Origin of the sequence: Streptomyces morookaense (genome assembly GCF_013030945.1) — a bacterium.
GTDB classification, from domain to species: Bacteria; Actinomycetota; Actinomycetes; order Streptomycetales; family Streptomycetaceae; genus Streptomyces; species Streptomyces morookaensis.
Genome location: NZ_JABBXF010000073.1, coordinates 1 through 55,923 on the forward strand (window position 1 = coordinate 1; position 55,923 = coordinate 55,923).

A 55,923-nucleotide genomic window follows, 5' to 3' on the forward strand; every position below is an offset into this window, starting at 1 on the left:
GCGGCGGGCGGTACGGGCCAGCAGCCCGGCGCCGGCCGCGGCGCCGCCCGCGCAGAGCAGGGCGTGCAGGGTGCCGCGGCCGCGGTGGTCGCGCCACAGGCGCTGTTCGACGGCGTGCGCGGCACGGCCGAACGCGGCCACGGGGTGCCCGCGTCGTGGGTCGCCGATCAGAAGGTCACCGAGGTAGCCGAGCGCGAGTCCGATGCTTTCGACGGGCACCGGTCAGACCGCCGTGATGCGGTACCTGGATCCGGGACGACGGGGTGGGCGACAGCCGGGCATGGCGATGTGTCCTCACTCAGGGTCCGCGCCCTGGCTCGACGTGACCGGCGACCAGAGTTCCTGGCTCCCGGCGCGCGCCGGTGACAGTGGCGGGACCGCGCCGGATTCACACCGGCTTCCTCTGTGCTGTCGCCGTTTGGCGTTGGGCAGTCCACCACGCGCGGGGAAGGGGCGTCAATTCAAACAAATGCCCGCGCCCCGTAAGGGGCGCTGGGGGCACCTCCCAGCGGGTAGCTGGGAGGTGCCCCCAGCGCCCCTTACGGGGCGCCGTGGTCAACCCACGATCAAGTAGATGCCGTACCCCACGGCCGCCGCACACAGTGCGTAGCACGCATAGGCACCGCTCCGCGCAGCCACCGTCGCGCGGGACGTCGTGCCGACGATGCCGAGCGTGAAGACGCCCACCAGAGCCACCGTCACCACGAGGCTGACGCCGAAGACCTGGCCGAAAGCTGCCCAGTCGATGTGCATGGTCTGTACGTCCTTCAGCTCGCGGCGGCGGCCGGGGCGGCGGGGGACCGCCCGGCCTCGCTGGTCGGGGAGACGGCCGGGGCGATCGGCCCGGCCGGCGGCGGGGCGACGGCCTGGAGGGCGGCGGTGACGACACCGGCCGGCTCGGAGGCGGTGGGCGCCGCGGGGCCGACGTGCGGCGCGGCGGCGGTCCCGGCCACCGTGTCGTGGGTGACCGGCTTGCGGCGCGAGGCCAGCCAGATGGCGCCGCAGGCGGCGAGCGCCAGCACCGCGACGGCGGCGATGCCCCAGTCGCCCTGGTCCGCGAGGAACGCGGCACCGCCGGCGACGAGGCCCGCGGCGGGCAGCGTCAGGCACCAGGCGGCGACCATGCGCCCGGCGGTCGACCAGCGCACCACGCCGCCCTTGCGGCCGACGCCCGCGCCCATGATCGCGCCGGAGCAGACCTGGGTGGTGGAGAGCGCGAAGCCGATGTGCGAGGAGGCGAGGATCACCGTGGCGGCGCCCGTCTGGGCGGCGAAGCCCTGGGCGGGCTTGATGTCGGTGAGGCCCTTGCCGAGCGTCTGGATGATGCGCCAGCCGCCCAGGTACGTACCGAGTGCGATGGCCACGCCCGCGGAGACGATGACCCACAGCGGCGGGTCGGAGTGCGGGGCGACGACGCCGCCGGTGACCAGCGCGAGGGTGATCACGCCCATGGTCTTCTGGGCGTCGTTGGTGCCGTGGGCGAGGGAGACCAGCGCGGCCGAGGCGATCTGCCCGGCGCGGTAGCCCTTGGCGGTCTCCTGCTCGTCGCGGCCGCGCGTCAGGCGGTAGGTGAGCCGGGTCGCGGCCGTCGCGGCGACGCCCGCCACGACCGGTGCGGCGACCGCGGGGATGACGACCTTCATGACGACGGCGTCCGCGTGGACGCCGTGCGAGCCGACCGAGACCAGCGTGGCGCCGATCAGGCCGCCGAAGAGGGCGTGCGAGGAGCTGGAGGGCAGACCCGCCAGCCAGGTCAGGAGGTTCCAGACGATCGCGCCGACGAGACCGGCGAATATGATCTCGGGCCTGACTCCGGCCTTCTCGTCGATGATGCCGCCGGAGATGGTCTTGGCGACCTCCACGGACAGGAACGCGCCGACGAGGTTCAGAACCGCCGACATCGCCACCGCGACCTTGGGCTTGAGCGCCCCGGTGGAGATGGTGGTGGCCATGGCGTTGGCCGTGTCGTGGAAACCGTTCGTAAAGTCGAACACCAAGGCCGTGACGATCACGATCCCGATGAGAAGCGTGATGTGTTCCATTCACCCAGGCAATCAGCTCGATGGTCAGTACGCGGCGACCGTAGGGATGCTGGGTGAACGGAAGGTGAACTGAACAGAGACGCATGTCGGCCACAACCGGAGGGCGATATCGATGACGGACCGCGAAGAGCGCATCCGCTCGGCACGGTTTCCCGCAGGAATCCCCGAGACCTGGGCCGCCGTGGTGGCCGCGGCCCGGCGCACCGTTGCTGACGGACTCGTTGTGGGCACGTCCGGAAACGTCTCTGCACGGGTGGGAAATGTGGTGCTCGTCACCCCCACCGGTGTCCCTTACGACCGGCTTCGCCCCGAAGATGCCGTCGGCGTGGACCTCGACGGCCGCCAGGTCCTCGGCGAGCTGAGACCTACCAGCGAACTGCCCATGCACCTCGCCGTCTACCGCGCCACCGACACGGCCGCGATCGTGCACACCCACGCCGTCCACGCCACGGCCGTCTCCACGCTCGTCGACGAACTGCCCCCGGTCCACTACATGGCCGGGGCCCTCGGCGGACCGCCCCGCGTCGCCCCCTACGCCCTCTACGGCAGCGAGGAACTCGCCCGCGGCGTCGTACGGGCGCTCGATGGCCGCACCGGCTGCCTGCTGCGCAACCACGGCACGCTCACCTGCGGCGCCACCCTCGACCAGGCCTACGACCGCACCGCCCAGCTGGAGTGGATGTGCAGGGTCTGGCTCGCCGCCGCCTCCGTCCCCGGCCGCACGCCCACGCTGCTGGACGCGGGCCAGCTCGCCGCCGCCAGTGGGCGGCTCGCCGGGTACGGGCAGCCGACCGGCTGAGCCGGGCACTCCGCAGGACCTCGGCCGAGACCGCTCGGGCGGTCACCCGGTCCACTGGCCGTGACGGCCGCCCCCGCCCACACTGGAAGCGATGCTCCTGCGCAGAGCGGCGGCCGCGGCCGTCACGACCGTGATCGGTGCCGGAGCGGCCGCGGTGGCGGCCGGGCGGTACGCGGGCGACGCTGCCCTCAAGGTCCCCGCGGGCCCGCTGCCCGGCGAGCAGCGCGTGACCGTGCACGCCGCCGACGCGGTCACGGTCACCCTCACCCGCACCCCCGCGACGCTCCGCCCCGGCACCTACGGGCTCGCCGGGCCCGGGCTGCACGCCGTGACCGGCCCCGTCGTCGCCGACATCTCCCACCCGCACGACTGCGTCGTACGGCACCTGGAGAGCGTCGCGCACGGCGCCCTGGAGCCCGGCGACCGCGTCTGGCTCACCCCGGAGCTCTACACCGGCGGCCCGCAGGAGGCGCTCGGCATCCACCACGCCGATGTGGACGTGGCGGGCGAGCTCGGGCCACTGCCCGCCTGGTTCGTCCCCGGCGTCCGCGACACCTGGGTGATCGCCGCACACGGTCTCGGCACCACCCGCGCGCACCCCCTGAACGTGCTGCCGTTCCTGCAGCGCCTGCGGTTCCCCGTGCTCTCCGTCTCCTGCCGCGGCGACCCCGGGGCCCCGCGGCCACCGCACGGAATCGGCCACTTCGGCGCCGTCGAGTGGCGGGATCTCGACGCCGCCGTCCGGCACGCCCTGCACAGCGGCGCCCGGCGCACGGTGCTCTACGGCTGGTCGACCGGTGCCACGACGGCCCTGCTCACCGCCCTCGACTCCGCCGTGGGCGACCGCGTCAGCGGCCTCGTCCTGGACTCCCCGGTCCTGGACTGGCAGGCCGCCCTGCGCTCCCTGGCCCGGCACCGCGCCCGCGGCGCCCTCCTCGGCCTCGCCGTGCGCGCCGCCGAGGGCAGGACGGGCCTGACCGCCGACGGGCTCTTCGCGGCCGCCGACACCACCCGGCTCGCCGTGCCGGCGCTCGTCCTGCACGGCACCGACGACACCGTCGCACCCCCGGAGCACTCCCGCGAACTCGTCGCGCGCCGACCCGATCTGATGCACTTGCACACGGTCCGCGGAGCCGGGCACGCCGGGGCGTGGAACGCCGACCCACAGGGCTGCGAAGAGGCCCTGCGGCGCTTCCTGACGCCCCTGATGTAGCTCCCGGCGCAGCTCCTGCGCGTGCGCCCGGAGCCTCCCGTCAGCAGGCGTGCGCGGCCGGATAGTTGATTCCGATTGGGTTTTCGGAGCGTGAACGGCAAGACTGCTCCTGTGACGTCCCGTACTCCGCGCGACTCCCGGCTCAGACTCGTTCCCCGACAGCCGATCGCCTCCGCCCGCCGGGCAGTGGCGAACCGAGGCTCCCGACCGGCGCCCCGCCCGCCCGCGGGCACCCCGGCCCGGGCGGAACTCGCCCAGCAGGCCAGAGCCGGGCTCACCGGCGCGGTCAGGCTGGCCCGCTGGGCTGCCGAGGAATGCCTGCGCGGCGCCTCGCTGCAGGGCCCCGGAGACCTCGCCGGCGCCGCCGGACGGGCCGCGGCCGCCCTGGGACTGACGGACGCACAGGTGCGCACCGACTGGGACCGGGCCCGACTCGCCGGACTCCTGGAACTGCACGGCGGCACCGCCCGCCCCGGCTGGCGGCTGACCGCCTGGGACCGCGACGACAGCGCCGTGCTGCGCGGCTGGGTCGCACTCTTCGACGCCTGGTCCCTGGCCCACCCCGAGCCCGTCGGCACCGACCTCGCCGTGGCCGCCGAGGTCGTCGAGGCGGTGCCCCAACTGCTGTCCGTCATGCACCTGTCGGCCGGGCCGGTCGCCGAGGCGATGCTGCTCGACCTGCTCCAGCAGCGCGTCGCGGAGATCCGCGCCGAGCGGTGCGAGATCCCCTACGACGGCCGGCAGCCCGGCCCCGTCACCCCCGCCCCCGGCGGTCCCGACCCGCTGCCCGGGCTGCTCGGCTGGGCGCTGGAGGCCCTCGCCTCGGTCGGCGCGCTCGTCGTGCGGGACGGCGCCGCCGTGCTCACCCCGCTCGGCAACTGGGCGGTGTGGGTCAAGCTCGAACAGATCTGCGTGGCCGCCCAGAGCCCCGCGGGCAACATCGAGCTGGGCGCCGAGGCCATGCTGCGCGGCTGCGCCGACCTCACCCCCGGCCCCGCCCGCGCCGAGTACCGTGCCTGGCTCGCCGCCCGGCCGGTGCGCAGCGCGGTCGCCGAACTCCTCGACGCCGCCCGCGGTGACGACGCCATGGTCCGGGGCCTCGCCTTCGAGGCCCTGCGCGCCGTCGGCGCCCCCGCGGAGAGTGCGGTGCGGGCCGCGGCGGACGAGCCGTGCCTGCGTCCGTACGCGCTGCTGTGGATCGCCGAGCACGAGGGCGGCGACCCCGAGGAGGCGGCCGGGGTCCTCACCCGCGAAGAGGCCACCTGGCTGTGGGTGGACACGGCGGCGGCCGTCGCCGACCACGGCGAGAGCCGCCTGCTGGTGCGGCACCTGGAATCGGCGGTACAGGGCACCGTGCCGGGCCTCCTGGAGGAGGTGCGGGCCGTCGGGCATCCCCGCACCGTCCAGGTGCTGGTGGCCTTGGCTGCTGCGCACCCGGACCCGGCCCTTGCGAAGGCGGTGCGCCGGGCGGCGTTCCAGGTCCACCGGGGCGGGGCGTAGGCCTCGCCCCGTAAGGGACGCTGGGAGGTGCCCCCAGCGCCCCTTACGGGCGCAGGCCTTACGGGCGTCCCGTCACCGGAACGTGTCGCACCGCCCCATGTCCCCGGTCGAGTACCCGGTCGTGAACCACTGCTGCCGCTGCGCAGCAGACCCGTGCGTCCAGCTCTCCGGCGTCACCCGCCCCTGGAACCGCTCCTGGATGCGGTCGTCCCCGACCGCAGCCGCCGCCGACAGCCCGTCCTTGATGTCACCCTGCGTCAGCTGGGTGACCAGCGGCTTGCCGGTGGACTTCTCCGGCGTCGTCGTCGCGTGCTTCGCCCACACACCGGCGTAGCAGTCGGCCTGCAGCTCGACCTTCACGGACGCGCTGCCGGCGCCCTTCTGCCCGTCCTGGCTGCGGGCCAGCGTGCCCTGCAGGTTCTGGATGTGGTGCCCGTACTCGTGCGCCACGACATACGCCTGGGCGAAGGGGCCGCCGCTCGCGCCGAACTTGGTCTTGAGCTCGTCGAAGAAGCCCAGGTCCAGGTAGACCTTCCGGTCGCCGGGGCAGTAGAACGGGCCGACCGCCGACGTCGCGGCCCCGCACGCGGTCTGGACCCGGCCCGTGAAGAACACCGTCGACGCCGGGGTGTACGTCTTCCCCCGCCGCGCCAGCTCCTGGCTCCAGAAGGACTGGGCGCTGTTGACGACGGCGACGATCCGGCAGTCCTGGCGGGTGTTGGCGTCCTTGCCCGTGCGGCAGTGCTGCGCGACCTGCGCGTCCGTACTGGCCGAAGCAGCGGCCGTCGGGGACTGACCGCCCGACGACAGTCCCAGCTCCTCCGGGCCGATGCCGAAGAACAGCCCCGCCAGGAGGGCCAGCAGCCCCACGATCCCGCCGCCGATGGTGAGCCCGCCGCCGGGGACCCCGCCCCGCCGGTCCTGCACCTGGGAGGTGTCCAGATCCGCATCGTCGTCGAACTGCATGCCCCACCGCCTTCCGTACCTGCTCCGTCACCCCGAGTATCCGCGAAGCGCCGGTCGCCGGCCCGGCAATCCACTTGCCCGCCCCCGCTAGACTTTTCCCCATGGCATTCCTCCCTGTGCATTAGACGGCGTCGCACGACCGCAGTCCGTCTCGTCCGCCGCCCGTCCTGCCCAGGAGCAGTCCTTCCCGTGATCACCGCCTCCGGAATCGAGCTGCGCGCCGGCGCGCGCATCCTCATCGAGTCCGCCAATTTCCGCATCGCCAAGGGCGACCGCATCGGCCTCGTCGGCCGCAACGGCGCCGGCAAGACCACCCTCACCAAGTGCCTCGCGGGCGAGGGCATCCCGGCGGCCGGCACCATCACCCGCTCCGGAGAGGTCGGCTACCTCCCGCAGGACCCCCGCACCGGTGACCTCGACGTGCTGGCGCGCGACCGCATCCTCTCGGCCCGCGGCCTCGACGTCCTGCTGCGCAAGATGCGGGAGAACGAGGACCGGATGGCGAACGGCAAGGGCGCCACCCGTGAGAAGGCGATGAAGAAGTACGAGCGCCTGGAGACGGAGTTCCTCACCAAGGGCGGGTACGCCGCCGAGTCCGAGGCCGCCACCATCGCCGCCGCGCTCAGCCTGCCCGACCGGGTGCTCGGCCAGCCGCTGCACACCCTCTCCGGCGGTCAGCGCCGCCGCGTCGAGCTCGCCCGGATCCTCTTCTCCGACGCCGACACCCTGCTGCTCGACGAGCCCACGAACCACCTCGACGCCGACTCGATCGTCTGGCTGCGCGACTACCTCAAGACCTACCGCGGCGGCTTCATCGTCATCTCCCACGACGTCGACCTCGTCGAGACCGTCGTCAACAAGGTCTTCTACCTCGATGCCAACCGCTCGGTCATCGACGTCTACAACATGGGCTGGAAGCTCTACCAGCAGCAGCGCGAGGCCGACGAGAAGCGCCGCAAGCGCGAGCGGCAGAACGCGGAGAAGAAGGCCGCCGCCCTGAACGCGCAGGCCGACAAGATGCGCGCCAAGGCCACCAAGACCGTCGCCGCGCAGAACATGGCCCGCCGCGCCGAGAAGCTGCTCGCCGGGCTGGAGGACGAGCGGGTCTCCGACAAGGTCGCCAAGCTGCGCTTCCCCGAGCCCGCGCCCTGCGGCAAGACGCCGCTGACGGCGGAGGGCCTGTCGAAGTCGTACGGCTCCCTGGAGATCTTCACCGACGTCGACCTGGCCATCGACAAGGGCTCCCGCGTCGTCATCCTCGGCCTCAACGGCGCCGGCAAGACGACCCTGCTGCGCCTGCTCGGCGGCGTCGAGAAGGCCGACACCGGCCAGGTCGTCGAGGGCCACGGCCTCAAGCTGGGCTACTACGCCCAGGAGCACGAGACGCTCGACCCGGACCGCACGGTCCTGGAGAACATGCGCTCCTCCGCGCCCGACCTCGACCTGGTCGAGGTGCGCAAGGTGCTGGGCTCGTTCCTGTTCTCCGGCGACGACGTGGACAAGCCCGCGGGCGTCCTGTCCGGCGGCGAGAAGACCCGTCTCGCCCTCGCCACGCTGGTGGTCTCCTCGGCGAACGTGCTGCTGCTGGACGAGCCCACCAACAACCTCGACCCCGCCAGCCGCGAGGAGATCCTCGGCGCCCTGCGCACCTACAAGGGCGCGGTCGTCCTGGTCACGCACGACGAGGGCGCCGTCGAGGCCCTCCAGCCGGAACGCATCATTCTCCTGCCGGATGGCATCGAGGACCTCTGGGGCCCCGACTACGCCGACCTGGTCGCCCTGGCCTGATCCCCGGCCCCGCCGGCCGTGATCGGGGCCGTCCCGATCATTCGGCCGATGCGTGATCCATCATCTGAGTGAGGACGGCTCGTACCGGGGTGTGGCGGTGCGCTCCGGCGCACGCGCCGCCCCGGCTGCCGGACCCCCGCCCCGGGAGTGCTTCCAGTGCCCCCTCTGACCTGCCTCTTCCCTGCGCCACCCGGACGGCCGTACGACCGGATCCGGACGGAATCGCCTGCTCCAGGCCCCGGCGCAGCCGGAAATCACGGGATCCGTTTCCTGCGGACTTCCCATGGACCTTGCCGAATGGGTGGCCAGGACGCCGCCTAGGGGTGATCATGAGAGACAAGAGGAGCATCTCCCCCTGAGGAGGCACGGGTGGCCGAGACTCTGAAGAAGGGCAGCCGGGTGACCGGCGCCGCGCGCGAAAAGCTCGCGGCAGACCTGAAGAAGAAGTACGACGCTGGTGCGAGTATCAGGGCGCTGGCCGAAGAGACCGGTCGCTCCTACGGCTTCGTGCACCGGATGCTCAGCGAATCCGGCGTGGTCCTGCGCGGCCGCGGCGGAGCGACGCGCGGCAAGAAGGCCGCCTCGGTCTGACGCCGCGCAACAGTCAGTTGTGGGCAGCCCACCCGGTCGGCCGACCTGTCGGCCGGGTGGTTACTGTGCAGTACGTTTCCATGCGACTGCGGCCACTCGGAGGCCCCCATGACTGTCAGCAAGACCCTGCTCGACCAGAACGGCGTCCGGCTCACCGTCGACGGCACGGGTGCCGTTGCCACGGTCACGCTCGACCGTCCCGCCAAGCGCAATGCCCAGTCGCCCGCCCTGTGGCGGGCGCTGACCGCGGCGGGCCGGCAGCTGCCCGGCAGCGTGCGCGTCGTGCTGCTCCGCGGTGAGGGCAAGTCCTTCTCCGCGGGGCTCGACCGGCAGGCCTTCACGCCCGAGGGCTTCGACGGCGAGCCGTCGTTCCTGGACCTCGCGCGCGGCAGCGACGAGGCGCTCGACGCCGAAATCGCCTCCTACCAGGAGGCGTTCACCTGGTGGCGGCGCACCGACCTCGTCTCCATAGCCGCTGTGCAGGGCCACGCGATCGGCGCGGGCTTCCAGCTCGCCCTCGCCTGCGACCTGCGAGTCTGCGCGGACGACGTGCAGTTCGCCATGCGCGAGACCAGCCTGGGGCTGGTCCCCGACCTGGGCGGCACCCAGCCGCTCGTCGAACTGGTCGGCTACGCAAGGGCGCTGGAGATCTGCGCCACGGGCCGTTTCGTCCACGCGGAGGAGGCGGAGCGGACCGGCCTGGCCAATCTGGTCGTCCCGCGCGACGAACTCGACGCCGCCGCAGCCGACTTGGCGGCCGCGCTGCTGGCCGCGCCGCGTGACGCGGTCGTGGAGACCAAGGCGTTGCTGCGGGGCGCTGCTGGTCGTACCTATGACCAGCAGCGCGTGGCCGAGCGCGCGGCTCAGGCGCGGCGCCTGAGGGACCTGGCGGGGATGGGGGAGTAGCCCCCCGCTCCGTAGGGGGTGCGCCCCGTACGGGGCGCAGAGACGTCGGACACGCCCTAGGGTGGCAAGTGGACCCCGTCCCCGGACGAGAGGCGGTCGAGATGGCCGACACACCACCGCAAGCCAAGGCCAAGGCACCGACCGAGCCAGCCGAGCGCGGCCGGACCACCATCGCGGACGGCGTCGTCGAGAAGATCGCCGGGCTCGCCGCCCGGGACGTGCTCGGCGTGCACGCCATGGGCAGCGGACTGTCCCGCACCTTCGGCGCGGTGCGGGACAGGGTGCCCGGGGGCGGCAAGGCCGTCACCCGGGGCGTGAAGGCGGAGGTCGGCGAGGTGCAGACCGCGCTGGATCTGGAGATCGTGGTCGATTACGGAGTCGCCATCGCGGGTGTGGCCCGCGCCGTGCGGGAAAACGTCATTGCAGCGGTGGAGCGGATGACGGGCCTGGAGGTCGTCGAGGTCAACATCGCCGTGACCGACGTCAAGCTGCCGGACGAGGGCGAGGACGAGGAAGAGGCCGAGCCCAGGATCCAGTAGGGAGCGCACGATGAGCATGGCCGTGGCCGGCCTGATCGCCGGCATGGCGCTCGGATTCGCCGGGTACTTCGGCGGATTCGGGGCCTTTCTGCTGGTGGCGGCCCTGGGCGCCATCGGCTTCGTGGCGGGCCGGTTCCTGGACGGCGACCTGGAGCCGGGCGACCTGTTCCGCCCCCGGGAACGCGACGGGCGGCGGCGGTAGACATGGGGGACGGGCAGCCGGTACCGCCCGGCGAGCGCGGTGCGACGCGTATCGCCGATGTCGTCGTCGCGAAGATCGCCGCACAGGCGGCCCGCGAGGCCGTCGACGGGGAGTTCCCGCGCGCCTCGGTGACGGTGCACGAGAAGTCGGCCCGCGTCCGGGTGGCCGTCGAGCTGGAGTACCCGACGGACATCGGCGCCCGCTGCCGTGCCGTGCGGTCCCGGATCGCCGAGCGGGTCGCGGAACTGGCCGGCCTGGAGGTCCCCGAGGTGGCGGTCACCGTGGAGCGGCTGCGTTCGCCGCACCTGGACGAGGGCCGGGAGCGGGTGCGATGACTCCCCCGGCTACCTCCCCCGGCTACCGCTGGGGGTGCCCCCAGAGGTACCCCCACCGCGCCCGGCGCTTCTGGTCCGCCCGCCGGGTGCCCGCCGCCCTCGTCGCGGCTGTCGTGCTGGGGGCCTCGGGGATTCTGCTCTACGACGTCGTCGCCGTCCGCGCCTCCCGCCCGGCGATGTCCTGGCGCCGCCGGCTCGCGCACGAGCTGGCCACCCGCCCGCTCGACGGCGCCTGGGCCACCGGCTGCGCGGCCGCCGCCGTCCTGGCGGGCTGCTGGCTGATCGCCCTGGCCGTAACGCCCGGGCTGCGCGGGCTGCTGCCCCTGCGCCGCGACACCCCGGACGTACGGGCCGCACTGGACCGCGCGGCCGCCGAACTGGTGCTGCGCGACCGGGTGATGGCGGTCTCCGGCGTGCAGTGGGCCCGGGTCGACGTGGGCCGCCGCAGGGTACGGGCCCGGGCCCGCGCGCACTTCCGGGACCTGGACGACGTACGCGCGGACGTGGACGGCGTACTGGCCGACACCGTACGGGAGTTGGGCCTGGCCCGGCAGCCCGCGCTGTCGGCGCGGGTGGGGAGGGCGCGGTGCTGAGGGCCGTCAACCGGGTGCTGGTCGGGCTGGCCGGCCTGATGCTGCTGGCGCTCGGCACGGCCGTCCTGGCCGGCCGCCTGCACGGCGTGCTGCTGAGCACCGCCACCCGCCACAAGTGGCGGGCCCACGGCTGGTGGTGGCCGACGGTCATCGCCGTGCTGTCCGCGCTGGTCCTGCTCGCGCTGTGGTGGCTGCTCGCACAACTGCACCGGCGCCGGCCGCGCGAGGTGGCCGTGGACTGCGGCGACGGCGGGACGGTGGCGGTGCGGGGGCGGGCCCTGGAGGCGGTGCTGGAGGCCGAGGCGGGGGCCCTGGACGGGGTGGACCGGGCCAGGGCGCCCCTCACCGGCCGCCGCACGGCGCCGGGGGTCAGGATCACGTTGATCCTGACCCCGCACGCCACGCCGGCCGCGGCCCTGCACCGGCTGCAGGAGGAGGTGCTGGCCCCGGCCCGCACATCGATGGGCCTGCCGGCCTTCCCGGCGGAGATCAGACTCCGCACGGTACGCCACAGGGCGGAACGGGTGGAGTAACGCCCCCTAAGGGGCGCTGGGGGAGGAACTGCGCGAGCAACCCCGACGCACCCGCACCCGCAAACCGGCAACGCGCCGCGGGGCCCCCGCCAACGTGCCGCGAGGCAACCGGCGAGGTCAGATCCCCTGCCGCGCCCCGCCGTCCACCGGCACCATCACACCCGTGAGGTAGGACGCCGCAGGCGACAGCAAAAACGCGGCCACCCTGCCGAACTCCTCCGGCGCCCCGTACCGCCCCAGCGGAATCCGCGCCTCGTGCCGGGCCCGGGCCGCCTCCGAGTCCCCGGAGAGCGCGTCGAGTTCGCGTACCCGGTCCGTCTCGATCCGCGCCGGCAGCAGCCCGACCACGCGGATGCCGCGCGGCCCCAGCTCCGCGGCAAGGGACTTGGCGAACCCGGCGAGGCCGGGCCGCAGGCCGTTGGAGATCGTCAGGCCGGGGACGGGCTCGTACACCGACGAGGACAGCACGAAGCCGATCACCCCGCCCTCGCCCATCGCCTCCGCCGCCGTCCGCGCCAGCCGCACCGCACCGAGGAACACCGATTCGAAGGCCGCCCGCCACTGGTCGTCGTCGTTGCCCTCCGCCGAACCCGGCGGCGGTCCGCCGACGCTGATGAGGACGCCGTCGAGGCGGCCGAAGCGTTCGCGGGCGGTGGCGACGAGCCGCTCCGCCGCCGCGGGATCGGCGTTGTCGGCGGCGACGCCGACTGCGTCCGTGCCCAGCGAGGCGGCCGCCCGCGCCGCGGCATCGCCGTCCCGGCCGGAGACCACCAGCCGGGCGCCGTCGGCGGCGAGTTCACGGGCGGCGGCGAACCCCAGCCCACGGCTCGCGCCGGTGAGCACGTACACCTTGTCCTTGAGTCCGAGATCCATGGGGGTCAGTCTGCCGTGCCCCCGGGACGCCCGTCCCTACGGAGTGGCGCCCGCCACGGCGGCGGTCTCCGGAGCGGCGGCCGCCGCCAGGCGGTCCCGGCGTTCGCGGCGGACCAGGATGAACCAGCCGACGGGCACGCCTCCGGCGAACAGCCACCACTGGATGGCGTACGCCAGGTGCGGGCCGATGTCGCTGTGGTCGGGGGCGGCCACCGGCTTGGGCCCGTCCTTGGGCGCCGGGTCGACGAGCTCGATGTAGCCGGCCAGCACCGCGCGGTTCATGGCCTTGGACCGCTGGTCGCTGTTGATCAGCATCACCTGGCGGGGCGGCAGGCCCGCGGTGTCCTTGATGCCGCTGGCGGCCGTCGTCTCGTCCTGCTTCAGCCGGCCGGTGACGGTGATCTTGCCGGAGGGGGCGGCGGGGACGTCCGGGTAGCGCATCGGGTCGTCGCCGGCCGGGACCCAGCCGCGGTTGACGAGGACGGCCCGGCCGTCGTCGAGCAGCAGCGGGGTGAGGACGAAGTAGCCCTGGTGGCCGTTGTCGTCGGTCCGGCGCCGGACCACGACCTCGTCCTTGGTGTCGTATGTACCGCTCGCCGTGACCCGGCGCCACACATCCGAGCCGGCCACCTCGCGGCCGGGTGCCGTGAGCCCGGTCACGGGCACGGGGTCGGCGGCGAGGCTGTGGGCGATCTGGTTGTTCTGCGCGACCTTGTGCTCATGGCGGTGCAGCTGCCAGAACCCCAGCCGCACCATCACCGGGATGAGAACGAGTCCCACGAGGGTGAGGATCACCCACTGCCGGGACAACAGGAAGCGGTACACGCTTTTGACGGTACCCGGTGGCTACGCCTTGCTCCGCGCCGGGGTCACATGCAGCAGAAGCTGCATAAAAGCGGCCTCGTCGACGATCGGGGTGCCGAAGGAGCGGGCCTTGGCCGTCTTGGACGTGGGGGAGCCGGGATCGTTGGTGACCAGCAGGCTGGTGAGCCGGGAGACGCTGGTGGCCACGTGCAGCCCGGCCTCCACGGCCCGGTCCTCCAAGAGCTCGCGGTCGACGGAGGTGTCGCCGGAGAACGCGACCCGCATGCCCTGAATGAGCTGTTCGCCCGGTTCGTAACGCCCGGGGTTGGGATACGGGCAGGCCGGGCGCTTGCGGCTGGGCCGCCAGGTCTGCGGCCGGTACCCGTAGGAGGAGGACGGCTGATATCCGATGGTCGCCGACCGTGTGCCCGCCGCCGGGCCGTCCGACCACTCCGTCAGCGGCTGGCAGGCCAGCAGCGGCAGCCGCAGCCCCGCCTCGGCCGCCAGGCGCAGGCTGGGCCGGAACGCCTCGGCGAGCACACGGGCGTCGTCGAGCGCATGGTGGGCACGCTGCTGCACGACGCCGTAGTGCGCGGCGAGCGACTCCAGCTTGTGGTTGGGCAGCGGCAGCTGCAGCTCCTTGGAGAGTGCGATCGTGCACAGCCGCTGCCGCACGGGGACGTCCGCCCGGGCGCGGGCGTACTCGCGGGAGATCATCGACCAGTCGAAGGCGGCGTTGTGCGCGACGAGAACCCGCCCTGCCAGCCGCTCGGCGAACGGCTCGGCGATGTCCTTGAACAGCGGTGCGTCCGCGAGGACTTCGGAGGTGAGCCCGTGGATCCACACCGGGCCGGGATCGCGCTGCGGGTTGACCAGCGTGTACCACTGGTCCTCCACCTCGCCCCGGGCGTCCAGCTGGTAGACGGCAGCCGACACTATCCGGTCGTCGCGGGCGAGCCCCGTGGTCTCCACGTCGACGACCGCGTATCCCTGCGGATACGCGGCCGGCCACGGGCTGTGCGGTGCGGCGGCGGGGTGGTCTTCGAGCATGGTCACAGAGGATACGGGCCCGCACTGACAACGGGAGATTCGGACGTCAGGGGGGAGGGGATCCGGCCACCCGTAAGCGGGACGTGCACCACGGGTGCCCCGAAGGGGCGCGGGGCCGTCACATATGCGGCTCCGCCGCGTGGGCGCGACCAGCCGCAGCGAAACCCGCACCCGACCGACTACCGGGGCAGCAACCCCTCCACCAGCGCCCGCACCGCCACCTCGAACACCCGCTCCGCATCCGGCTGCCGGGCCAGGGCCCGCTCAAGGGCCCGGTCCCCACCCGAACCCGGCACCGCATCGGGCGCCCTCTGCTCAGGCGCCCGCTCCCGGCTCCGCTCCACCAGCACATGCCCCACCACCTGGAACTGCACGGCCTGCACCGCCTCCGCCGCCCGCGCCCCGCGCAATCCGGCCGCGTGCACCTCGTGCACCAGCGCCCGCTGCGCGGGCCGGAACATCCGCTCCGACAGCCCCCGTTCGTGCACCATCGCGATCAGGTGCGGCCGGGCGAGCAGCTCCCGGCGCAGCGCCCGCGCGATGGAGACGATCCGGGTCCGCGGGGTCCGCCCGGCCGGCCGGATCGCGGCGAACTCGTGCAGCGTCCGCTCGACGAGGGCGTCCACGAGCGCCTCGCGCCTGCCGACGTGCCAGTAGATCGACGTGACGGCCGTGCCCAGCTCGGCGGCCAGCGCGCGCATCGTCAGCGCCCGCGGGCCGCGCTCCCGCACCAGCCGGGCCGCGGTCTCCAGCACCTGCTCGCGGGTGAGATTCTCCGCCATGCGCCCCCCAACTCCCGTATGTGCAGAGGGGTTTACCCGGGAGCGCCCGCGCTGTAACTCTGTTACAGACGGACCCTGCTGCTCCGACCGGCTCCGACCGAGAGGTGGTACGGCATGGCACCACGCATCCGCTACGGCCCCCGCACCGACACGGAGATCAAGGCGGCCCGCGAGGCGGCGGCCCGGCTGCCCGACATCTGGTCCACGGGGGTCACCGCCCTCTGGGAGACCGACCCGGACGCCGTCGCGGCCGTCCTGCCGCCCCCGCTCGCACCGCCGGCCCGCCCGCTCGTCCGGGCCTCCGTCAGCACCGTCGCCCTGCGCGGCTACCCCCTCGGCGCCGGCTCGGTGGCCGTCGCCGCGCGGCACGAGGGGCGCGCCGGCTGGTACCCGCTGGTGATGCCGATGACGCACGAGCGCGCCCTGACCGGCGGGCGCGAGGTGTTCGGCGAGCCGAAGAAGCTGGGCGAGGTCGTGCTCGAGCGCGAGGGCGCGGCGCTCCGCGCCCGCCTCTCCCGGCACGGCATCGACTTCCTCGCCGTGCACGGCACGGTCTCCGGCCCCCTGCCGCTGCCGCCGGAGAGCGAGCGGCTGGACTTCTACTTCAAGTTCCTGCCGGGCGTGGACGGCACGGGCTTCGACGGCGATCCCGTCCTGGTGCACTGCACCCGCACGGAGCGGGTGCGCAGGCTGGAGGAGGTCACCGGCGAGGTGATGCTGCGCGAGTCGGCGTACGACCCGGTCGCCGACCTGCCCGTCCTGCGCCCCGCCGGGATCACGCTCGGGGAGCGGGCCACCACCCAGCACGGCCGCGTCGTCGCCCGCGTCGCGGCGGAAGACCTCCTGCCCTACATCCACCAGCGCTACGACGACGCACACCAGATCCTCGACGGCCCCCCGGAAGGGAGTACGCGATGAGCGGCGACCCGTACCTGATCATCTCCTCCGACTGCCACGCCGGACTCCCCACCGAGGAGTACCGCCCGTATCTGGAACGGCGCTTCCACCGCGCCTTCGACGACTTCCTCGCGCAGCGCACCGCGCGCCAGGCCGAGATGACGCGCCTGGGCGTGCGCAACGAGGCCTTCGCCGCCCGGTGGTTCGAGGAGCACGAGGAGGGGCTGCGCGGCGGCTGGGACGCGGCGCAGCGGATCAAGGAGCTCGACGGCGACGGGGTGGCGGCCGAGGTCGTCTTCCCCGACGCGGACGCCGTGGACAGCCGCACCGCCGCGCCCTTCGGTGTCGGCCTCGGCCTGTCCGGCGACCACGACCCCGAGCTCGGCATGGCGGGCGCCCGCGCCCACAACCGCTGGCTCGCCGAGTTCTGCTCCGCGCACCCCGAACGGCACTGCGGCGTGGCCCTGTTGCCGATCACCGCCCCCGTCGACCGCGTCGTCGAGGAGATCGACCGGGCCGGGGAGTCCGGGCTGGGCGCGCTGATGATCCCGGCGATGTGGGGCGAGGGGAAGCCCTACCACGACCGGAGTTACGACCCCGTCTGGGCGGCCGCCGCCGCGGCCGGGATGCCCGTGCTCACCCACTCCGGGGCCACGCCCCGCCACGAGTACGGCGACCACCTCGGCATCTTCGTCACCGAGGTGACCTGGTGGCCCGCGCGCCCGCTGTGGTTCCTGCTGTGGTCCGGCGTCTTCGAGCGTCACCCGCAACTGCGCTTCGGCATCGCCGAGTCCGGCTGCTGGTGGCTGCCCAACCTGCTGTGGTTCATGGACCGCCTCTACCTCGGTGCCCACGGCGGCAAGAAGCTCTCGCCCTTCGCCGGCCTGAACCGCCCGCCCCACGAGTACCTCGACCGCAACGTCTTCGTCTGCGCCACCAACACCAAGCGCCGCGAGCTCGCCCAGCGCTACGAGATCGGGGTCGGCAACATCCTGTGGGGCTCCGACTTCCCCCACCCCGAGGGCACCTGGCCCGACACCCGCGGCTGGCTGCGCGCGACCTTCCACGACATCCCGGTCGCCGAGACCCGCCGGATGCTGGGCCTGTCCGCCGCCGAGGCGTTCGGCTTCGACACCCGCGCCCTCGCCCCGCTCGCCGCCCGCATCGGCCCCACCCCGGACGACCTGGGCCAGCCCGCCGACCAGCAGGCCGTCGAGGCGTCCTGGGCCCGCTCCCGCGAGACCGGCCGGCACTGGCTGACCGGCGAGGACTTCCCGCGCACCGGGGTGGACGATGCCTGACCGCCACACCGTCATCTCCGCCGACTGCCACGCCGGTGCCGATCTCCTCGACTACCGGCCCTACTTGGAGCACCGGTACCACGAGGCCTTCGACGCCTGGGCGGCCGCGTACGTCAACCCGTACGAGGATCTGCTCGCCGACGGAGCCGAACGCAACTGGAACTCCGGCCTCCGGCTTGCCGAGCTGGAGGCCGACGGCATCGTCGCCGAAGTCGTCTTCCCCAACACCGTCCCGCCCTTCTTCCCCAGCGCCTCCCTCGTCGCCCCCGCCCCCACCCGCGAGGACTTCGTACTCCGCTGGGCCGGCCTGCGCGCCCACAACCGCTGGCTCGCCGACTTCTGCGCCGCGGCCCCCGGCCGCCGCGCGGGCGTCGCCCAGATCCTCCTGAACGACATCGACGAGGCCGTGCGCGAAGTGCGCCGCACCAAGGAGGCCGGGCTCACCGGCGGCGTCCTGCTGCCCGGCACCCCGCCCGGCTCGGGCCTGCCCGAACTCCACTCCGCCTGCTACGACCCGCTCTGGGCCGTCTGCGCCGAACTCGGCGTCCCCGTCAACCACCACGCCGGTTCCGCCTCGCCACCGCTCGGCGACGACCCGGCGGCCCGCGCGGTCTTCATGGTGGAGACCACCTGGTTCTCCCACCGCGCCCTGTGGCACCTGATCCTCGGCGGCGCCTTCGACCGTCACCCGGACCTCCGCCTCGTCCTCACCGAACAGGGCACGGCCTGGATCCCCGGCGTCCTGGACACCCTCGACCACTACTACGCCCGCCTGGTCCCCGGCGACGGCGCCACCGGCACCTCCGAGGCCAAGTTCGGTGCGGGTCTGGCCACTTCGGTCCGCCGCCGCCCGAGCACGTACTGGCACGCCAACTGCGCGGCGGGCGCCAGCTTCATGCGCCCGCACGAGGTGCCGCTGCGCCACCGCATCGGCATCGACAAGATCATGTGGGGCAGCGACTACCCGCATGACGAGGGCACCCACCCCCACTCCCGCGAGGCCCTGCGCCTGGCCTACGCAGGCCTCCCCGCCGAGGAGACCGCCGCCATGCTCGGCGGCAACGCGGCCCGCGTCTACGGCTTCGACCTCGCCCTCCTCGCCCCGATCGCCGCCCGCGTGGGCCCGCCGGTCACCGAGATCGCCGAACCGCTGGAGACCGTACCGCCGGGCGCGACGAGCCCCGTCTTCGTCCGCGACGCACCGGTGCGGGCGTGGTGACTCTCCGGTGACCTTCGAACCCCGGGTAACGTCATTCCGTACCCGACGGTAACCACCCCTAGCCGCGGCCCGGTTGCCGCGTTTATGGTGCCGCCATGCCGCACCTTCCGGATGTCGTGTTGTGGTCCGTACCGGCCTTCGCCGTGCTCACCGTGCTGGAGCTGGTGAGCTACCGGCTGCACCCCGACGAGGACGCCGAGGGGTACGAGGCCAGGGACGCGGCGACCAGCATCGGCATGGGGCTGGGCAGCCTCGTCTTCGACGCGCTGTGGAAGATACCCATCGTGGCGGTCTACGCCGCGCTCTACGAACTCACGCCGCTGCGCGTGCCCGTGCTGTGGTGGACGCTGCCGCTGATGCTGCTCGCCCAGGACTTCTTCTACTACTGGTCCCACCGCGGCCACCACGTCGTCAGGATCCTGTGGGCCTGCCACGTGGTGCACCACTCCAGCCGCAAGTTCAACTTCACCACCGCGCTGCGCCAGCCCTGGACGACATGGACCGTCTGGCCGTTCTACGTCCCGATGATCCTGGCCGGCGTGCACCCGGCGGCGGTGGCCTTCTGTTCGGGAACGAATCTCGTCTACCAGTTCTGGGTGCACACCGAGCGCATCGGCCAACTGCCCCGGCCACTGGAGTACGTCCTCAACACCCCCTCCCACCACCGCGTGCACCATGCGTCGCAAGGCGGCTACCTGGACCGCAACTTCGGCGGCATCCTGATCGTCTGGGACCGTCTCTTCGGCTCGTTCGTCCCCGAGGGCGAACGCCCGGTCTACGGGCTGACGAAGAACATCGACACCTACAACCCGCTGCGCGTCGCCACCCACGAGTACGCGGCCATCGCCCGCGACATCCGCGCCGCGCACAGCTGGCGGGAGCGGGCCGGGCGGGTCTTCCGCGGACCGGGGTGGCAGCCGGGGCCCGCGGCCGCGAAACCGGCGCGCCGGCGCCGGGTCCCGGAGCGGGTCGCATGAGAGCGTTCGCCGCGGCCGCAGGAGTGCATCTCGGTGCACTGCTGACCGGACGGAAGCGCATCGAACGGGCCACCAAGCCGGTGCTGATGCCCCTGCTCGCCGAGTACGTACTGCAACGCGGCGGCTCCCGGCGGCTCGCGCTGGCGCTGCTGTTCGGGTGCGCGGGGGACACGCTGCTGCAGGCCGACGGCGACCTGCCGTTCCTGCTCGGCATGGGCGCGTTCGCCGCCGGACACCTGTGCTACCTCGCCCAGTTCGCGAAGCACGGCAGACCGAGCCGCCGCCTGACCGCCGCCTACGGCACGGCGTGGGCGGGCACGCTGGCCCTGCTGTGGCCGGGGTTGGATGCGGAACTGCGCGTTCCGGTGACGCTGTACAGCCTGCTGCTGACGACGATGGCGCTGGGCGCAACGAGAGCCGGGCCGCGGGCGGCGGCGGGCGGGGCGTTGTTCCTGCTGTCGGACACGCTCATCGTGAGCCGGCCGCAACAGCAGTTCTGGATCATGCTGACGTACCTGTCGGCCCAATACCTACTGGTGGAGGGCTTGTTGCAGACCCGCGCCCCATAGGGGCGCGGGGAACTGCGCGATCAACCACAACGAACCCGCAGCCAAAGTGACCGCTCAGTCGTCCTCGTCCTGCACCGCAGCCAGCGCATCGACGATGCCGTACCCGTAGAAGCTGTTGACGTGCCGCGTACCAGTACACGCGGCGTCCGCCGGGGCTACCGGGCACCCCGGATTACCGGCCTGCGCCCGCAAGAGCCACCGCAGCTCTTGCGGACTGGCATCGGGATGCGCACTCTTCAACAGCGCCGCCACACCCGCCACATGCGGACTCGCCATCGACGTGCCCTGCAGATACCCGTAGTCGCCGCCGGGCAGCGTCGAGAGGATGCGGCCGTCCTTGGCGGGCAGGTCCGGGATCTGGCGGCTGTCGCCGCCGGGGGCCGCCACGTCGATGCGGCCGAGGCCGTAGTTGGAGTAGAACGACTTCAGCGACTTCACGCCGGTCGCGGAGACGGCCACCACGCCGGGCAGTTCCGCGGGGATGTCCAGGCACGTGGCCGGGTCGATCGTGCGGTTCTTCGGCGTGGTGTCGTTGGGGCTGGAGGCGTCGGGAAGCTGCTTGGCCGCCAGGTCGAGGCTGGAGTTGCCGGCCGCGGCGATGTTGAGCGTGCCCCTGCGCTGGGCGTACGAGGCCGCCCGGCCGACGGCGTCGGCTATCGCCTTCTGGTCGGGGTCGTCGGAGCAGTTGAACAGCCACGGGTCGACGTAGTAGCTGTTGTTCGTCACGGCTATGTCGTGGTCGGCGGCGAAGACGAACGCGCAGACGACGCTCTCGGCGTAGAAGAAAGCGCCCTTGGCGGTCGAGACCTTGATGGCCGAGACCTTCGCCCCGGGGGCCACGCCGGCGATGCCGGTGCCGTTGCGGGCGGCCGCGATCGTCCCGGCGACGTGCGTGCCGTGGTAGTCCTGCGCGGGGTCGAACGGGCGCCAGGCGCCGGGGCTCGTGTCGGCCTTGCCGGTGACGCAGCTCGCGGACTGGCTGCGGGAGAAGTTCGGGGCGAGGTCGGGGTGCGTGTCGTCCACGCCGGTGTCGATGACGCCGACCGTGACATCCCGGCTGCCCGGGTTCACCTTCGCGGCCTGGTCGGCCTTGATGGCGCGGAGGTCCCACTGCAGGCCCTCCAGCGGCTCCTGGCCGGGCTCGGCCGAGCGGGCGGCGGCCAGCGCGGCGGGACCGGACAGCTTGAGCTTCTCGGGCTTGCCGACGTCCGTGGTGGCCGCGGGCGTGATCGGGGCGGTGCGGGTGGCGCCCGCCGACTGCACGCCGGGCACCGCGCGCAGGGCCGCGCCGAAGCCCGGGTTCGCGGAGTGCGCGACGACGACGCCTATCTGCTCGTAGGCGACCACGACGGTGCCGCGAGCCTGGGCCACCGCCTTCTTCACCCGGGCGAGCGTGCCCCGCGCCCGGTCGGTGTTGACCACGTACGACAGCAGCGGGCCGTCCTCCGCGGCCGCGGCCTTCGCGGTACCGGGGCCCTGCGGGGCGGCCGAGGCGGCGGCCGGCAGCAGGCCGAGGGAGGCGGTGAGGGCAAGTCCGACGGGCACTGCCAGCAGGGCGTGCCGACGTCTGGAACGCAGACGGTCCATGAGGTCTCCACATCATCCGGAAAACGCACAGGCGAGTGAAACTAGCGCCGTTCACCGGAACCGGGCAATGAATTCCCCAAGAAAGCCTCTCAAGAAGGTACTTCGGGCCGCCGCAGGGTGTCGATGCTCAGCGGCTGCAGCGGCACCCTGGGCCCGTACCAGCGGCCCGCGGCGAGCAGGGCCGCCGGGCGCCCCGGGTGCGCGGTGATGACGGGCGCCGTCAACCTGACGACCCCGAACGGTCGTCGGCCGGGGGACGGCGGCGGAGGCGGCGGCACGGTGCTCACACCAGGTCAACGAGGGCACGGGCGCCCGGTATTGCACCTCGGGCCCGAGCTGCGTCATTCGGAGAACGGCTTTCTGTCGCATACTGCGGTGTTCCGCTACGCGCGTGATCTGCGTCACAGATGCGGGTTCGCGCCACCGCACTCAGCCGTCCAACCGCACGCACCCGTCTAGGAGAGGCAGTGGACTCAGAAGAGGCCGTCGACCCCGCATCGACCACATCGGAGAGGGGCGAAGCGAAGAGCGAGGCCGTCCGCCCCGTCATCCCCGCCCAGCCGGAGCGTTTCACCCAGGTGCAGGAGAGCCCCGAGTTCGGTGAACTGCGCCGGGCCCACCGCTCGTTCGCCTTCCCGCTCACCCTGGCCTTCGTCGCCTGGTACCTGCTGTACGTCCTGCTGTCCAACTATGCGGGCGGCTTCATGGGCACCCGCGTCGCGGGCAACATCAACGTCGCCCTCGTCCTCGGCCTGGCCCAGTTCCTCACCACCTTCCTGATCGCCTGGTGGTACTCGCGGCACGCCGCCGCACAGCTCGACCCCAGGGCCGAGGCCCTCAAGACACGGCTGGAGGCCGGGGAATGACCACCGCAGGACACACCGTCGCAGCACACACCTTCCAGGCCGCCGGCGGCGCGGGCGAACACCGCACCCTGATCATCACCCTGTTCTCGGTCTTCGTCGCCATCACCCTCGGCATCACCGTCTGGGCCGGGCGGCAGACCAAGGACGCCACCGACTTCTACGCCGGAGGCCGCTCCTTCTCCGGCTTCCAGAACGGTCTGGCCATCTCCGGCGACTACATGTCCGCCGCGTCCTTCCTGGGCATCGCGGGCGCCATCGCGCTCTTCGGCTACGACGGGTTCCTCTACTCCATCGGCTTCCTCGTCGCCTGGCTGGTCGCCCTGCTGCTGGTCGCCGAACCCCTGCGCAACTCCGGCCGCTTCACCATGGCGGACGTCCTCGCGCACCGCCTGCAGCAGCGGCCGGTGCGTACCGCGGCCGGCACCTCCACCATCGTCGTCTCGATCTTCTATCTGCTGGCGCAGATGGTCGGCGCGGGCGCGCTCGTCGCCCTGCTGCTCGGCGCGAGCGGCGAGGGCTCCCGGCGCTGGATCATCGCCCTGGTCGGCCTGGTGATGGTGCTGTACGTGACGATCGGCGGGATGAAGGGCACCACCTGGGTGCAGATCGTCAAGGCGGTGCTGCTGATCGCCGGCACCCTGCTGATCACCGTCCTGGTGCTCAACCGTTTCGGCTGGAGCCTCTCCAGCCTGCTCGGCCACGCCGCCGAGAGGAGCGGCAAGGGCAGGGCCTTCCTGGAACCCGGGCTGCAGTACGGCAAGGACAGCACCTCCAAGCTCAACTTCGTCTCGCTCGGTCTGGCGCTCGTCCTCGGCACGGCCGGTCTGCCGCACATCCTCATCCGCTTCTACACCGTGCCGACCGCCAAGGCCGCCCGGACGTCCGTCAACTGGGCCATCGGCATCATCGGCGCCTTCTACCTGATGACCATCGCGCTGGGCTTCGGCGCCGCGGCCCTGGTCGGCCCCAAGGCGATCATCGCGTCCAACGAGTCCGGCAACACGGCGGCCCCGCTGCTCGCCCAGGAGGTCGGCGGCGGGGCGGGCTCCACGGGCGGGGCCGTGCTCCTCGCGGTGATCTCGGCCGTGGCCTTCGCGACGATCCTCGCCGTGGTCGCGGGCCTCACCCTCGCCTCCTCCGCCTCCTTCGCCCACGACCTGTGGGCCAATGTGATCAGGAAGGGCAGCACGACCGAGAAGGAGGAGGTCCTCACCGCAAAGATCGCGGCCGTCGTCATCGGCGCCGTCTCCATCGTGCTGGGCATCTTCGCCCACCGCCTCAACGCGGCCGCCCTGGTGGCCCTCGCCTTCGCCGTGGCCGCCTCGGCCAATCTCCCGACGATCCTCTACAGCCTCTTCTGGAAGCGCTTCACGACCCGCGGCGCACTGTGGTCGATCTACGGCGGCCTGGTCTCGTCCGTCACCCTGGTGATCCTCTCGCCGGTGGTCTCAGGCAACCCCAAGGCGCTCTTCCCCGGCATGAGCTTCGACCTCTTCCCGCTGGCCAACCCCGGGCTGGTCTCCATCCCGCTCGGCTTCGTCCTCGGCTGGCTCGGCTCGGTGCTGTCCGCCGAGGAGGCGGTGGCCAGGAAGTACGCGGAGCTGGAGGTCCGCGCACTCACCGGATACGGGGCCCACTGATCACGATGCCCGGGGGCCCGGCGCTTCGTCGGCCCCCCGGGCATCGCGTACGCTGCGAAACGAGTGAACGAACGAGCGTTCCAGTTCCATGAGGGGGCCCCACCGTGCTCATCGACACCTACGGCCGGGCCGCCACGGACCTCCGCGTCTCCCTCACCGACCGCTGCAACCTCCGCTGCACCTACTGCATGCCCGAGGAAGGCCTGCAGTGGCTGGCCAAACCCGAGTTGCTGACGGACGACGAGATAGTCCGCCTCGTCCGGATCGCGGTCACCCTGCTCGGCGTCACCGAGGTCCGCTTCACGGGCGGTGAGCCGCTGCTGCGGCCCGGCCTCGTCTCCCTCGTCGAGCGCTGCGCGGCCCTGGAGCCGCGCCCGCGCCTCTCGCTGACCACCAACGGCATCGGCCTGGCCCGCACGGCACAGGCACTGCGGGACGCCGGCCTGGACCGCGTCAACGTCTCCCTGGACACCCTGCGCCCCGAGGTCTTCGAGGCACTCACCCGGCGCCGCCGCCACCAGGACGTCCTCGACGGCCTGGCCGCGGCCCGGGCGGCCGGCCTCACGCCCGTCAAGGTCAATGCCGTGCTGATGCCCGGGCACAACGCGGACGAGGCGCCCGACCTGCTGGCCTGGGCCGTGGCCAACGACTACGAGCTGCGCTTCATCGAGCAGATGCCGCTGGACGCGCAGCACGGCTGGCGCCGGGACGGCATGATCACCGCCGAGCAGATCCTGGCGAGCCTGCGCACGCGCTTCACCCTCACCCCCGAGGGAGCGGCGGAACGGGGCTCGGCCCCCGCCGAACGCTGGCTCGTCGACGGCGGCCCGGCCCGGGTGGGCGTCATCGCCTCCGTCACCCGCCCCTTCTGCCGCACCTGCGACCGCACCCGCCTCACGGCGGACGGGCAGGTGCGCACCTGCCTGTTCGCGACGGAGGAGACGGACCTGCGCGCCGCCCTGCGGGGCGGGGCGTCCGACGAGGAACTGGCCCGCCGGTGGCGCTCGGCGATGTGGGGGAAGAAGGCGGGGGCCGGGATCGACGATCCCGAATTCCTGCAGCCGGCACGCCCGATGTCCGCGATCGGCGGTTAGCGACTGCGCCCCTTACGGGGCGCCCCGCTCCTCCCACTCCTCCAGGGCCACCACGTCCTTCAAAAACCCGCGCAGGGCAAGGAAGTTGGAGAGGTGCTCGCGGTGCTCGTCGCACGCGAGCCATGTCTTGCGGCGGTCGGGCGTGTGCAACTTCGGGTTGTTCCAGGCGAGTACCCACACGGCCGCCGCACGGCAGCCCTTCGCGGAACAGATCACGGCATTTTCGGGGGAGTTCACACCCGAACCCTACGGGAGCCGCATGCAGACACGGCGACGCCGGGCAGCCACGGGGGGAGCCGCCCGGCGTCGGTCTGTCGCTCCGACGGGGGATGCGGAGCGCCTACGAAGTATGTCACGGGGGGCCCGGCGCGCGGCACCGAACCACATGATTGATCTGAGGTTTTCTTGAGCTTGTCGGATTGCCGACGCCCCCGTTGGCCGGATGCGGAGCATCAGCCGTGGTCACGGCGCTGATCGCCGGATTCGGCCGGCCCGCCTTCCGGGACGGATTCCGCCATCCCCGGACCCTGCGGTCCGTGACCCTCTGTCAGCATCGTCCGCATCGGCCGCGGAATGAGGGTCCCCGGCAGCGAAGGGGCGTTCTCCCGGCCCGCGTTGGCGATCACCACGGCCACGTACGGCAGCAGCGCACCCAGGACCAGCGTGCCGATCGCCACGTAGCGCTCGACGTTCCACAGCACCACGGTCAGCACCACGGAGATCGTGCGGATGCCCATCGAGATGACGTACCGGCGCTGCCGCCCCCGCACGTCCTCGGTCAGCCCCTGCCGGGCTCCCGTGATCCGGAAGGTCTCCGTACCGTCGTGCTTCCGCATCACATTCCACCACCCGACAGCCGAGCCGAAACCCCGTACCCCGGGACGTATTCCACGTTACGCCGGGCCTTGCCCCCGCACGAGACCGGGGCACCCTCGGCGTGGTCCGCGGAGAGGCGCCCGACGTGCACAAACGGCGTACGCGAGGCTGCGCCGAGCGCCGTACCCCGCGCCCCGAAAGGGGCGCGGGGCTGTATCGATATGCGGCTCCGCCGCGTGGGCGCGAGCAACCACCGACGGCCCGCAGCCGCCGTACGGCTCAGCGAAGCTCGGCCAGCTTGCGCCCGGCCTTGAGGTACACCCGCGGGGTACCACCGGCCTTGGCCACGGCCTCCGCGACCACCTCGCCCAACGGCCGAATGGCCTCCGCCTCCGGCAGAACCACGGCCTCCTGCCCGCCATCCGACTCGATGACGAGCCGCAGCCCGTTCTGCTTGGCCACCCGCCGCGCCGCGGAGGCACTCGGCTGGAAGCCCAGCACCTTGCTCAGCACGGCCGTGGCCGGCTCCGCACCGTGCTCGGAGAGCTCCACCACCGGCGTCTCGACGTCCGTGAAGCTCTTCCTGGAGAACTGGGCGATGAACCCGGCCCGCGCCGTCATCGCCGCGTCCACGCCGTACAGCGCGGCCACGACCTCGCCCGCCAGCACCTTCTTCAGGTCCATCGGGTGCAGCGAACGGTCCTCGATGCGGGAGACGGCGAGCGCGATCTCCGCGTCCGTCCACTCCGTCCACGCCTTGAGGTAGGGCTCCATCAGCCGGTCCGGAACCGACATGATCTTGCCGAAGACATCGTCGGCGGGGGCCGACAGGCCGACGTAGTTGCCCTTGGACTTGGACATCTTCGCGCCCGTGCCGTCCGTGCCCTCGATCAGCGGCATGGTGACCACGAGCTGCGGCTTCTGCCGGTGGACCTCCATCAGCTTGCGGCCCATCTGCAGGTTGAGCAGCTGGTCCGCGCCGCCGAGCTCGACGTCGCACTCCAGGGCCACGGAGTCCAGGCCCTGCGCGATGGGGTAGAGCAGCTCCGTCATGGTCAGACCGGAGCCGGCGGCGAGACGGTTGCGGAAGTCCTCGCGCTGCAGCAGCTGCGAGACCGGCACCTGGGACAGCAGCCCCAGCAGCTCCGGGAAGGTGTACGGCGCCAGCCACTCGCTGTTCTGCCGGAAGCTGACCTTCTCGAAGTCGAAGAACGGGCGCACCTGCTCGCGGTAGGTGGCCAGGTTCTGCGCGATGTCCTCGTCGGTCAGCGGCGGGCGCTCGGCCGTGCGGCCCGACGGGTCGCCGATCTTGGCGGTGAAGTCGCCGATGATCAGCGTGACGTCGTGGCCCAGCCGCTGGAACCGGCTCAGGATGATCAGCGGCACGGCGTGCCCCAGGTGCACGTCCGTGGCCGTCGGGTCGATGCCCAGCTTGATGTGCAGGCCCTTGCCCTCGGCGGCCCGCGCCTCGATCCGCTCGGCCAGCTTGGCGACGCCCGGCAGCACCTCGACCGTGCGCGAGGCGATCAGCTCCGCCTGCTCCTTCGCCGACAGGTCCGACAGGTCCAGATAGCGACGCGCCTTGGTCTCGGTGAGCAACTGCTGCACGGTCGAGTCGGAGGAGAGATCCTGCGCGAGGAGCTCGCTGGCGCGGGCGACGGATTCGCCGAGGCGTGTCATGGCGTTCCTGACGGAAGAGAGACGGACAACATGGACGCGACCAGTCTATTCGGCCCGCTCCGCGCCCATGCCGTCCCCGTTCCGCCCGCTTGGTCTGACCGGTCTGACCGGTCAGACCCCCTGGCTCACGGAACTCATGTTGAAGTCCGGGATGCGCAGGGCGGGCATCGCCGTGCGGGTGAAGTACTCGTTCCACTCCCGCGGCAGGGTGCGCTCGGTGCGCCCCGCCTCGGTGGCCCGGGAGAGCAGGTCCACCGGGGACTCGTTGAAGCGGAAGTTGTTGACCTCGCCGACGACCTCGCCCTTCTCCACCAGGTAGACGCCGTCCCGGGTCAGCCCGGTCAGCAGCAGCGACGCCGGGTCCACCTCGCGGATGTACCACAGGCACGTCAGCAGCAGGGCGGGCCCGTCGTGCCCGCTCGCGGCCACCATCTCCGCGAGCGACCGGGTGCCGCCGCCCTCCAGGATCAGATTGTCCGTGAACGGGGCGACCGGCAGGCCCGTCAGCCCCGCCGTGTGCCGCGTGGTGAGCAGGTGCTCCAGCACGCCCTCGCGGATCCACTCCGTGGCCGTGAGCGGCAGGCCGTTGTCGAAGACCGACGCGTCGTCGCCGGAGCTGCCCGCCAGCACGAACGGCGCGCACTCCAGGCCCGGCGCGTGCGGGTCGCTGCGCAGCGTCAGCGGCAGCTGCGAGAGCTTCTCGCCCAGCCGGGTGCCGCCGCCCGTCCGGGAGAAGACCGTCCGGCCCTCCGCCGCGTCCCGCGCCGTGGCCGACCACTGCTGGTAGATCAGCAGATCCGCCACCGCGGTCGGCGGCAGCAGCGTCTCGTACCGCCCGGCCGGCAGCTCGATCCGCCGCTCCGCCCAGCCGAGCCGCTCGGCCAGCTCCGCGTCCAGCGCCCCCGGATCCACGTCGGTGAAGTCCCGGGTGGCCCGCCCCGCCCAGGCGGACCGCGTGCGGTCCGGGGACTTGGCGTTCATCTCCAGCGTGCCGGTGGGCTGGTCGTGCCGCAGCCGCAGCCCGGCGGAGGTCCCCAGATAGCTCGACAGCACCTCGTGCTGCGCGAACCCGTACAGCTCCCGGCCCGCGGCACGGGCCCGCGCGAAGGCCTCGCCCAGCGCGGGGGCGAACGCGTCGAAGACCGCGGGCGACGTCTCGGCGGGGGCGCCCTCGAACCCGGGGGAGTGCGGCACTCCCGTCACCAGCGGCTGCGCGTCCTCGGCGGGCCCGGCCTCCCGGGCCGCGGCCTCGGCGGCCCGCACCAGCGGCTCCAGGTCGTCGGCCGTGACGGCCGAGCGCGACACGACCCCGGACGCCGTCCCCTCGGCCCCGTCCACCGTCGCGACGACGGTGACGCTGCGCCCCCGGGTGACGCCGTTGGTGGTGAGCGCATTGCCGGCCCAGCGCAGATTGGCGGTGGACCGCTCGCCCGCGATCACCACACACCCGTCGGCACGCGACAGCTCCAGGGCGCGCTCGACGATCTCGTGGGGCTTGGTGGTACGAGAGCTCATCGTCCCGCCTCCTGCGTCGTGTTCAGAATGTTGACCCCTTCGAAGAGCGCGGAGGGGCACCCGTGCGAAACGGCCGCGATCTGCCCCGGCTGCGCCTTGCCGCAGTTGAACGCCCCGCCCAGCACATACGTCTGCGGGCCGCCCACGGCCTTCATCGAGCCCCAGAAGTCCGTCGTGGTCGCCTGATAGGCGACGTCGCGCAACTGCCCGGCCAGCCGGCCGTTCTCGATGCGATAGAAGCGTTGGCCCGTGAACTGGAAATTGTACCGTTGCATATCAATTGACCACGAGCGGTCGCCGACCACGTAAATGCCGCGCTCCACACCCGAGATGAGCTCCTCGGTGGACGGCCCGTCCGGGGCCGGCTGCAGGGAGACGTTCGCCATCCGCTGCACCGGCACATGGTCGGGGGAGTCCGCGAAGGCGCAGCCGTTGGAGCGGTCCCGGCCCGTCAACCGGGCCATGCGCCGGTCCAGTTGGTAGCCGACGAGCACGCCGTCGCGGACCAGGTCCCAGGACTGGGCCGCCACGCCCTCGTCGTCGTAGCCCACGGTCGCCAGGCCGTGCTCGGCCGTGCGGTCACCGGTGACGTTCATGATCTCCGAGCCGTACTTCAGGGTGCCCAGCAGATCGGGGGTGGCGAAGGACGTGCCCGCGTACGCGGCCTCGTAGCCCAGCGCCCGGTCCAGCTCGGTGGCGTGGCCGATCGACTCGTGGATCGTCAGCCAGAGGTTGGAGGGATCGACCACGAGGTCGTACGCACCCGCCTGCACGCTCGGCGCGCGCATCTTCTCCGCCAGGAGGCCGGGGATCTCCGCCAGCTCGGCGTCCCAGTCCCAGCCGGTGCCCGTCAGATACTCCCAGCCGCGCCCGGCGGGCGGCGCGAGCGTGCGCATCGAGTCGAAGACGCCGGTGCCCTCGTCGACGGCGACGGCCGTCAGCTGCGGGTACACGCGCACCCGTTGCTGGGTGGTCGTGGTGCCCGCGGAGTCCGCATAGAACTTGTTCTCCTGCACGGTCATCAGCGAGACGTCGACGTGCGCCACGCCCTCAGCCTGCAGCAGGCGTTCGCTCCAGTCGGTGAGGAGGGCGGTCTTGTCGGCGTCGGGCACGTCGAAGGGGTTGATGTCGTAGGCGGACACCCAGGTGCGCTCGGCGTGCACGGGCTCGTCCGCGAGCTCGACCCTCTCGTCGGAGCCGGCGGCCGCGATCACCTTGGCGGAGAGCTTCGCCATCGCGACGGCCTGCGAGGCCACGCGCGCGGCGGCGTCCATCGTCAGGTCGACGCCCGAGGCGAAGCCCCACGTCCCGCCGTGCACCACGCGGACCGCGTAGCCCAGCTCGGTGGTGTCCGCCGACCCGGACGGGCGGGCGTCGCGCAGCCGCCACGAGGCGCTGCGCACCCGTTCGAGGCGGAAATCCGCGTGTTCGGCGCCCAGCGCCCGGGCACGGGCCAACGCCGCGTCGGCGAGCGCCCGCAGCGGCAGTGCAAGAAACGATTGATCCACTTCGTGGGCCACGAGTGGCCTCCCCTTCTGCCGTGTTCTGCCGTGTGCTTCCTCGTATCCGAGGAGTGATGACCGCCACGGGGAAGTCAATCATGGGGCACGGTGGGCGGAGGGGGTTCTCGTTGGGGGCGTTTGGCGGGGTGGGGGCGGGGGCTGGGGTTGGGGGCTGTCAGTCCAGCCGGCCGGCCTTCACCTCGGTGATGAACGCGGCCCAGGAGGTTATGGGCACCGCGAACGGGGGGCGGGCCGTGTTCTTGGAGTCACGTATACCGACGTGACCGGGCAGGGCTGCGACCGAGATGCAACCACCTCCGTTGTTGTCGCCGCTGTGCGAGGATTTGAACCAGGACTCCGGGTGCTTGTTGGCTGTCATTCCATCTCTCTTGCCAGTCGGTGTAGAAACTCGGGAGTTTTGGCTGGGCGTAGAGCGCCGTCGCGCATTGCGTCGAACCGGCGGGCGCACTTCGCCACCTCACGGGGCTTGTCGGACACGGTCATGACATGTGGACCGTCTTCCATGACCACAGAGTCGAGGCAGTCGTCGAAGTCGAGGAGTACGAAGTTGGCGTTGGCCCTGAAGGCCGCGAGGTTCAGGGGCAGGATCTGAACGGTCACATGGTCGAGTGCTGCAAGCCGCTCGATCTCTGCGTACTGGTTACGCATGACCTTCGGGCTGCCGATCAGGCGGCGCAGCGCAGCCTCGCACATGATGACGCGCAGCTCGATGGGGTCGTCCCCTTCGAGGATGCCCTTGCGTTCCATGCGGAGCGCGACGGATTCGTCGACGAACTCAGTCGTCCTCTCCTCTACCGGCTTGGCGGTCATGAACAATGCTCGGGCGTATTCCTCGGTCTGCAAGAGACCGAAAACCACCTGTGAGTGCCAGGCGCGCATGGTGCGGGCGTCGGATTCCAAACCGACATACATCGTCGTTCCCGAGGGCATCACGTTCCGGTAGGGCCTGTGCCAGTCGTGACTGAGCGACTCGCGGTGGAGTGTCAGCAGAAGTTCACGGTCGATCTTGTCGGTGACCCCGTACAGTTCGAGCAGATCCTCCAGGTCACGAACCCGGGGCAGCTGGTTGTGACCCGTTTCGACACGGTTGAGCTTCGACTCGGAGCTTTCGATGGAAGCGGCGGCTTGTTTGACGCTGTAACCCTTTTTCTCCCGCAGGCGCCGGAGTTCCTTGCCCAACTCCCGCCGCCGGAACGTCGGACCGCGTCGTGCTGCCACTGACCCCTCCTCGAAGTTTTGTTCCCCACTGATGCGTGTGTGTACACCATCGGCGTATCTCTGTTGGCCCTCGGCGAGCCCTTGTTGGTGATCGGGGCTCGCATGTCGGCAGTCTTCCACCCCTTGTGCTTCTCCTGGCAAGCTCTGCCAGTGTTTGTCATATGCCAATTTCTGTCGAGCTTTCTATTGAGCTTGCGGAGGAAGTCGCCGCTGCAAGACGGTGGTTGAACTGCGAAGGCGTCCGCCGAGCACCGCCCATCCCCAGGAGCTGTTCCATGCCCGTATGGCCGTACACCGGCATGACCGACGGAGGGCTCCGCTCTCCTCTGCATCGACGCAAGGAGGGGGAGCCCGAGATCGTCGACGTCATCAGCGTGATCCTGGAAGCGGGACGCGTCCCGCCGCCGCCTCAGCAGGTCAGCTCCTCAACCGGCAAACTCCGCAGCTTCATCGGCAAGACGGCTCGCGCAGTCAGAGCCGCTGCCAAGCAGCTCCCGGAAGGCGACGCACGCCGCTGCGATGCAGCGAAGGCCGTGGACGAGGCCCTGTACTTGGCCGAGCACGGCGACCCCGGCAACGGACTCCTCAGCGCGTTCGCCTACTGCCGGAGCCTTGCGCAGGCCGCGCAACAGCTGCGCGGCCTTGAGGAGCAGCTCCTGCTGCTCGCTCAGGACGGCTCACGCGCAGTGGGGCACGCTGAGTAATCTTGGCCAAGACAAAGCAGGGTGAAACGAGGGGTGGGGGCAGAGCCGTGGGCGGGCAGTTGCATGCGGAAGCGGAGGTGCTGAAGGCGTTCAAGCGTCGTGTCGACGCCATTCTGACCAACTACCTGGACTCGGAAGGTGCCCCCGGGCGCATCGCCGAGGCCGCTCCGGGAACCGGGCACATGGGACAGAACTTCGCCGAGGTGACTGCTCTCTACGGCGCGTACGACGCGGTTCACGAACGGCTGAGGACTCTCTCCCAGCTCCTCGCCGACCAGATCGAGGCCCTGGGAACGGCGGTTCTCGGCGCGGGAGTTGGCTACGAGAACGTCGACGCCGGTCTGCGTGACCGCCTGCTGGCCATCCAGCGCCGCACGCAGGAGCTCTACAACCCGGCACTGGATCCGCATCCGCAGCGGGTCGTCGAACCGCGGGGGGCGGCTCACGAGCCCCAAGAGGCACACGGTTCGGACCGCAGCAGTGAAGGAAGCATCTGATGACCACCCCGCTCGTCAACCAGCCGGTGAGCGGCCTCACGGTTGTGTCCGACTTCGAGTCGAAGTCTCACGAAGAGCTGCGCGCCATGGTGGAACACGCGCAGCCGGCGAGGGCCGCCGAGGTGGCGGAGAAGCTGAAGACGGCGGCCGCCGTCATCGAGGAATTCGGCACGCTTCTGCAGACCGAGGCCCTCAGCCTGACGTGGGAGGGGGAAGGCGGCGAGGCCTTCCGTACGTGGATGGCGGATCTGGGCAACGCGACCATGCGGCTGGGCGCCTTCAGCCGGGGGTCGGGTGAATGGATGGGGCATGCGGCGGACACGCTGAGCCATGTCCACTCCGCGATGCCGGCCGTTTCGACCGAGTCCCGCGCCACGCTCGACGCCTTCCTCACCAGCAATCCGGCTGAGCCCGGCAGTCGTGTCGCTGTGCCGACGCAGTCCGACCAGACCGGCTGCCTGAACCGCGGTGGCCCCACCCAGCAGCAGGCCTACCAGGCCCAGCAACGCCTGGACGCAGACCGCGCGGAGGCGGCCCGGCTGATGCGGCAACTGGCGGGGTCGTATGCGTGGTCGACGCACCAGATCCAGTCGTTGCCGGGGGTTACGTTTCCGCCGATGCCGGGGGAATGGTCGAGGAATTTCGACGTCCAACGCCTCCCATCGGGTGGGGGTGAGGCGGCCACGGCTCCGACAGGCTCGGGCACGGTGACAGCGGCTTCGGCCGTGGGTACCCGGGACTTGTCCAGTACAGGAGGGCACACGCCTGCCGCGCGCCAAGGGTATGCATCGCCAGCTCATATGGGATACGAGGCCGGGGCGACCCTGCCAGCCGTCAGCATGCCTGATCAGCCGAGCTCTAGTCGTATCGACAGCGTAGCGAGCTTGCCCCACGCCCCAACGGGCGTTCCTGATGCCGTGCTGGCGCCACTGCCTGGCGGCGTTGCCCCCAGGCCGACGCCATTGCCCCCCATAGTTGCCCTGCCCGTAGGGGCCCGCGGGACAGAAACTGTCCGACCGGGCCAAGGTGCGGCGGGGCCACTGGGCAAAGCAACTGCTGAACCGGGTGGTGCATTGGGACGTGTTTCTCCAAGCCAGCCATTGCCCAGCGCACCGATCAGCCGTATTCCCGGTGGCTCTGCCGACGGCATCATCGGAGGCCGTCCGTCTCCTCGGGGGGCTGGGCAACCGGGCGGAGCGCTGCCGAGAGGCACGGTCATCGGCACTGAACCGGTGCTGGGAGCAGGACAAGGCCAGGCTCGTGGCACCGTGCCGCACGTACCAGGTGGGGTTCCAGCATCAGGAAGTGCGGGCAACCGGGCTGCCAATGGTGGGGGCAGGCGTTTGGCGAGCGAGCCCGGCGGGATCGTGGGCGGTCGCCCGCAACAGCAACGTGCCCAGGGCGACAACCGCGCCTTCACTCCGGGCGGGACGGGCTTGGTAGGAGACCGGCGGTCTAAACAGCAGCAAGAGCGGACAGGCCGACGCCCTGACTACCTGGTCGAAGACGAAGAGACGTGGGCGAGCGGTGACCGGCGCTCGGTTCCACCGGTCATCGATTGATCCTGAATACGGGCCACCATGAGGACTCGCATGCTTAGCATCACCATGAGGCGCACCAGGAGTTGGCTCGTCGCGGGAACGGCTCTGCTGTTTGTCGGCGTAGTTGGTGCACAAGCTCAGGCCGACACGATTCGCTCCAAGGAGTGGTACCTCGACGCGATGCACGCGGAAGAGATGTGGAAGACAAGCACGGGGTCCGGAGTCACTGTTGCAGTGATCGATTCTGGCGTCGACGCTGATCTGCCCGACCTGCGAGGTCAAGTCCTTGACGGTAAGGATTTTTCGGGTCTGCCAGGCAATGCACACACCGATACCAGCGGCCACGGCTCGCAGATGGCCTTGTTCGTCGCGGGTACGGGTAAGGGTGCGGGGACGCTCGGTCTGGCACCCGGTGCGAGGATCCTTCCAGTGCGCGCCCTGGGCTCCGACATCTTCAAGACAGATTCCGCGCTTGCTTCTTCCATCCGCTACGCTGCCGACTCGGACGCGAAGATCATCAACATGTCCCTTGGGAGCCCGACTTACAACCCTGCCGTGGCGGAAGCCGTTAAATACGCTCTGGGTAAGGGCAAGCTCCTTTTCGCCTCTGTCGGTAACACAGGGGACAAGGGCAATCTTGTGGAATACCCGGCTGCCTACCCCGGCGTCGTGGGCGTGGCCGCGGTCGATCGAGAGATCAAAGCCGCGTCATGGTCGCAGAGCGGGCCGGAGGTCGATCTTGCCGCTCCCGGCACGGAAATGGTGGCCCCCTGCGCTGACGGGACATCTGATGTCTGCATCGTCAAGGGCACCAGCGGCGCCAGCGCCATCGCCGCCGCCTCCGCCGCCCTCATCTGGTCCGCCCACCCGAACTGGACCGGCAACCAGGTCCTCCGCGTCCTCATCAACACGGCCGGCGGCCCCAAGAGCGGCGAAAAGCGCAGCGACACCCTCGGCTACGGCGTAGTCCGCCCCCGGATCGCCCTCCAGAACCCGGGCGACCCGGGCCCGCCGGACGTGAGCCCGTTGCCGGACGCCGCTGCGCTGACTCGCGACGCCAGTAACCCCCACGCTGGGGGCAGCGCGACGCAGGAGCGATCCGCTGCAGGCCGATCACATGACAACGGCCTGTTGTCGCAGCGAAACCTGCTCGTGGTGGGCATCGCTGCCGTGGCCGCCTTGGCTATTACTGTTTCGGTAATCGTCGTACGCCGCCGCAAAGCCTGATCACCACTCCCGCTGGTATGCCCCGTGCGGCCGGGGTCACGCGTGAAACTCGTCGACTGCCTGCGTGTTCTGGAATCCTGCGGCGGGGTCTCCGGCATGCGAGGTCGTTCCTCTCCTCACGTTCGATTGCCGGATGATTCCAGTGCCGGTCACAGCTGGTATGGGTACAGTTCCAAGCAAGAAACGGTGAAGCATAGGTACGTTCCGGGCGCTACTGGGGGAGCGTGTTCAGGTGTTTCGATCAAGAGGATGTCGGATTGGACCCTCAGAGCGACGGTGAAGTCCTCGTCGACTCGCTCCACCATTCCCGTGATAGAGACCCCCGGCCGATCTCCTGCGTCTTCAATTCGTCCGCGTGAGGGCTGTGCGTGATCCCATCGCTGCACCTCGCCGACAATCTCGAATTCAACATCGTAATTCCCGGGCTGCGGCTCCAGTTCATCGCACCACATCCCCGAAGCGCTTCCGGCGGGGGAAGTGAACTGAACCCGGCGATTTTCCGGGTCGACGGTTCGAATGACTTCGATGTTCACTGACAACCCCAATGGGGGCTGTCGGAGCATGTTGGCTCAAGCTCCAGTAAGGCGACTGTTGTGCGTCCATTGAGTGCGGCGAAAACCAATGTACTCGTATTCTTCTTCGAAAAAGACCGTCAAGGACATCTTGTTCCCTGAGAGGAAGTTGATGTCGCTTCCGAGAGTCTTGCGGATGGAGTGCACCCACCCCTTTCCAGCGGCGGTGCACTCAACCCACGGGAAATATGTCATGTCAGTGCTGCAAAAAAACCTACCGGAAATTCCTGCGGAGTCGAGGAAACCTTGGTACCACGACTCAATGGCCTGTTCATCTGCGCTGTCGTCAATGCGTGAGTCGGGGGCTGAGCTCATCTGCTTAAAATTGTCCAGGGACCGGTTTACCCAGTTGGGAACCTGCTTGTGATTCAGAAATCCAAGGACTTGAACTCCAGTGAACTTCCCGAGGAGAGCTGCTGCTTGCCTCTCCTCCTTTCTGAGTTGGATTTTCCCTCGAAGCTCTTCGCTCGACATGCCGGCTCTCCATATGCAGGTAACTGACCCAGGGCAACACGATGTGTATTTAGCCGCCATGCTCGATGAGGTCCTCGATGGCCTGCCGTAGCCATGCGTTGAAGTTCGGGAACCTCGCCCCGCGTTGCTCGCAGCCTGGACTTGCTCCCACATGTACAACTGCGACGTCACCTGCGGCCAGGTCCCAGCATGCGACGTCGTCTCTGTTCTCGCGTTTGGCAAAGAGGGCCAGATGTCGTTCTGGGTAAGCCGTCGCGAGAGCGCGGTTAAGGGATCGCAGCAGATCCACGTTAATGATCCACCACGGTTCCAGAGACGTTAGGCCGAGTTCAACCACTCGAATGAACTCGGGTGGATAGTTGAAGCCGTCCGGCAGCTCATCAATTGTCAGTAGATCCGCCATGTCAGTTGCCGTCCCCTGTCTGCGGCGGGCAGCTCTATCGCTCTCCAAGGGTGGGGTGAAAAAGGCTTATTGGTCGGGTGCCTTCTCTTCCAGGACGCTGACGATGTCTTCGAGGTCGGCGTTCGCGGCGATACAAAACGGTTGATCGGAGAGGGCGACGGATGCTGCTACGTCTGAGAACCCCGGGCTTCCCGTCTCTGCTGTTCCAACGAGCAAGCGGGAGGGCGTGAGTAGCCAATTTTTCCGGGAGATATCGAGGGTCCACTTGACGGATATGTTCGTGCCTGAGACGGCTGCTTCAAATACCTGCCGCAGTCCTTGCGGAGGCTGGTGGAAACGCCAGACGACAAACGGTGCCTGGAAGTACCCTTCCAGCGGATGCCTTCCAACGGATATCTTGAACCACTCGATGGGCCCAAACGATCGTAGGGCTTTCAAAATGCTTGCACTATCGAGCATTGGTCCACATTCTTTGGGTGGTCGCTGTCGCCATAGTGGGCAACTGGCGTGAAGAAACCTGACGGCGATTCGTGGACGCGGAAGGCGCCGAGGGGCTCTTCGAACAGCTTGGGATCGCGCCGCGTGATCAGTCATTTGAGGTGTCGGCTTCCTCAGGACGACGTCCGGCAGGGGCTGCGCTGTGCCATTAGTCGTCAATTGCCTGGCTGGTCTTCATCCGTCGACTGCCACTCGACATCCCAGCGAGCTTCGGCGAAAAACTGCCTCAATGAGGCCTCGTCCTCGACCCACCAATCCCCGCCATCGAACTGAAAGCCTCGGTCCGCCGCGGTGAGAATCAGGTAACTGGGAGGATCATCTGCAAGCTCCTGAATTTTCGCATACTTACTCTGCTCGTCTCCAGATTTGATGTGCCCGATGACTCCAACCCTGATCACTGGTAACCTCTTCCGCGCTAGTCGATCAATGGGATGTGGCTTGTGTGCGTCTTGGAGTCAGCGGCGCTTGAAGTCGACGGCTATGTCCCGACCCATCGCTCCGGCGCAGTCGTATGCGAGGATGATGGCGCCTACGCCACCTGGTCACCTATTCAAGACTCGGATTATTGGAAAGAGCCTTCTTGATGGTTTCAGTCCTCGTCGTGAGGTGGCGTTGAATCCGGACCCACCCGCAATTTGATCTGGCGGTTATGCTCTGCGTGGTCAACTACTTCCGCGCTGATCTTCTGTCCGGGTTTTGGCCATAGTGCGGCGTCGACTGGCACGCCGTGTGGAATGTATGAGATTGCGTCAACCACGGCTACTGCATCTGGATTTCCAGGAAGCTTGACGAAAAATCCGAAACTTCTGTTCGTCAATACTTCGCCCTGGACGCTGGATCCGATGGGGAAGGCCTCTTTGGCCTCTGTCCAAGTGGTTTCGTCGATCATCGATGCCACTCTCTTGGGTACTGGTTGAGCATTTCGACGTGAGTGTTGGGGATGGGTACTTCTGTAAGGGGACCCCCTTCGTACGGATACTCGAATCTCTGGAAATGCTTCACGTACTCGCTGGCGGGCATCTTGACTTCGATTACCCCTTCGCCGTAATGCTTTGCATAGGTCTCTGCGAGTTCTCGCTCCTTAGCGAAGTAAGCCTTGCCGTCCATGTATGGATCGTGAGGGCCGCCCGGGAAGTCCCGCTCCAGGTATCCGTTATCGTGATGGTACTGCCCGGTTCCTCGGCTTGGCGCTTTGTATAGACTTACGGTTTCTTCGTATGAGAAAAGCCCCAGCGGATCCGCCCAAGTGTGCGGATTATGCACATACCCCACCGGATTCGGCGCCGCCGCCAGCCCCAGTGGATCCGGCGACGTATACCGCCCCGTCTCCGGGTCGTAGTGGCGGTGGAAGTTGTAGTGGAGTCCCGTCTCCGGGTCGAAGTATTGGCCCGGGAAGCGCAAGGGTGTGTATGCCGTGCTCTCGCGGGCCCAAGTCGTCGTGCCCCAGAGGGTGGTGCGGGTGCGCCAGGCGATCGTGCCCGTCTCGTCCACCAACTCCGTCGGCGCGCCCACCAGGTCCGTGACGATCGCGAAGAAGCGGCTGTCGATTTCCTCCTGCGGGGCATCCGCTGCCGATATGCGTTCCGTCTGGGAGACCGGGCGCAGGCCGTCGTGGTCCCACGTCAGGGTGACCGGGTTCGGCAACGCAGCCGATGTCGTTGTCTGTTCCGTCAGCGTCGAGCCGTCCCAGGTGAAGTCCACCTGTTCTGCGACCTCGGTACCGTCGGCCGTCAGGCGCTGCTTGGCTATTCGGCGGCCCAGCGGGTCGTACAGGTAACGCCAGCGCGTACCGTCCGGTGTGGTCACCGTGCGGAGGCGGTCCTCCGCGTCCCACTCGTAGCGCCACGTGTCCGGCCTGCGTGACAGGCGGACCTTCTGGCGCAGGACCACCCGGCCCTGCGCGTCGTGTTCGTAGCGCACCGTTCCCGCGCGCTTGATCAGCGTGCCCGAGTACGCGCGCGTACCCTGCGCCTCCGCGCCCGGGTGTGCGGCCGGCCAGCTCGCCTCCGTCTGGTTGCCCGCCGTGTCGTATGTATAGCGTTCCTGCCAACCCGGCTCGTCGACCGATGTCACCCGCCCGACCGCGTCGAGTTCGTACGCGCGGTCGTTCTCGGACGTCAGGTAGCCGTCGCGGCGGTACGTGTACGCGCGGTGAAGCCCCGTCGTCAGCGATTGCGTCGTCACGCGGCCCGCCGCGTCCCACGAGTGCGTGAGCGTGACGTTCGCGCCGAAGTGGCGAGCGACCTCGCGGCCCGCCGCGTCGTGTTCGATGTCGAAGGTGTGGCCCGACGCCGTCAGGGACGTGGCGCGGCCTGCCGCGTCATACGTCCACTTGCTCACTGCGCCGCTCGGCGTGATACGTCGAGCGCGCCGGCCCAGCTCGTCATAAGTGAACGTGAGCGTACGGCCGTTGGTCGTCTCCGACTTGATGCGGCCCAGGCGGTCGCGGTGGTAAGTCAGGGTCGCGTCCGGGCCTGTCGCTTCCAAGAGGCGGCCCGCCGCGTCGTGCACGTACCTCGTCACCGCGCCGTCGGCGTTCTTCGCCACCACGCGGCCGAGCACATCGTGCTCGTACGTCGTCGTCTGACCCAGCCCGTTCGTACGGGCCGTGAGTTGGCCCGCCGCGTCATGCCCGTACGTCAGCGTGCGGCCGTCGAAGTCCGTCTCGGAGGCGAGGTGTCCCGCCGGGTCGTACACGTACGACCAGGTCAGCCCTTGCGGGTTGGTGACCTGCGTGAGCCGGAGTCGGGTGTCGTGCGTGAACTCGTGGCGCACGCCGTCGGGGCCCGTCCGGGCGCTGAGCAGGTCGAAGTGGGTGTACTCGTACGTCGTGACGCCGCCCATCGCGTCGACGTACCGCGTGCAGTTGCCCTCACCGTCGTACGTCCACGACTCCTCCGCGCCGTCAGGGGCGATACGGCGCAGCAGCCGGCCCTCCACCGACCACTTCAGGCGGGTCGTCGCGCCCAGCGGGTCGACGACGGCCGTCACGCGGCCCCACGGATCCCGGCGGTAGGCGGTCACCCCGCCCAGCGGGTCGGTCAACTCGACGACCAGCCCCGCCGCGTTGCACCGCAGCCGCGTCGTGTTGCCCAGCGCGTCGGTGACAGCAGCCGGGTGGCCGCGGTCGTCGTACGTGTAGTGGGTGACGGACCCCGCCGGGTCCGTCACCGTCGTGCGGCGGCCCGCCTCGTCGTACGTCTGCCGCCAGACCGTTCCGTCCGGATACGTCACCGTCTCCGGCAGGCCGAGCGCGTTGTGCGACGCCTGCGCCTCGCGGCCGTCCGGGCGGATGACGGCCGTCATCCGCCCGTCGGTGTCGTAGCGGTACTCCGTCGTGCGCCCCAGCGCGTCGGTGCGGGACAGCAGCCGGTCGTGACGGTCCCAGCGCAGGCGGGTGACAGCGCCCAACGGGTCGGTCTGACCGACGAGTTGCAGCGAGCTGTTGAAGACGTGACGCGTGGCGTGGCCGGACGAGTCCGTGACGGTGGTGACCCGCAAGCCCGTTGCCGGGTCCGGCTCGGCGTAGTCGATGCTGCAGCGCATGTGGCCGTCGACGCCGGACTCGTACACGCAGCGGTCGCGGTCGTCGTACGTGTAGTCGTAACGGCTGCCGTTGCGGTCGGTCCAGGATGTGACGCGGTCGTGATCGTCGTAGCCGAAGCGCAGGGGCTCGCCCGAGGAGTTGACGACTCCGGTGAGGTTGCCGTCGGTGTACTCGTAGCGGATCAGTTCGGCATCGCCGCCGCCGTGCTCGCTGCCACCGGGCTCACCGCCCACCAGGTGCAGCGCGGTGATGCGGCCTTGGTCCGTCGTGATGCGGATCCGGTAGCCCGCCTCGTGGGCGATGGCCAGAGGCGTGCCGTCCGCCGCGTACTCGAAGGAGATCCAGTGGCCGTTGCGGTCCGAGATCTGTTCCAGGAGCGCGAGTTCGTCGTCGTACGGCATGAAGTGCCACGTCAGACCCCGCAAGGGGTCGGTGATGGCGGAGCTGCCGTCCGCCTCCCGGGTGAGCGGCCAGCGGGGGCCTTCCGCCGGCAGCACGGGCACGCCCGGCGCCGGGTGCGGGTAGGACAACAGCATCCCGTCCTCGCGCACGAAGACGACGCCCTCGGAGTCGGTCTCCAGCCGCTGGTCCGCCGTGCTCGACCAACTCGGGCCGAACCACACGCCTGCCCGGTAGCCGGACTGGACCCTGCGGTGGAATCGCAGGGGAAGCGTGCCCGGAAGCGTGACGTCCGTCTGCGGCAGGAACATCCGGCCCGTGGCGAGGTCCACCGGGTCGGTGTTGTCGGTGCACTTGACGCTCTCTTCGCGACCGGCGTCGCGCGCGCCGTGCGGGCCGTCCGACACATGCCCGCGCGCCGCGCCGCTCTCCGCGCCCTCGCGCGCCGCGTTCTGCGCGGCCTTCCGGGCACCGGCCTCCGCCGCTTCCTCGCCCCCGTGCCTCGCCGCGTTGATCGCGACCCGTTCGCCCGCCGACGCGCCCGCGCTGCCGCCGCCGCTGAGGACGGCCAGCGCCACGTTGCCGAGCAGTCGGCCACCGGCCTCCGAGGAGTCCTTGCCCCAGCCGTCCCCGACGAGCGTGGCGGGCAGGCGTTCCGGATGGGAGGCCAACGAGAGGATGCCCGCGGCCGTGTTGGAGACGGTGCCCAGGTACTCCGCGGGGTGGGTGATGTTGTAGGGGTCGGTGGGGTTGAGGCTGCGGGCGAATTTCACCATGTCCGTGCCGGAGCGCACGACGCCGCCGGCGAGGTGCATGTACTCGATGGCGCCGCCGTCCTTCAGGTCCAGCGCATCGGCCTTCATGCGCTGGGTGAAAGCCGGCTTCCGAGGCGCCTGCCCGACAGCGGCATGGATCTTCGCCTGCGCCTCCGCGCCCGCCGTATTGCGCTGCTTGCGCGCCTCGGTCAGGAGGCGTCGAGCCTCCGCCATATCGGCTTTGCCCGGCTCGCCCGGGTCCGACGGGCGGGGGCCGGGATCCTGGTGCGCATCGATCTTCGCGTTGTACGCATCGGCCTTGGCGTTGTAGTCGTCAACGGCCTTCTTGTTCGCTTCGCGGCCCTTCTTGTGGAGGCGAATCGCCTCCTCGGCCTGCCGCTGCGCCCACTCGACCGTGTGCGCGTACGCCTCCAGCGCCCCTGCCGCCGTCTCGCAGGCGTCGGCCGCGTGTGCCCACTGCTGCGGGTGCTCGACGAACTTCGCCGTGAACGCCTCGGAGCCCTCGCCCTTCCACCCCGTGGCACGGATCTTCTGCAGGCCTCCGTGGACGGAGTCCAGGGACGTGTGGAACGAACGCAGGTGCTTCGCCGTGGCGTTGATCTTCGCCACGTCGCCGTGGACGAGCTGCTTGGGGTCCTCGGTATGGCCGAGCTCCTGCTCGCCGACCGTCGCTCCCAGACCGGAGGCCACGTGGTCGCCGAGGTTCTCGACCTTGCGCGCCATGGAGTGCGCGCCCGCTTTGTCGAGGGCCTCGGCCGCGTGGTCGGTGGTCCACTCGACGGCCTCACCGGCCTTCTTCTCGCCCCGGTTCCACGTGTCCTCGAGCCAGTCGCCCGCCTTGTCGACACCGTGCTCGATGCCGTCGAAAACGCCCATCAGTCCTGTTCCCCGCCGCCGTTCAGCTTCCTCGCCGTGCGGAACGCCATGCCCATGGGCGTCGCGCCGCCCGTCTCGGCGCTGTCCATGAGGTCGTCGGCCGTACGCGACCAGACGTGCCCGGCGTTCTGCGCCTGCTGCCGGAAGGAATCGGTGCCGAAATCGGCGTCGCGGGCCTGTGTGAAGGCGTTGTCCGAGGCGACCTGGCCCCAGGACATGTTCTCCACCTGGTCCTCGCTCAGGTGGGGGTTGCCCATACCGGCGTTGGCGACGACCTTCATCGTGCCGGAGAGGTACGAGTCGACCTCGTGGTAGTAACCCGCCGACAGGTGCACGCGCTCGGCGAACTCGTTCGCGTCCTGCAGCAGAGCCCGGATGCCCCACTCCCAGCGGTCGCAGAAGTCGTCGAGGGCGGAGGTCAGACCCTCGTGGCCGGATTCCACGCCGGACAGGGAGAGTTCGGAGAATCCACGCCCCACTGCCGCCTCGCCCGCCGTGCCGATGGACTTCAGCTCGCCGATCGCCGCGTTGATACCGCGCGTGATGCCGTCGAGGGCTTCCTTGTGTGCTTCCAGGTCCCCGCTCACTGCGCGCCCTCCGGGTCGTCCACGCCGTCCACCGCCGCATGCCCGGGGACGATGCCCGTCACGGGCGGGAACAGCATCGGGCGTTCGCCGGCGACGTCCAGGGCCACGCCGGCGGGGCCGCCGACCGCCGGTACGACGACGTCGAGCAGGCGCGCCCCGAGGACGGAGCGGTACTCCCGGTCCGCGGGCGTGCTCGCGGCAGTCGCGCCGTGTGCGGCGGCAAAGCGTGCCAGGGCGGTCTCGTCCGTGAACGCGCAGATCCAGCGGATGCCGCCGAACTCCACGGACCACAGCCCGCCCGCCTCGTCCAGCGGGACGAGAACGGCTGTGCGCCGGAACTCCCCGATCATGGCAGCCGGATGTCCCTGCCCGGCGTGGACTGCGGCAACCTGCTCGGTGAGTGCCCCTGCCGGCCGTGGCGACGACGGCTGTGATGGCGACTGTGACGGCGACTGTGACGGCAACACGTTCGGCTCTCCCCCCGTTTCCCCGTTCCGGCCTCCCGGCACCGTACACAACGACTTCTGTAGAGATCCGACAGCATCCCCCGCGCGCCCCTGTCGCTGCTCGATTGTCTCTCCGGCGATCTCACCCGATACGTTTCGTTGTATTCGTTGTATCCAGCACTACCGATCGAACGAAACGGAAGGGTGATCCCTTGAGCCGCTCGGTTCTCGTCACCGGAGGAAACCGGGGCATCGGCCTCGCCATCGCCCGCGCCTTCGCCGAGGCGGGCGACAAGGTGGCCTTCACGTACCGCTCGGGAGAGCCCCCGGCCGCCCTGACGGAGCTGGGCTGCCTCGCCGTGAAGTGCGACATCACCGACCCCGAGCAGGTCGAGCAGGCCTACAAGGAGATCGAGGAGAAGCAGGGCGCGGTCGAGGTGCTGGTGGCCAACGCCGGCGTCACCCGCGACCAGCTGCTGCTGCGGATGTCCGAGGAGGACTTCACCTCGGTGCTGGAGACCAACCTGACCGGCACCTTCCGGGTCGTCAAGCGTGCGTCGAAGGGCATGCTGCGGGCCCGCAAGGGACGCGTGGTGCTGATCTCGTCCGTGGTGGGCCTGATGGGCTCCGCGGGCCAGGCCAACTACGCCGCCTCCAAGGCCGGCCTGGTCGGCTTCGCCCGCTCGCTCGCACGTGAGCTGGGCTCCCGCAACATCACCGTCAACGTGGTCGCCCCCGGTTTCGTCGACACGGACATGACCCGTGTGCTCAGCGACGAGCAGCGGGAGGCCATCACGAGCAAGGTGCCGCTCGCGCGCTACGCGCAGCCCGAGGAGATCGCCGCCTCGGTCCGCTTCCTCGCCTCCGAGGACGCCGCATACATCACCGGAGCCGTCGTTCCCGTCGACGGCGGATTGGGCATGGGTCACTGATCGACATGAGTGGAATCCTCGCAGGCAAGCGCATCCTCGTCACGGGTGTCCTCACCGAGGCCTCGATCGCCTTCCAGGCCGCCAAGGTGGCCCAGAACGAGGGCGCCGAGGTCATCCTGACCGGCTTCGGCCGGCTCTCCCTGGTCGAGCGCATCGCCAAGCGCCTCCCCAAGGAGGCCCCGGTGATCGAGCTGGACGTCACCAACCAGGAGCACCTCGACGGGCTGGCGGACAAGGTCCGCGAGCACCTGGGCGAGGACGCCCGCCTCGACGGCATCGTGCACTCGATCGCCTTCGGCCCGCAGGGCGCCTTCAACTTCCTCGAGGGCAGCTGGGAGGACGTCTCCACGGCCGTCCAGGTCTCGGCGTACTCCTACAAGTCGCTGGCCATGGCCCTGCTGCCGCTGATGGGCGAGGGCGCCTCGATCGTGGGCCTGACCTTCGACGCGCAGATCGCCTGGCCGAAGTACGACTGGATGGGCGTCGCCAAGGCGGCCCTCGAGTCCACCAACCGCTACCTGGCCCGTGACCTGGGTCCCAAGGGCATCCGCTGCAACCTGGTCTCGGCCGGTCCGATCAAGTCGATGGCCGCCAAGTCCATCCCGGGCTTCGAGGAGCTCGCGGACGTGTGGAACCACCGCGCCCCGATCGGCTGGGACCTGGCCGACCCGGAGCCGGCGGGCCGCGGCGTGGTCGGCATGCTGTCCGACTTCTTCCCGCGCACGACGGGCGAGATCGTGCACGTCGACGGCGGCGTGCACATGATGGGCGCCTGACCCCCCTCCGGGGAGTCTGTACGGCCGCGGGGCCGTCCACCGTTCCGGTGTACGGCCCCGCGGCCGTTGCCGTGCCGTTGCCGTGTCTGTTCGAGTCGAGAGCCGTTCGAGTCGAGAACTGCGCCCATCGCCCGCACACTGGTGGGGACCGGAGGTTCCGACGGGCACCGTGGCGAGGAGGTGCGACATGGCATCCCCGTTGCGCCGGACGGCGGCGGTTCTGCTGGCGGTCTCGGCCGTGGCCGGTTCCGCCGACGCCGCCGCCGTGCCCGCCGCGCCGCGCCGTATCGCACGGGCGGGTCAGCCGCTGGAGGCGGAGTGCAGCGCACGCGTCGACGGCTCCCGCGCCGTCGCCGACTGCTTCAACGCCAACGCCACCCCCGACCGCGTCCAGCTGCACGTCCAGTGCGCCCGCTGGTGGGACCCCGGCATGGACACCGCCACCGTCACCGTGGAGCCCGCCCGGCACGTCTCCCTCGCGCAGCGCTGCTGGCTGGAGATACGCCAGGCCTGGGTGAGTCACCTGCCCGGGTGAGGATCCCGCGCGCGGGGATGGGACACTGTGCGCATGCCCGTGCTCGAGCCCAATCCCCAGAACGGCCAGAAGGCCCTGCTGACCATCCTCGGCGTGATGCTCGGCATCACGGTGGTCATCGCCGTCATCGCCACGATCGCCTCTCCCTGAGCCCCGGCCTTCGGCCCGCGACCCCGACTCGGACGCCCTGATCCCCTAGGGGATGGTGGGGGCAGCCCCAGGGTCGAGTGGGTGGGTTACCGGATGGGAGACGGAGGCCGCTCTCCGTAGGTTCGTAGTACACCGCAACACGGCGGTGCACCGGACACGCGGAGGCGATCCCATGGCCGCCGGACGGCAGGCGCACACCCCCGGCACCAAGCAGGACAGACTGCCGTGGTGGGCCCTGGTGCTGCCCGCGGTCGCCTTCCTGGCGCTGTTCTCCCTGCTCGCCCCGAGCGCCTCGGCGGACACCGCGGAGGGGGCCGGCCGGCCGGGCGGCGGCTCGCTCGTCCACGTTGTCCAGTTGGTGCAGCATGCGGTCATACACCGTGCGCCGTGAGCCCCGGCGCGGCGCTCCGCCACCCTGTGGGGGCAAGCCTCCCAACACCCCGCGCCTCGCCGCCCGTTTCGTGCGAAGCTGGACGTCATGAGCGCCGAACCGACCCGCAGGATCGTCCTTCTCCGGCATGCCAAGGCCGACTGGCCCGATGTCGACGACCACGACCGCCCCCTCGCGGAGCGCGGCCGCAAGGACGCCCCGGCCGCCGGCCGCTGGCTCGCCGGCTCCGGCATCCCCCTCGACCTGGCCCTCTGCTCCACCGCCGCCCGCACCCGCGAGACCTGGAAGCTCGCCGCCCACGAGCTGGACCGGCGCCCCCGCACGGTCTACGAGGAGCGCATCTACGAGGCCTCGGCGGGCGAGCTCATCGCCCTGATCAACGAGATTTCCGACGAGGCCAAGGACGTGCTGATCGTCGGGCACAACCCCGGCATGCACGCGGTGGCCGATGCCCTGGCCGGCAGCGCGGAGGGCGACGCCCTGGCCCGGATGAGCCGTTCGGGCTTCCCCACGTCCGCCATCGCGGTGCTCGCGGTCACCGGCTCCTGGAAGTCCGTGGAGCACAGCGGCGCCCGCCTGGTCTCCTTCTGGGCGCCGCACCCCAAGTAGCCGCGCCGGCCACGACCGGCGAATGCGGCCTCACTCGTGGGTGTTGGCCGCCTCGACCTCTTCACGGGTGACGCCGAGCAGATAGAGCACCGTGTCCAGGAAGGGCACGTTCACCGCGGTGTGCGCAGCCTCCCGCACCACGGGCTTGGCGTTGAACGCCACGCCCAGGCCTGCCGCGTTGAGCATGTCCAGGTCGTTCGCACCGTCGCCGACGGCCACGGTCTGCGCGAGCGGCACCCCGGCCTCCGCCGCGAACCGGCGCAACAGCCGTGCCTTCCCGGCCCGGTCCACGATCTCCCCGGTGACCCGGCCGGTCAGCTTCCCGTCCACTATCTCCAGGGTGTTGGCGGACGCGAAGTCCAGCCCCAGCCGCTCCCGCAGGTCGTCGGTGACCTGGGTGAAGCCGCCCGAGACCACGCCCACCTGGAAGCCGAGCTTCTTCAGCGTGCGGATCAGCGTCCGGGCGCCGGGGGTGAGCCGCACCTCGGCGCGCACCTTGTCCACGACCGACTCGTCGAGCCCGGCCAGCAGCGCCACCCGGGCGTGCAGCGACTCCTCGAAGTCCAGCTCGCCGCGCATCGCCCGCGCGGTGACCTCCGCGACCTCGGCCTCGCAGCCCGCGTGCGCGGCGAACAGCTCGATGACCTCGTCCTGGATGAGCGTGGAGTCGACGTCCATCACCACCAGCCGCTGCGCGCGCCGCTGCAGCCCGGCCGCGACGACCGCCACGTCCACGCCCAGCTTGGCGGCCTCCAGGGCCAGGGCGGTGCGCAGGGTCTCCGTCTCGGTGCCGGAGACGGCGAACTCCACGGCCGTCACGGGGTACTTGGCGAGCCGGAAGATACGGTCGATGTTGCCGCCGGTGCCGGTGATGCAGGCCGCGATGGAGGCCGTCGACTCGGCGGTGAGCGGGTGCCCGAGCACGGTGACGTGGGAACGGCCCACGCCGCGCGGCCGGTTGTCGCCCCGGCCCGAGATGATCTCGGTCTGCAGGCGCATCGAGTCCGCCCAACTGTGCACGGTGGAACGGAGTTCGCCCTCCGTCGCCCCGTCCCCCTTCGGCGCGGTCACCAGGGCGCACAGGGTGATCCGGCCCCGGGTCACGACCTGCTCGATGTCGACGACGTCCACGGAGAAGGCGGCGAGGGTGTCGAAGAGGCCGGCGGTGATGCCGGGGCGGTCCTTGCCGAATATCTTGACGAGCAGGGTGGGGTCGTCGTCGGCGGCGGGGACGACGTTCTCTGATGCGCTCATGGTGGTTCTACCGTATCCGGCGCCGGAGGGGGCCTGCGCAGCCGGTGCCGCTTCGCGGGGGTCGGCCGTTCTTCGGGGCGCCTGAGCTTTTGCGCCCCGTCAGGGGCGCTGGGGGGTGCCCCCAGCGCCCCTTCGAGGCGCCTGGCTTACGGGGCGCCCGGTTTACGGGGCGCAGGGCCCGGCGGCGGCGTTTCGCCCGGTGGGCGGCGCGGCCTGCGGGGTGGCGGTATCGGCTGTGCCGTGCGGGTCGGGATGTCGGACGGGTCCTCTCCCGGTGCGCGCAGGTACGGATTCGTGTCACCGCTCGACGGCCGGTACGACGAGGACGGTGTGTACGGCCCCGGCAGAGAGACCGGATCGGGGTACGTCCGCGCACCACGGGTCCGTACGGCGCGGCGGCCCGCCGTGCCCGTCGCGCAGGCCAGCAGTGCCCCGGCCGCCCCCGCGGCGCACCCCCAGAGCGCCCCCAGCAGCAGCGCCGACGGCACACTTCCGGCCAGCTCCAGGCCGGCCCCGGCCGCGTCGATGCCCAGCACCGACAGACTGGCGTCCGCCTTCAGCCGGGTCGCCAGCACCAGCAGCGGCAGCGCCACGGCGGTGGCCGCCCCGAGCGAGAGGGCGCACCGGCCCACGAAGGCGCCGGTCCGCGCACCGTCGCGCGGGGTGCGGACGGCCGTGAGCACCCCGGCCGTCAGCATCAGCAGCACGCTTCCCACGCTCAGCAGCCACACCAGCGGCTCCAGGTCCGCGAGCCGGCTCACCGACACCGCCGAGTCGGCCTGCCCCTTCAGCAGTTTGTCCAGCGGGTCGGGGAGCACCTGCAGCAGCGAGCCGCTCGCCGTGCCGCGCCAGGGCACGAGCAGGCCCAGCGGCACCCCGATCCACACACCGTTCGGCGCACCCAGCAGCGCAGCCCCCAGCACCCGCCGGGGACGGCCGTCCCCGGCGGCCGCGGCCACCGCCGCCGCCAGGCCCGCCACGACCGCCAGCACCAGGACCGCGCACACCGCCGAGGCGGCGGGGCGGACGCTGCGGTGCAGCGCGGACCAGGCCACCGGCAGCCGGGCCCGGCGGGAGACCAGCACGGCGATCACCAGGACGGCCAGCACCCACACCGCTCCGCCGAGCAGCGAGGGACCGGTGCGCACCGAGAAGCCGACGGACGCCTTCGCCTTGGCGAGCCCGGAGATGCGGTCGGCCAGCCCGCCGCCGATGTCCCCGAGGCTCCCCAGCCCGGGGATCTGCAGCCCCCCGCTGCCTCCCCCGGAACCCGGCCCCGTGCTGCTGCCGTCGAAGGTGACCGTGGACGACCCGGCCCACGCGAGCCCGCCCAGCAGCAGGACGAACAGCAGGGCCACCGCGCCCGCCCGCGCGGCCAGTTCGGCGCCGCGCAGGGCGGCTCCGGCGGGGCGCAGGGAACGGGCGAAGATGCCGCCGAGCAGCAGCGCCCCCACCAGGCTCACACCCAGTGGCGCGAAATCGATGGTGGTGTGCGCCCCGGCACCGGCCAGCCCGAAAGCCTCGACCGAGCCCGAGGGAGTCACCGAGCCGCCGACCGCCAGCACGACCACGGCGGCCGTCATCGGCCCCAGCCGTCCCGCGGCATCCGCCCCGAGCAGATGCAGACCGAGTGCCGCAATTCCCGCCATGGCGAGAAAAGCCCAGCTCACGGCCGCTATGGAAGTAAGGAGCAGATCTGCGGCGAAAGCTGTGCGCCTGCCACTGGTGATGGTCATTGCGCCCCCCGGTCCATACCAGTTGCCCGGATGCTGGTGATCCGTACGCATCCATGGGCTGTTACCACTCTCCGGGCGACTTTCGGATCGGTCAACAGTGCCTGTTACACGGCTGCTTCAGTCCCCGACTTTCGGTCGGGGGACTGTGCCTGAAATAGTTCCTCCCGATGTTCGCCATCCCTAGACTCCCCGTGCAGGGGGCTCATCGGGGGACAAGTAGTGGGGCATGGAGTGCCGGAACTCGTACTGGAATTGAATGGACAGACCTGGACGCTCGATCCGTCCAGGTCGTACACCCTGGGTCGTGATCCGCAGGGTGACATGGTGCTGGAGGACGCCCGGGTGTCGTGGCGGCACGCCACCGTGCGCTGGGGCGGCCACAGTTGGGTCATCGAGGACCAGGGCAGCACCAACGGCACCTATGTGCAGGGTCAGCGCATCCATCACATGGAGATCGGCCCCGGCTCCGCCGTGCACCTCGGCAACGCCACCGACGGCCCCGTGCTGCACCTGAGCGCGGCAGCGGCCGCGGCCCCGGCCGCGGACCTCTACAACGCACAGACGGCCATGGCCGCGCCGCAGCAGCACCAGGCGTACCAGACGCCGGTGCAGCAGCCGGGACACGACTGGGCCGCCCAGCAGCACCAGGCACAGCAGCCGCAGCACCAGCAGCAGGCCGCCTGGCAGCAGCCGCAGGCCCAGCAGCACCAGCAGCAGGCCTACGTCCCGCAGCAGCAGGCGGCCCCGGCCGCGCAGCCGCAGCAGCCGACCGGCGGCGGTGCCGCGGGCGCGGCGCCCGTCCACGGCGACCGCAGCCCGACCAGCTTCCACCAGATGGCGGTCGGCCGCGTCATGCGCATCGGCCGTGCCCTGGACAACGAGCTGGTCGTCTCCGACCTCCAGGTCTCCCGCCACCACGCGGAGTTCCGGGCCACCAGCGACGGCCGCTTCGAGATCGTCGACCTCGGCAGCCACAACGGCACCTACGTCAACGGTCAGCCGGTCAGCCGGCAGATCATCGGCCCCCACGACACCGTCGGTGTCGGTCACTCCACCTTCCGCCTCGTCGGCGACCGGCTGGAAGAGTTCGTCGACACCGGCGACGTCTCCTTCTCCGCGCGCCACCTGACCGTCACGGTCGACGGCGGCAAGCAGATCCTCAAGGACGTCTCCTTCGGCGTCCCCGAGAAGTCGCTGATCGCCGTCATCGGCCCGTCCGGCTCCGGCAAGTCCACCCTGCTCAAGGCGCTCACGGGCTACCGCCCCGCCAACCAGGGCGACGTCCTCTACGACAACCGGAACCTCTACAAGCAGTTCGCCGAGCTGCGCCAGCGCATCGGTCTGGTCCCGCAGGACGACATCCTGCACAAGGAGCTCACCGTCCGGAAGGCACTGCGCTACGCGGCCAAGCTCCGCTTCCCCGGCGACACCGCGCCCGCCGAGCGCGAGGCCCGCATCGACGAGGTGCTGCGCGAGCTCAAGCTCGACATCCACAAGGACAAGAAGGTCACCGCCCTCTCCGGCGGCCAGCGCAAGCGCGTCTCGGTCGCCCTGGAGCTGCTGACCAAGCCGTCGCTGATCTTCCTGGACGAGCCCACCTCCGGCCTCGACCCGGGCATGGACCGCGACGTCATGCAGCTGCTGCGCGGCCTGGCCGACGACGGCCGCACCGTCCTCGTGGTCACGCACTCCGTGGCCGAGCTGGCGCTCTGCGACAAGCTGCTCGTCATGGCGCCCGGTGGCTCCGTCGCCTACTTCGGCCCGCCGGAGGAGGCGCTCAACTTCTTCGGCTACGAGACCTGGGCCGACGTCTTCTCGGCCTTCGAGAACTACCGCGACTACGACTGGGCGGGCCGCTGGAAGGGCTCGCAGCACTACCAGATGTACGCGGCCGACATCGACGCCGTCGCCCCGCAGTCCGTGCACGTCCAGCCGCAGAGCCCGCCGAAGGCCCAGAGCTGGGGCTCGCAGCTGTGGACGCTGATGCGCCGCTACGCCTCGGTCATCGCCTCCGACCGCGGCTTCATGGGCCTGATGCTCGTGCTGCCCGCGGTGCTCGGCGGCGTCAGCTGTGTGATCCCGTCCGACTACGGCCTCGGCGCCCCGGACCCGCGGCACTTCAACCAGGACGCCGGCACGATCATGCTGATCCTCGCGGTCGGCATGTGCTTCTCGGGCGCCGCCAACTCCGTCCGAGAACTGATCAAGGAACGGGTGATCTACGAACGGGAACGGGCCGTCGGCCTCTCCCGCTCCGCGTACCTGATGTCCAAGGTCATCGTCCTCGGACTGATCACCGCCCTGCAGGGCGTCATCATCTCCGCCATCGGCTTCTCGATCCGCAAGATGCCGAAGGAGGGCGTGATCCTCAAGAACCTCCCGGCCGTCGAGCTGTGCCTGGTGATCATCGCCCTCGGCTTCACGTCGATGATGATCGGCCTCGTGATCTCCTCGCTGGTGAAGACCGCCGAGAAGACGATGCCGCTGCTGGTCATGTTCGCCATCGTCCAGGTGGTGTTCACCGGCATCATGTTCAAGATCTACGACTCCCCGGGCGTCGAGCAGGTCGCCTGGCTGATGCCCTCCCGCTGGGCCATCGGCGCCGCCGCCGCGACGCTGGACCTGTCGCACATCATGGCGCCGATGGACAAGAGCAACCACGACAACCTCGACCCGCTGTGGACGCACAGCGCCGCGCAGTGGGGCATCGACGTGGTCGTGCTCCTCGCGCTCGGCGTGATCTGCGGAATCGCGGTCGCGCGCCTGCTGCGCCGTCACGAGCCGGAAGTCATGCGCAAGTGACGATTGCTCACGTATAACGCCTGAGGGCGGTGTTCCCGGAATTCGGGAACACCGCCCTCAGGCGTTGTACGGCCGTGCAGAAGAACGTGCCGAAGAAAGGATCAGTAGGCCGAGTTCACGTTGTCCATCGAGCCGTAGACCTTGGCCGCGTAATTGCAGGCGGCGGTGATGTTGGCGACCGGGTCGTAGATGTTCCAGGACGTGCCGTCGACGTGGTACGCCTTGAAGGTCGGGTCGATCACCTGCAGCAGGCCCTTGGAGGGTATGCCGGCGGCGGCGTTGGAGTCCCAGTTGTTGATGGCGTTGGGGTTGCCCGTCGACTCCCGCATGATGTTGCGGTAGATGCCGTTGTAGGTGCCCGGAATGCCCTTGGCGGCCATGATGTCCAGGGACTGGCGGATCCAGCCGTCCAGGTTGTTGGCGTAGACCTTGGGGGCCGGGGCGGCGGGCGCGGCCTCGACCGGCTTGCGCTCCTCGGAACGGCTCGCGGCCTGCTGCTCGGCGCGCTCCTTGTCCGCCTTGGCCTTCGCCTCGTCGTCGGCCTTCTTCTTGGCCTCGGCGGCGGTCTTGGCCTGCGCGGCGGCGGCGTCCGACTGCTTGGTCAGCTCGCTCTGCTGGGTCTCGCCGAAGGCCGAGGTGTTCCAGGCCACCTCCTTGACGCCGATCGACTGCGCGTCGCCCTTGGCGCCGGCGGTCGGCACGAGGGCGAAGGCCAGGGCGGCGGCGCCCGCGCCGGCGATGCCGGCGGCGGAGAACTTGTGGACCTTGGTCAGGCGGGTATAGCCAGAGATGGGGGAGCGCATACGAGCTGAACCTCTTCCGATCGCGTGAGCCGCAGGGGCCGTTTTCGGGCTGAAAAAACAGCGCCGTGTCTTTCGACGGCGCCGTGCGACGGGGGAAATTCTTAGCGCTCGCAAAATGCTGTGGCAAAGGTGTGACGTACTATCCCGCTTCGTTGCGGAGGGGTCCGCCCGCGACCCGGCGAACCTGTCCGGTCCCTGTGTGGGCCGCCGCTTACGACGGACTTATGCGTCCACTAGGCCGCTTCGTAAGTGATGTGCGTCCCATGAGCGGGCTCACACCGGGACCCCTGGGGGTTCACCCGGTGTGAGCGCCGCGGTGCATTCCGTGGAAAGGGGGCTCAGACCTCCACCAGCACCTGGTCCAGGTTCTTGCGCACCAGGTCCGGCACCTCGCAGTCCGCCGCCGGATAGCCGACGGGGATCACCGCGAAGGCCTTCTCGTTCACCGGCCGCCCCAGCACCTCCGACAGGAACCGCATCGGGCTCGGCGTGTGCACCAGTGCCGCCAGCCCCGACAGGTGCAGCGCCGAGAGCAGCATCCCGACCGCGATGCCGACCGACTCGTCCACGTAGTAGTGCTTGCGCCGCTCCCCGTCCGGGCCCAGCCAGTAGCGCTGCTGGAAGACGACGATCAGTGCCGGGGCGTCCGTCAGATGCGGCTTGACCTCGTCCGTGCCCAGCGGCCGCAGCGCCGCCAGCCACTCCTCGCCCAGCCGCCCCTCGTAGGAGATGCGTTCCTCCTCCTCGGCCGCGGCCCGGATCCGCCGCCGCACCGCCGGGTCCTTCACCAGCACGAACGTCCACGGCTGCTGGTGCGCCCCGGACGGCGCCGTGGCCGCGCACGCGATCGCGTCCCGCACGGCCTGCTCGGGCACGGGATCGGCGGAGAACCGTCGCACGGTCCTGCGCCGGTCCATCCGCTCCCGCAGCTCCGCGGCCCGGACGAGCGACTCGGCGACGGGCATCCGCT

The 55,923-nt window shown here is 70.6% G+C and carries 58 protein-coding genes and 1 riboswitch (1 of these 59 only partly in view); of the genes, 30 read left to right on the top strand and 28 right to left on the bottom strand.

Translation table 11 applies throughout. The features are described 5' to 3' along the window. The 3 genes from HG542_RS26510 to HG542_RS26520 form a co-directional block, all read right to left on the bottom strand. Positions 1-219, bottom strand: a 219-nt coding sequence (locus tag HG542_RS26510) for a cobalamin biosynthesis protein (protein ID WP_171085692.1), incomplete at its 3' end; no start/stop codon positions are given. 117 nt (positions 220-336) lie between these two features. Further along, a riboswitch (cobalamin riboswitch) is annotated at positions 337-404 on the bottom strand. Positions 405-555: 151 nt separating this feature from the next. Next, positions 556-753 carry a hypothetical protein gene (locus HG542_RS26515; RefSeq protein WP_171085695.1) on the bottom strand — a complete coding sequence of 66 codons (198 nt, stop codon included), beginning with the start codon at positions 751-753 and terminating at the stop codon, positions 556-558. Between the two features lie 14 nt (positions 754-767). Then, positions 768-2,042, bottom strand: coding sequence for an inorganic phosphate transporter (locus tag HG542_RS26520; protein WP_171085697.1), 1,275 nt, complete (start codon positions 2,040-2,042; stop codon positions 768-770). A 112-nt stretch (positions 2,043-2,154) separates the two neighbouring features. Here HG542_RS26520 and HG542_RS26525 point away from each other — a divergent pair, with 112 nt between their 5' ends. The 3 genes from HG542_RS26525 to HG542_RS26535 all read left to right on the top strand — a co-directional run bounded on the left by HG542_RS26525 (position 2,155) and on the right by HG542_RS26535 (position 5,554). Continuing rightward, positions 2,155-2,841 (top strand): class II aldolase/adducin family protein, encoded by a 687-nt coding sequence (locus HG542_RS26525; RefSeq protein WP_171085699.1) that lies wholly within the window; start codon positions 2,155-2,157, stop codon positions 2,839-2,841. Between the two features lie 91 nt (positions 2,842-2,932). Beyond that, positions 2,933-4,054 carry an alpha/beta hydrolase gene (locus HG542_RS26530; protein ID WP_171085701.1) on the top strand — a complete coding sequence of 374 codons (1,122 nt, stop codon included), beginning with the start codon at positions 2,933-2,935 and terminating at the stop codon, positions 4,052-4,054. Between the two features lie 111 nt (positions 4,055-4,165). After that, complete coding sequence (locus HG542_RS26535) at positions 4,166-5,554, top strand: hypothetical protein (RefSeq protein ID WP_171085702.1); 1,389 nt, start codon at positions 4,166-4,168, stop codon at positions 5,552-5,554. Between the two features lie 72 nt (positions 5,555-5,626). Here the strand turns inward: HG542_RS26535 and ypfJ are convergent, their stop codons facing one another. Next, positions 5,627-6,520 (bottom strand): KPN_02809 family neutral zinc metallopeptidase, encoded by an 894-nt coding sequence (ypfJ, locus tag HG542_RS26540; protein WP_171085703.1) that lies wholly within the window; start codon positions 6,518-6,520, stop codon positions 5,627-5,629. Positions 6,521-6,709: 189 nt separating this feature from the next. Here ypfJ and abc-f point away from each other — a divergent pair, with 189 nt between their 5' ends. The 8 genes from abc-f (at position 6,710) to amaP (ending at position 12,007) form a co-directional block, all read left to right on the top strand. Next, positions 6,710-8,308: a ribosomal protection-like ABC-F family protein gene (abc-f, locus tag HG542_RS26545; protein ID WP_171085705.1), complete on the top strand. Its 1,599-nt coding sequence runs from the start codon at positions 6,710-6,712 to the stop codon at positions 8,306-8,308. A gap of 369 nt (positions 8,309-8,677) precedes the next feature. Continuing rightward, complete coding sequence (locus tag HG542_RS26550; protein ID WP_043263790.1) at positions 8,678-8,899, top strand: helix-turn-helix domain-containing protein; 222 nt, start codon at positions 8,678-8,680, stop codon at positions 8,897-8,899. Positions 8,900-9,007: 108 nt separating this feature from the next. Further along, positions 9,008-9,805, top strand: a complete 798-nt coding sequence (locus HG542_RS26555) for an enoyl-CoA hydratase/isomerase family protein (protein ID WP_171085707.1) — start codon at positions 9,008-9,010, stop codon at positions 9,803-9,805. A 101-nt stretch (positions 9,806-9,906) separates the two neighbouring features. Further along, a complete protein-coding gene (locus HG542_RS26560) occupies positions 9,907-10,344 on the top strand; it encodes an Asp23/Gls24 family envelope stress response protein (protein ID WP_171085710.1) in 438 nt (145 codons plus the stop codon). Positions 10,345-10,354: 10 nt separating this feature from the next. Further along, a complete protein-coding gene (locus tag HG542_RS26565) occupies positions 10,355-10,546 on the top strand; it encodes a hypothetical protein (RefSeq protein ID WP_171085712.1) in 192 nt (63 codons plus the stop codon). 2 nt (positions 10,547-10,548) lie between these two features. Next, positions 10,549-10,881 (top strand): Asp23/Gls24 family envelope stress response protein, encoded by a 333-nt coding sequence (locus HG542_RS26570; protein ID WP_171085714.1) that lies wholly within the window; start codon positions 10,549-10,551, stop codon positions 10,879-10,881. Further along, a complete protein-coding gene (locus tag HG542_RS26575; RefSeq protein WP_176607015.1) occupies positions 10,878-11,474 on the top strand; it encodes a DUF6286 domain-containing protein in 597 nt (198 codons plus the stop codon). Before HG542_RS26570 ends, HG542_RS26575 begins: the two co-directional genes overlap by 4 nt. Beyond that, the gene (gene amaP / locus HG542_RS26580; RefSeq protein ID WP_171085716.1) at positions 11,468-12,007 is read left to right on the top strand and encodes an alkaline shock response membrane anchor protein AmaP; all 540 of its coding nucleotides are present in this window, start codon (positions 11,468-11,470) and stop codon (positions 12,005-12,007) included. The genes HG542_RS26575 and amaP overlap by 7 nt, the downstream gene beginning before the upstream one ends. Before the next feature lie 117 nt (positions 12,008-12,124). Here the strand turns inward: amaP and HG542_RS26585 are convergent, their stop codons facing one another. From HG542_RS26585 to HG542_RS26600, 4 genes are all read right to left on the bottom strand, one after another. Then, positions 12,125-12,880, bottom strand: a complete 756-nt coding sequence (locus tag HG542_RS26585; RefSeq protein ID WP_171085718.1) for an SDR family oxidoreductase — start codon at positions 12,878-12,880, stop codon at positions 12,125-12,127. Positions 12,881-12,916: 36 nt separating this feature from the next. Next, positions 12,917-13,705 (bottom strand): SURF1 family cytochrome oxidase biogenesis protein, encoded by a 789-nt coding sequence (locus tag HG542_RS26590; RefSeq protein ID WP_171085721.1) that lies wholly within the window; start codon positions 13,703-13,705, stop codon positions 12,917-12,919. Positions 13,706-13,726: 21 nt separating this feature from the next. Then, entirely contained in the window at positions 13,727-14,734 is a 1,008-nt protein-coding gene (locus HG542_RS26595; protein ID WP_171085722.1) for a DEDDh family exonuclease, read from the bottom strand. 179 nt (positions 14,735-14,913) lie between these two features. Beyond that, positions 14,914-15,516 carry a TetR/AcrR family transcriptional regulator gene (locus HG542_RS26600; protein ID WP_171085724.1) on the bottom strand — a complete coding sequence of 201 codons (603 nt, stop codon included), beginning with the start codon at positions 15,514-15,516 and terminating at the stop codon, positions 14,914-14,916. A 114-nt stretch (positions 15,517-15,630) separates the two neighbouring features. On the opposite strand from HG542_RS26600, the gene HG542_RS26605 reads away from it, so the two are divergent. The 5 genes from HG542_RS26605 to HG542_RS26625 all read left to right on the top strand — a co-directional run bounded on the left by HG542_RS26605 (position 15,631) and on the right by HG542_RS26625 (position 20,479). Next, positions 15,631-16,434, top strand: a complete 804-nt coding sequence (locus HG542_RS26605) for an acetoacetate decarboxylase family protein (protein ID WP_171085726.1) — start codon at positions 15,631-15,633, stop codon at positions 16,432-16,434. Continuing rightward, on the top strand, positions 16,431-17,714 hold the full coding sequence (locus tag HG542_RS26610) for an amidohydrolase family protein (RefSeq protein ID WP_171085728.1): 1,284 nt from the start codon (positions 16,431-16,433) through the stop codon (positions 17,712-17,714). The genes HG542_RS26605 and HG542_RS26610 overlap by 4 nt, the downstream gene beginning before the upstream one ends. Further along, positions 17,707-18,933, top strand: a complete 1,227-nt coding sequence (locus HG542_RS26615) for an amidohydrolase family protein (RefSeq protein ID WP_171085729.1) — start codon at positions 17,707-17,709, stop codon at positions 18,931-18,933. The genes HG542_RS26610 and HG542_RS26615 overlap by 8 nt, the downstream gene beginning before the upstream one ends. Before the next feature lie 95 nt (positions 18,934-19,028). Beyond that, positions 19,029-19,910, top strand: a complete 882-nt coding sequence (locus tag HG542_RS26620) for a sterol desaturase family protein (protein WP_171085730.1) — start codon at positions 19,029-19,031, stop codon at positions 19,908-19,910. Further along, a complete protein-coding gene (locus tag HG542_RS26625) occupies positions 19,907-20,479 on the top strand; it encodes a lysoplasmalogenase (RefSeq protein ID WP_171085731.1) in 573 nt (190 codons plus the stop codon). Before HG542_RS26620 ends, HG542_RS26625 begins: the two co-directional genes overlap by 4 nt. A gap of 54 nt (positions 20,480-20,533) precedes the next feature. Here the strand turns inward: HG542_RS26625 and HG542_RS26630 are convergent, their stop codons facing one another. Next, the gene (locus HG542_RS26630) at positions 20,534-22,066 is read right to left on the bottom strand and encodes a S8 family serine peptidase (RefSeq protein ID WP_171085732.1); all 1,533 of its coding nucleotides are present in this window, start codon (positions 22,064-22,066) and stop codon (positions 20,534-20,536) included. A gap of 89 nt (positions 22,067-22,155) precedes the next feature. Next, complete coding sequence (locus HG542_RS35430; RefSeq protein WP_255316249.1) at positions 22,156-22,290, bottom strand: hypothetical protein; 135 nt, start codon at positions 22,288-22,290, stop codon at positions 22,156-22,158. A gap of 243 nt (positions 22,291-22,533) precedes the next feature. Here HG542_RS35430 and HG542_RS26640 point away from each other — a divergent pair, with 243 nt between their 5' ends. The 3 genes from HG542_RS26640 to moaA all read left to right on the top strand — a co-directional run bounded on the left by HG542_RS26640 (position 22,534) and on the right by moaA (position 25,666). Next, positions 22,534-22,932 (top strand): DUF485 domain-containing protein, encoded by a 399-nt coding sequence (locus HG542_RS26640; protein ID WP_438816706.1) that lies wholly within the window; start codon positions 22,534-22,536, stop codon positions 22,930-22,932. After that, the gene (locus HG542_RS26645) at positions 22,929-24,572 is read left to right on the top strand and encodes a monocarboxylic acid transporter (RefSeq protein ID WP_171085738.1); all 1,644 of its coding nucleotides are present in this window, start codon (positions 22,929-22,931) and stop codon (positions 24,570-24,572) included. Before HG542_RS26640 ends, HG542_RS26645 begins: the two co-directional genes overlap by 4 nt. A gap of 104 nt (positions 24,573-24,676) precedes the next feature. Further along, the gene (moaA, locus tag HG542_RS26650; protein WP_171085740.1) at positions 24,677-25,666 is read left to right on the top strand and encodes a GTP 3',8-cyclase MoaA; all 990 of its coding nucleotides are present in this window, start codon (positions 24,677-24,679) and stop codon (positions 25,664-25,666) included. Between the two features lie 12 nt (positions 25,667-25,678). On the opposite strand, the gene HG542_RS26655 is transcribed toward moaA, so the two are convergent. The 7 genes from HG542_RS26655 to HG542_RS26685 all read right to left on the bottom strand — a co-directional run bounded on the left by HG542_RS26655 (position 25,679) and on the right by HG542_RS26685 (position 32,418). Beyond that, complete coding sequence (locus HG542_RS26655) at positions 25,679-25,903, bottom strand: hypothetical protein (RefSeq protein WP_171085742.1); 225 nt, start codon at positions 25,901-25,903, stop codon at positions 25,679-25,681. Between the two features lie 215 nt (positions 25,904-26,118). Next, positions 26,119-26,502, bottom strand: coding sequence for a DUF3099 domain-containing protein (locus HG542_RS26660; RefSeq protein WP_171085744.1), 384 nt, complete (start codon positions 26,500-26,502; stop codon positions 26,119-26,121). 259 nt (positions 26,503-26,761) lie between these two features. Then, positions 26,762-28,162 carry a tyrosine--tRNA ligase gene (tyrS, locus tag HG542_RS26665; protein WP_171085747.1) on the bottom strand — a complete coding sequence of 467 codons (1,401 nt, stop codon included), beginning with the start codon at positions 28,160-28,162 and terminating at the stop codon, positions 26,762-26,764. Positions 28,163-28,273: 111 nt separating this feature from the next. Beyond that, the gene (locus HG542_RS26670; RefSeq protein ID WP_171085749.1) at positions 28,274-29,677 is read right to left on the bottom strand and encodes a metallopeptidase TldD-related protein; all 1,404 of its coding nucleotides are present in this window, start codon (positions 29,675-29,677) and stop codon (positions 28,274-28,276) included. Next, entirely contained in the window at positions 29,674-31,197 is a 1,524-nt protein-coding gene (locus HG542_RS26675; protein WP_171085750.1) for a TldD/PmbA family protein, read from the bottom strand. The genes HG542_RS26670 and HG542_RS26675 overlap by 4 nt, the downstream gene beginning before the upstream one ends. Before the next feature lie 157 nt (positions 31,198-31,354). Next, on the bottom strand, positions 31,355-31,558 hold the full coding sequence (locus HG542_RS26680) for a DUF397 domain-containing protein (RefSeq protein WP_171085752.1): 204 nt from the start codon (positions 31,556-31,558) through the stop codon (positions 31,355-31,357). Next, entirely contained in the window at positions 31,555-32,418 is an 864-nt protein-coding gene (locus HG542_RS26685) for a helix-turn-helix domain-containing protein (RefSeq protein WP_171085755.1), read from the bottom strand. Before HG542_RS26685 ends, HG542_RS26680 begins: the two co-directional genes overlap by 4 nt. A 275-nt stretch (positions 32,419-32,693) precedes the next feature. Between HG542_RS26685 and HG542_RS26690 the strand changes: the two genes are divergently transcribed. The 4 genes from HG542_RS26690 to HG542_RS26705 all read left to right on the top strand — a co-directional run bounded on the left by HG542_RS26690 (position 32,694) and on the right by HG542_RS26705 (position 36,923). Next, positions 32,694-33,122, top strand: a complete 429-nt coding sequence (locus HG542_RS26690; RefSeq protein ID WP_171085757.1) for a DUF6415 family natural product biosynthesis protein — start codon at positions 32,694-32,696, stop codon at positions 33,120-33,122. A gap of 47 nt (positions 33,123-33,169) precedes the next feature. Then, positions 33,170-33,619, top strand: a complete 450-nt coding sequence (locus HG542_RS26695; RefSeq protein WP_171085759.1) for a DUF2563 family protein — start codon at positions 33,170-33,172, stop codon at positions 33,617-33,619. A 1,607-nt stretch (positions 33,620-35,226) separates the two neighbouring features. Further along, positions 35,227-36,387: a type VII secretion-associated serine protease mycosin gene (gene mycP / locus HG542_RS26700; RefSeq protein ID WP_229922684.1), complete on the top strand. Its 1,161-nt coding sequence runs from the start codon at positions 35,227-35,229 to the stop codon at positions 36,385-36,387. Positions 36,388-36,755: 368 nt separating this feature from the next. Further along, positions 36,756-36,923, top strand: coding sequence for a hypothetical protein (locus tag HG542_RS26705; protein ID WP_171085763.1), 168 nt, complete (start codon positions 36,756-36,758; stop codon positions 36,921-36,923). Positions 36,924-36,956: 33 nt separating this feature from the next. On the opposite strand, the gene HG542_RS26710 is transcribed toward HG542_RS26705, so the two are convergent. From HG542_RS26710 to HG542_RS26740, 7 genes are all read right to left on the bottom strand, one after another. Next, positions 36,957-37,433: a hypothetical protein gene (locus HG542_RS26710; RefSeq protein ID WP_171085765.1), complete on the bottom strand. Its 477-nt coding sequence runs from the start codon at positions 37,431-37,433 to the stop codon at positions 36,957-36,959. Between the two features lie 49 nt (positions 37,434-37,482). After that, entirely contained in the window at positions 37,483-37,836 is a 354-nt protein-coding gene (locus HG542_RS26715) for a hypothetical protein (protein WP_171085767.1), read from the bottom strand. A gap of 653 nt (positions 37,837-38,489) precedes the next feature. Continuing rightward, positions 38,490-38,732 (bottom strand): hypothetical protein, encoded by a 243-nt coding sequence (locus HG542_RS26720; protein WP_176607017.1) that lies wholly within the window; start codon positions 38,730-38,732, stop codon positions 38,490-38,492. Between the two features lie 191 nt (positions 38,733-38,923). After that, positions 38,924-39,223, bottom strand: coding sequence for a S1 domain-containing protein (locus tag HG542_RS26725; protein ID WP_171085769.1), 300 nt, complete (start codon positions 39,221-39,223; stop codon positions 38,924-38,926). Further along, entirely contained in the window at positions 39,220-43,932 is a 4,713-nt protein-coding gene (locus HG542_RS26730; protein ID WP_171085770.1) for a putative T7SS-secreted protein, read from the bottom strand. Before HG542_RS26730 ends, HG542_RS26725 begins: the two co-directional genes overlap by 4 nt. After that, complete coding sequence (locus HG542_RS26735) at positions 43,932-44,519, bottom strand: hypothetical protein (RefSeq protein WP_171085772.1); 588 nt, start codon at positions 44,517-44,519, stop codon at positions 43,932-43,934. Before HG542_RS26735 ends, HG542_RS26730 begins: the two co-directional genes overlap by 1 nt. Further along, positions 44,516-44,986: an SseB family protein gene (locus HG542_RS26740; RefSeq protein ID WP_308438061.1), complete on the bottom strand. Its 471-nt coding sequence runs from the start codon at positions 44,984-44,986 to the stop codon at positions 44,516-44,518. Before HG542_RS26740 ends, HG542_RS26735 begins: the two co-directional genes overlap by 4 nt. 191 nt (positions 44,987-45,177) lie before the next feature. Between HG542_RS26740 and fabG the strand changes: the two genes are divergently transcribed. From fabG to HG542_RS26765, 6 genes are all read left to right on the top strand, one after another. Then, positions 45,178-45,897 (top strand): 3-oxoacyl-[acyl-carrier-protein] reductase, encoded by a 720-nt coding sequence (gene fabG / locus HG542_RS26745; protein ID WP_171085777.1) that lies wholly within the window; start codon positions 45,178-45,180, stop codon positions 45,895-45,897. A gap of 5 nt (positions 45,898-45,902) precedes the next feature. Next, positions 45,903-46,673, top strand: coding sequence for an enoyl-ACP reductase FabI (gene fabI / locus HG542_RS26750; protein ID WP_171085779.1), 771 nt, complete (start codon positions 45,903-45,905; stop codon positions 46,671-46,673). Between the two features lie 187 nt (positions 46,674-46,860). Continuing rightward, positions 46,861-47,208 carry a hypothetical protein gene (locus HG542_RS26755; protein WP_171085781.1) on the top strand — a complete coding sequence of 116 codons (348 nt, stop codon included), beginning with the start codon at positions 46,861-46,863 and terminating at the stop codon, positions 47,206-47,208. Between the two features lie 33 nt (positions 47,209-47,241). Beyond that, positions 47,242-47,358 (top strand): SGM_5486 family transporter-associated protein, encoded by a 117-nt coding sequence (locus tag HG542_RS35435; RefSeq protein ID WP_255316250.1) that lies wholly within the window; start codon positions 47,242-47,244, stop codon positions 47,356-47,358. A 172-nt stretch (positions 47,359-47,530) separates the two neighbouring features. Beyond that, the gene (locus HG542_RS26760; protein WP_171085782.1) at positions 47,531-47,749 is read left to right on the top strand and encodes a hypothetical protein; all 219 of its coding nucleotides are present in this window, start codon (positions 47,531-47,533) and stop codon (positions 47,747-47,749) included. A gap of 87 nt (positions 47,750-47,836) precedes the next feature. Further along, complete coding sequence (locus tag HG542_RS26765; protein WP_171085784.1) at positions 47,837-48,358, top strand: SixA phosphatase family protein; 522 nt, start codon at positions 47,837-47,839, stop codon at positions 48,356-48,358. 30 nt (positions 48,359-48,388) lie between these two features. Here HG542_RS26765 and serB read toward each other — a convergent pair whose 3' ends face one another. Next, a complete protein-coding gene (gene serB / locus HG542_RS26770) occupies positions 48,389-49,612 on the bottom strand; it encodes a phosphoserine phosphatase SerB (protein WP_171085786.1) in 1,224 nt (407 codons plus the stop codon). Positions 49,613-49,758: 146 nt separating this feature from the next. After that, positions 49,759-51,399, bottom strand: a complete 1,641-nt coding sequence (locus HG542_RS26775; protein ID WP_306665343.1) for a streptophobe family protein — start codon at positions 51,397-51,399, stop codon at positions 49,759-49,761. Between the two features lie 180 nt (positions 51,400-51,579). Between HG542_RS26775 and HG542_RS26780 the strand changes: the two genes are divergently transcribed. After that, positions 51,580-54,150 carry an ABC transporter ATP-binding protein/permease gene (locus HG542_RS26780; protein WP_435861195.1) on the top strand — a complete coding sequence of 857 codons (2,571 nt, stop codon included), beginning with the start codon at positions 51,580-51,582 and terminating at the stop codon, positions 54,148-54,150. A 101-nt stretch (positions 54,151-54,251) separates the two neighbouring features. Here HG542_RS26780 and HG542_RS26785 read toward each other — a convergent pair whose 3' ends face one another. Together HG542_RS26785 and HG542_RS26790 are read right to left on the bottom strand one after the other, a co-directional pair. Then, a complete protein-coding gene (locus tag HG542_RS26785) occupies positions 54,252-54,953 on the bottom strand; it encodes a transglycosylase SLT domain-containing protein (RefSeq protein ID WP_171085792.1) in 702 nt (233 codons plus the stop codon). Between the two features lie 338 nt (positions 54,954-55,291). Further along, on the bottom strand, positions 55,292-55,923 hold the 3' portion of the coding sequence (locus HG542_RS26790) for a nitroreductase family protein (RefSeq protein WP_171085794.1). 67 nt of this gene lie beyond the right edge of the window; only the last 632 of its 699 coding nucleotides appear in the window; its start codon lies off the right edge, out of view; it ends in the stop codon at positions 55,292-55,294.

Coding starts and splice junctions, on each gene's coding strand:
- HG542_RS26515 (WP_171085695.1), bottom strand. CDS start 753: ATGCACATCGACTGGGCAGCTTTCGGCCAGGTCTTCGGCGTCAGCCTC.
- HG542_RS26520 (WP_171085697.1), bottom strand. CDS start 2,042: ATGGAACACATCACGCTTCTCATCGGGATCGTGATCGTCACGGCCTTG.
- HG542_RS26525 (WP_171085699.1), top strand. CDS start 2,155: ATGACGGACCGCGAAGAGCGCATCCGCTCGGCACGGTTTCCCGCAGGA.
- HG542_RS26530 (WP_171085701.1), top strand. CDS start 2,933: ATGCTCCTGCGCAGAGCGGCGGCCGCGGCCGTCACGACCGTGATCGGT.
- ypfJ (WP_171085703.1), bottom strand. CDS start 6,520: ATGCAGTTCGACGACGATGCGGATCTGGACACCTCCCAGGTGCAGGAC.
- HG542_RS26555 (WP_171085707.1), top strand. CDS start 9,008: ATGACTGTCAGCAAGACCCTGCTCGACCAGAACGGCGTCCGGCTCACC.
- HG542_RS26560 (WP_171085710.1), top strand. CDS start 9,907: ATGGCCGACACACCACCGCAAGCCAAGGCCAAGGCACCGACCGAGCCA.
- HG542_RS26565 (WP_171085712.1), top strand. CDS start 10,355: ATGAGCATGGCCGTGGCCGGCCTGATCGCCGGCATGGCGCTCGGATTC.
- HG542_RS26570 (WP_171085714.1), top strand. CDS start 10,549: ATGGGGGACGGGCAGCCGGTACCGCCCGGCGAGCGCGGTGCGACGCGT.
- HG542_RS26575 (WP_176607015.1), top strand. CDS start 10,878: ATGACTCCCCCGGCTACCTCCCCCGGCTACCGCTGGGGGTGCCCCCAG.
- HG542_RS26585 (WP_171085718.1), bottom strand. CDS start 12,880: ATGGATCTCGGACTCAAGGACAAGGTGTACGTGCTCACCGGCGCGAGC.
- HG542_RS26595 (WP_171085722.1), bottom strand. CDS start 14,734: ATGCTCGAAGACCACCCCGCCGCCGCACCGCACAGCCCGTGGCCGGCC.
- HG542_RS26600 (WP_171085724.1), bottom strand. CDS start 15,516: ATGGCGGAGAATCTCACCCGCGAGCAGGTGCTGGAGACCGCGGCCCGG.
- HG542_RS26605 (WP_171085726.1), top strand. CDS start 15,631: ATGGCACCACGCATCCGCTACGGCCCCCGCACCGACACGGAGATCAAG.
- HG542_RS26610 (WP_171085728.1), top strand. CDS start 16,431: ATGAGCGGCGACCCGTACCTGATCATCTCCTCCGACTGCCACGCCGGA.
- HG542_RS26615 (WP_171085729.1), top strand. CDS start 17,707: ATGCCTGACCGCCACACCGTCATCTCCGCCGACTGCCACGCCGGTGCC.
- HG542_RS26620 (WP_171085730.1), top strand. CDS start 19,029: ATGCCGCACCTTCCGGATGTCGTGTTGTGGTCCGTACCGGCCTTCGCC.
- HG542_RS26625 (WP_171085731.1), top strand. CDS start 19,907: ATGAGAGCGTTCGCCGCGGCCGCAGGAGTGCATCTCGGTGCACTGCTG.
- HG542_RS26630 (WP_171085732.1), bottom strand. CDS start 22,066: ATGGACCGTCTGCGTTCCAGACGTCGGCACGCCCTGCTGGCAGTGCCC.
- HG542_RS26645 (WP_171085738.1), top strand. CDS start 22,929: ATGACCACCGCAGGACACACCGTCGCAGCACACACCTTCCAGGCCGCC.
- HG542_RS26660 (WP_171085744.1), bottom strand. CDS start 26,502: ATGCGGAAGCACGACGGTACGGAGACCTTCCGGATCACGGGAGCCCGG.
- tyrS (WP_171085747.1), bottom strand. CDS start 28,162: ATGACACGCCTCGGCGAATCCGTCGCCCGCGCCAGCGAGCTCCTCGCG.
- HG542_RS26670 (WP_171085749.1), bottom strand. CDS start 29,677: ATGAGCTCTCGTACCACCAAGCCCCACGAGATCGTCGAGCGCGCCCTG.
- HG542_RS26680 (WP_171085752.1), bottom strand. CDS start 31,558: ATGACAGCCAACAAGCACCCGGAGTCCTGGTTCAAATCCTCGCACAGC.
- HG542_RS26690 (WP_171085757.1), top strand. CDS start 32,694: ATGCCCGTATGGCCGTACACCGGCATGACCGACGGAGGGCTCCGCTCT.
- mycP (WP_229922684.1), top strand. CDS start 35,227: ATGAGGCGCACCAGGAGTTGGCTCGTCGCGGGAACGGCTCTGCTGTTT.
- HG542_RS26710 (WP_171085765.1), bottom strand. CDS start 37,433: ATGTCGAGCGAAGAGCTTCGAGGGAAAATCCAACTCAGAAAGGAGGAG.
- HG542_RS26715 (WP_171085767.1), bottom strand. CDS start 37,836: ATGGCGGATCTACTGACAATTGATGAGCTGCCGGACGGCTTCAACTAT.
- HG542_RS26725 (WP_171085769.1), bottom strand. CDS start 39,223: ATGATCGACGAAACCACTTGGACAGAGGCCAAAGAGGCCTTCCCCATC.
- HG542_RS26730 (WP_171085770.1), bottom strand. CDS start 43,932: ATGGGCGTTTTCGACGGCATCGAGCACGGTGTCGACAAGGCGGGCGAC.
- fabI (WP_171085779.1), top strand. CDS start 45,903: ATGAGTGGAATCCTCGCAGGCAAGCGCATCCTCGTCACGGGTGTCCTC.
- HG542_RS26755 (WP_171085781.1), top strand. CDS start 46,861: ATGGCATCCCCGTTGCGCCGGACGGCGGCGGTTCTGCTGGCGGTCTCG.
- HG542_RS35435 (WP_255316250.1), top strand. CDS start 47,242: ATGCCCGTGCTCGAGCCCAATCCCCAGAACGGCCAGAAGGCCCTGCTG.
- HG542_RS26760 (WP_171085782.1), top strand. CDS start 47,531: ATGGCCGCCGGACGGCAGGCGCACACCCCCGGCACCAAGCAGGACAGA.
- HG542_RS26765 (WP_171085784.1), top strand. CDS start 47,837: ATGAGCGCCGAACCGACCCGCAGGATCGTCCTTCTCCGGCATGCCAAG.
- serB (WP_171085786.1), bottom strand. CDS start 49,612: ATGAGCGCATCAGAGAACGTCGTCCCCGCCGCCGACGACGACCCCACC.
- HG542_RS26775 (WP_306665343.1), bottom strand. CDS start 51,399: ATGCGTACGGATCACCAGCATCCGGGCAACTGGTATGGACCGGGGGGC.
- HG542_RS26785 (WP_171085792.1), bottom strand. CDS start 54,953: ATGCGCTCCCCCATCTCTGGCTATACCCGCCTGACCAAGGTCCACAAG.